The organism is Bacteroides mediterraneensis (assembly GCF_016900355.1).
Classification (GTDB): domain Bacteria; phylum Bacteroidota; class Bacteroidia; order Bacteroidales; family Bacteroidaceae; genus Phocaeicola.
Genome location: NZ_JACJKA010000014.1, coordinates 1 through 57,671, shown reverse-complemented (window position 1 = coordinate 57,671; position 57,671 = coordinate 1). Strand labels below are relative to the sequence as shown.

General features: G+C 50.9%; 46 protein-coding genes and 1 pseudogene (1 of these 47 running past the window's edge). 23 read left to right on the top strand and 24 right to left on the bottom strand.

Features of this window, described 5'->3' with window-relative positions; genetic code table 11:
* The 4 genes in view from H6A28_RS08930 to H6A28_RS08915 are tightly spaced (at most 31 nt apart) and all read right to left on the bottom strand, a layout consistent with a single transcriptional unit that may run on beyond the window.
* Window positions 1-200 carry the 5' portion of an AAA family ATPase gene (locus H6A28_RS08930; protein WP_204479866.1) on the bottom strand. 2,017 nt of this gene lie to the left of the window's left edge, so 200 of the gene's 2,217 nt are visible here — the first part of the coding sequence; its start codon is at window positions 198-200; its stop codon lies beyond the left edge, outside the window.
* Window positions 201-214: 14 nt separating this feature from the next.
* A complete protein-coding gene (locus H6A28_RS08925) occupies window positions 215-523 on the bottom strand; it encodes an ATP-dependent Clp protease adaptor ClpS (protein WP_204475475.1) in 309 nt (102 codons plus the stop codon).
* A gap of 31 nt (window positions 524-554) precedes the next feature.
* Window positions 555-1,238, bottom strand: a complete 684-nt coding sequence (locus H6A28_RS08920; protein ID WP_204479864.1) for a glycine zipper family protein — start codon at window positions 1,236-1,238, stop codon at window positions 555-557.
* 21 nt (window positions 1,239-1,259) lie between these two features.
* Complete coding sequence (locus H6A28_RS08915) at window positions 1,260-2,057, bottom strand: M48 family metallopeptidase (protein WP_204475473.1); 798 nt, start codon at window positions 2,055-2,057, stop codon at window positions 1,260-1,262.
* Between the two features lie 84 nt (window positions 2,058-2,141).
* Here H6A28_RS08915 and H6A28_RS08910 point away from each other — a divergent pair, with 84 nt between their 5' ends.
* The 3 genes from H6A28_RS08910 to H6A28_RS08900 are packed head-to-tail and all read left to right on the top strand — an operon-like array spanning window position 2,142 to window position 9,241.
* Window positions 2,142-4,586: a S9 family peptidase gene (locus H6A28_RS08910; RefSeq protein WP_204475472.1), complete on the top strand. Its 2,445-nt coding sequence runs from the start codon at window positions 2,142-2,144 to the stop codon at window positions 4,584-4,586.
* Window positions 4,587-4,591: 5 nt separating this feature from the next.
* Window positions 4,592-5,806, top strand: coding sequence for a metallophosphoesterase family protein (locus H6A28_RS08905; protein WP_204475471.1), 1,215 nt, complete (start codon window positions 4,592-4,594; stop codon window positions 5,804-5,806).
* A 6-nt stretch (window positions 5,807-5,812) separates the two neighbouring features.
* Window positions 5,813-9,241, top strand: coding sequence for an AAA family ATPase (locus H6A28_RS08900; RefSeq protein ID WP_204479862.1), 3,429 nt, complete (start codon window positions 5,813-5,815; stop codon window positions 9,239-9,241).
* Between the two features lie 154 nt (window positions 9,242-9,395).
* On the opposite strand, the gene H6A28_RS08895 is transcribed toward H6A28_RS08900, so the two are convergent.
* Together H6A28_RS08895 and feoB are read right to left on the bottom strand one after the other, a co-directional pair.
* A complete protein-coding gene (locus H6A28_RS08895; RefSeq protein WP_204477101.1) occupies window positions 9,396-9,602 on the bottom strand; it encodes a FeoB-associated Cys-rich membrane protein in 207 nt (68 codons plus the stop codon).
* 20 nt (window positions 9,603-9,622) lie between these two features.
* A complete protein-coding gene (gene feoB / locus H6A28_RS08890) occupies window positions 9,623-12,094 on the bottom strand; it encodes a ferrous iron transport protein B (RefSeq protein ID WP_204479861.1) in 2,472 nt (823 codons plus the stop codon).
* A 129-nt stretch (window positions 12,095-12,223) separates the two neighbouring features.
* Here feoB and tilS point away from each other — a divergent pair, with 129 nt between their 5' ends.
* From tilS to H6A28_RS08860, 6 genes are all read left to right on the top strand, one after another.
* Complete coding sequence (gene tilS, locus H6A28_RS08885) at window positions 12,224-13,507, top strand: tRNA lysidine(34) synthetase TilS (RefSeq protein ID WP_204479859.1); 1,284 nt, start codon at window positions 12,224-12,226, stop codon at window positions 13,505-13,507.
* 117 nt (window positions 13,508-13,624) lie between these two features.
* Complete coding sequence (locus H6A28_RS08880) at window positions 13,625-13,801, top strand: histone H1 (protein WP_007561922.1); 177 nt, start codon at window positions 13,625-13,627, stop codon at window positions 13,799-13,801.
* 157 nt (window positions 13,802-13,958) lie between these two features.
* Window positions 13,959-18,380, top strand: coding sequence for a DUF5113 domain-containing protein (locus H6A28_RS08875; RefSeq protein WP_239465319.1), 4,422 nt, complete (start codon window positions 13,959-13,961; stop codon window positions 18,378-18,380).
* A 30-nt stretch (window positions 18,381-18,410) separates the two neighbouring features.
* Window positions 18,411-19,133 carry a DUF5932 domain-containing protein gene (locus tag H6A28_RS08870; RefSeq protein ID WP_072542268.1) on the top strand — a complete coding sequence of 241 codons (723 nt, stop codon included), beginning with the start codon at window positions 18,411-18,413 and terminating at the stop codon, window positions 19,131-19,133.
* Window positions 19,123-19,806 (top strand): AbgT family transporter, encoded by a 684-nt coding sequence (locus H6A28_RS08865; RefSeq protein WP_204477113.1) that lies wholly within the window; start codon window positions 19,123-19,125, stop codon window positions 19,804-19,806. The genes H6A28_RS08870 and H6A28_RS08865 overlap by 11 nt, the downstream gene beginning before the upstream one ends.
* Before the next feature lie 76 nt (window positions 19,807-19,882).
* Complete coding sequence (locus H6A28_RS08860) at window positions 19,883-20,983, top strand: TlpA disulfide reductase family protein (RefSeq protein WP_204479852.1); 1,101 nt, start codon at window positions 19,883-19,885, stop codon at window positions 20,981-20,983.
* 440 nt (window positions 20,984-21,423) lie between these two features.
* Here the strand turns inward: H6A28_RS08860 and H6A28_RS08855 are convergent, their stop codons facing one another.
* On the bottom strand, window positions 21,424-22,974 hold the full coding sequence (locus tag H6A28_RS08855; protein WP_204477116.1) for a peptide MFS transporter: 1,551 nt from the start codon (window positions 22,972-22,974) through the stop codon (window positions 21,424-21,426).
* 139 nt (window positions 22,975-23,113) lie between these two features.
* A complete protein-coding gene (locus tag H6A28_RS08850; protein ID WP_204479851.1) occupies window positions 23,114-23,728 on the bottom strand; it encodes a tetratricopeptide repeat protein in 615 nt (204 codons plus the stop codon).
* 205 nt (window positions 23,729-23,933) lie between these two features.
* Between H6A28_RS08850 and H6A28_RS08845 the strand changes: the two genes are divergently transcribed.
* From H6A28_RS08845 to H6A28_RS08835, 3 genes are all read left to right on the top strand, one after another.
* A complete protein-coding gene (locus H6A28_RS08845) occupies window positions 23,934-25,016 on the top strand; it encodes a phosphotransferase enzyme family protein (RefSeq protein WP_204479849.1) in 1,083 nt (360 codons plus the stop codon).
* 237 nt (window positions 25,017-25,253) lie between these two features.
* A complete protein-coding gene (locus H6A28_RS08840) occupies window positions 25,254-25,967 on the top strand; it encodes a TetR/AcrR family transcriptional regulator (RefSeq protein WP_204477122.1) in 714 nt (237 codons plus the stop codon).
* Between the two features lie 422 nt (window positions 25,968-26,389).
* Window positions 26,390-27,076, top strand: coding sequence for a porin family protein (locus H6A28_RS08835; protein ID WP_204479847.1), 687 nt, complete (start codon window positions 26,390-26,392; stop codon window positions 27,074-27,076).
* Between the two features lie 227 nt (window positions 27,077-27,303).
* On the opposite strand, the gene H6A28_RS08830 is transcribed toward H6A28_RS08835, so the two are convergent.
* Entirely contained in the window at window positions 27,304-27,861 is a 558-nt protein-coding gene (locus tag H6A28_RS08830; protein ID WP_204479846.1) for a 1-acyl-sn-glycerol-3-phosphate acyltransferase, read from the bottom strand.
* Between the two features lie 6 nt (window positions 27,862-27,867).
* Window positions 27,868-28,140, bottom strand: coding sequence for a hypothetical protein (locus tag H6A28_RS08825; RefSeq protein ID WP_204477296.1), 273 nt, complete (start codon window positions 28,138-28,140; stop codon window positions 27,868-27,870).
* 372 nt (window positions 28,141-28,512) lie between these two features.
* Between H6A28_RS08825 and H6A28_RS08820 the strand changes: the two genes are divergently transcribed.
* Complete coding sequence (locus H6A28_RS08820; protein ID WP_204477302.1) at window positions 28,513-30,438, top strand: biosynthetic peptidoglycan transglycosylase; 1,926 nt, start codon at window positions 28,513-28,515, stop codon at window positions 30,436-30,438.
* Between the two features lie 21 nt (window positions 30,439-30,459).
* Here H6A28_RS08820 and H6A28_RS08815 read toward each other — a convergent pair whose 3' ends face one another.
* The 9 genes from H6A28_RS08815 to H6A28_RS08775 form a co-directional block, all read right to left on the bottom strand.
* Complete coding sequence (locus H6A28_RS08815; RefSeq protein WP_204477311.1) at window positions 30,460-30,873, bottom strand: secondary thiamine-phosphate synthase enzyme YjbQ; 414 nt, start codon at window positions 30,871-30,873, stop codon at window positions 30,460-30,462.
* A 26-nt stretch (window positions 30,874-30,899) separates the two neighbouring features.
* Window positions 30,900-32,465 (bottom strand): ATP-binding protein, encoded by a 1,566-nt coding sequence (locus H6A28_RS08810; protein ID WP_204479844.1) that lies wholly within the window; start codon window positions 32,463-32,465, stop codon window positions 30,900-30,902.
* Window positions 32,466-32,852: 387 nt separating this feature from the next.
* A complete protein-coding gene (locus tag H6A28_RS08805) occupies window positions 32,853-36,509 on the bottom strand; it encodes an ATP-binding protein (RefSeq protein WP_204479842.1) in 3,657 nt (1,218 codons plus the stop codon).
* On the bottom strand, window positions 36,493-37,083 hold the full coding sequence (locus H6A28_RS08800; RefSeq protein WP_204477308.1) for a condensin complex protein MksE: 591 nt from the start codon (window positions 37,081-37,083) through the stop codon (window positions 36,493-36,495). Before H6A28_RS08800 ends, H6A28_RS08805 begins: the two co-directional genes overlap by 17 nt.
* A 29-nt stretch (window positions 37,084-37,112) precedes the next feature.
* Complete coding sequence (locus H6A28_RS08795) at window positions 37,113-38,348, bottom strand: hypothetical protein (protein ID WP_204477310.1); 1,236 nt, start codon at window positions 38,346-38,348, stop codon at window positions 37,113-37,115.
* A 171-nt stretch (window positions 38,349-38,519) separates the two neighbouring features.
* The gene (locus tag H6A28_RS08790) at window positions 38,520-40,157 is read right to left on the bottom strand and encodes a B12-binding domain-containing radical SAM protein (RefSeq protein ID WP_204479840.1); all 1,638 of its coding nucleotides are present in this window, start codon (window positions 40,155-40,157) and stop codon (window positions 38,520-38,522) included.
* A gap of 128 nt (window positions 40,158-40,285) precedes the next feature.
* Window positions 40,286-41,224, bottom strand: coding sequence for a ribose-phosphate pyrophosphokinase (locus H6A28_RS08785; RefSeq protein ID WP_072542284.1), 939 nt, complete (start codon window positions 41,222-41,224; stop codon window positions 40,286-40,288).
* A gap of 92 nt (window positions 41,225-41,316) precedes the next feature.
* On the bottom strand, window positions 41,317-41,925 hold the full coding sequence (locus H6A28_RS08780) for a thiamine phosphate synthase (protein WP_204477467.1): 609 nt from the start codon (window positions 41,923-41,925) through the stop codon (window positions 41,317-41,319).
* 99 nt (window positions 41,926-42,024) lie between these two features.
* Window positions 42,025-42,303 (bottom strand): hypothetical protein, encoded by a 279-nt coding sequence (locus H6A28_RS08775; protein WP_204479838.1) that lies wholly within the window; start codon window positions 42,301-42,303, stop codon window positions 42,025-42,027.
* Window positions 42,304-42,389: 86 nt separating this feature from the next.
* On the opposite strand from H6A28_RS08775, the pseudogene H6A28_RS08770 reads away from it, so the two are divergent.
* A pseudogene (locus tag H6A28_RS08770) lies at window positions 42,390-42,833 on the top strand (PD-(D/E)XK nuclease domain-containing protein); the annotation flags it as partial.
* Here H6A28_RS08770 and H6A28_RS08765 read toward each other — a convergent pair.
* The gene (locus H6A28_RS08765; protein WP_204479836.1) at window positions 42,784-43,224 is read right to left on the bottom strand and encodes a hypothetical protein; all 441 of its coding nucleotides are present in this window, start codon (window positions 43,222-43,224) and stop codon (window positions 42,784-42,786) included. The pseudogene H6A28_RS08770 and the gene H6A28_RS08765 sit on opposite strands and share 50 nt — an antisense overlap.
* A 351-nt stretch (window positions 43,225-43,575) precedes the next feature.
* Window positions 43,576-44,238, bottom strand: coding sequence for a porin family protein (locus tag H6A28_RS08760; RefSeq protein WP_239465318.1), 663 nt, complete (start codon window positions 44,236-44,238; stop codon window positions 43,576-43,578).
* A gap of 348 nt (window positions 44,239-44,586) precedes the next feature.
* Between H6A28_RS08760 and H6A28_RS08755 the strand changes: the two genes are divergently transcribed.
* From H6A28_RS08755 to H6A28_RS08730, 6 genes are all read left to right on the top strand, one after another.
* Window positions 44,587-45,183, top strand: coding sequence for a TetR/AcrR family transcriptional regulator (locus H6A28_RS08755; RefSeq protein WP_204479834.1), 597 nt, complete (start codon window positions 44,587-44,589; stop codon window positions 45,181-45,183).
* A gap of 288 nt (window positions 45,184-45,471) precedes the next feature.
* A complete protein-coding gene (locus tag H6A28_RS08750) occupies window positions 45,472-47,277 on the top strand; it encodes a carboxypeptidase regulatory-like domain-containing protein (RefSeq protein ID WP_204479832.1) in 1,806 nt (601 codons plus the stop codon).
* Between the two features lie 31 nt (window positions 47,278-47,308).
* Window positions 47,309-47,779 (top strand): immunoglobulin-like domain-containing protein, encoded by a 471-nt coding sequence (locus H6A28_RS08745; protein ID WP_204479830.1) that lies wholly within the window; start codon window positions 47,309-47,311, stop codon window positions 47,777-47,779.
* Window positions 47,780-47,813: 34 nt separating this feature from the next.
* On the top strand, window positions 47,814-49,163 hold the full coding sequence (locus H6A28_RS08740) for an energy transducer TonB (protein WP_204479828.1): 1,350 nt from the start codon (window positions 47,814-47,816) through the stop codon (window positions 49,161-49,163).
* Between the two features lie 15 nt (window positions 49,164-49,178).
* Window positions 49,179-50,768, top strand: a complete 1,590-nt coding sequence (locus H6A28_RS08735) for an energy transducer TonB (protein WP_204479827.1) — start codon at window positions 49,179-49,181, stop codon at window positions 50,766-50,768.
* Between the two features lie 114 nt (window positions 50,769-50,882).
* A complete protein-coding gene (locus tag H6A28_RS08730; protein ID WP_204479825.1) occupies window positions 50,883-51,059 on the top strand; it encodes a hypothetical protein in 177 nt (58 codons plus the stop codon).
* A gap of 45 nt (window positions 51,060-51,104) precedes the next feature.
* Here the strand turns inward: H6A28_RS08730 and H6A28_RS08725 are convergent, their stop codons facing one another.
* The 3 genes from H6A28_RS08725 to H6A28_RS08715 all read right to left on the bottom strand — a co-directional run bounded on the left by H6A28_RS08725 (window position 51,105) and on the right by H6A28_RS08715 (window position 55,342).
* Entirely contained in the window at window positions 51,105-53,372 is a 2,268-nt protein-coding gene (locus H6A28_RS08725) for a TonB-dependent receptor (protein ID WP_239465317.1), read from the bottom strand.
* A gap of 91 nt (window positions 53,373-53,463) precedes the next feature.
* Window positions 53,464-54,360: a helix-turn-helix domain-containing protein gene (locus H6A28_RS08720; protein WP_204479823.1), complete on the bottom strand. Its 897-nt coding sequence runs from the start codon at window positions 54,358-54,360 to the stop codon at window positions 53,464-53,466.
* A 73-nt stretch (window positions 54,361-54,433) separates the two neighbouring features.
* Window positions 54,434-55,342, bottom strand: coding sequence for a helix-turn-helix domain-containing protein (locus tag H6A28_RS08715; RefSeq protein ID WP_204479822.1), 909 nt, complete (start codon window positions 55,340-55,342; stop codon window positions 54,434-54,436).
* Between the two features lie 168 nt (window positions 55,343-55,510).
* On the opposite strand from H6A28_RS08715, the gene H6A28_RS08710 reads away from it, so the two are divergent.
* Genes H6A28_RS08710 through H6A28_RS08700 form a run of 3 tightly spaced genes read left to right on the top strand, consistent with a single transcriptional unit; the run spans window position 55,511 to window position 57,547 of the window.
* Window positions 55,511-55,945 (top strand): nuclear transport factor 2 family protein, encoded by a 435-nt coding sequence (locus H6A28_RS08710; RefSeq protein WP_204476455.1) that lies wholly within the window; start codon window positions 55,511-55,513, stop codon window positions 55,943-55,945.
* 20 nt (window positions 55,946-55,965) lie between these two features.
* Window positions 55,966-57,015 carry an alpha/beta hydrolase gene (locus tag H6A28_RS08705; protein WP_204476454.1) on the top strand — a complete coding sequence of 350 codons (1,050 nt, stop codon included), beginning with the start codon at window positions 55,966-55,968 and terminating at the stop codon, window positions 57,013-57,015.
* Between the two features lie 28 nt (window positions 57,016-57,043).
* On the top strand, window positions 57,044-57,547 hold the full coding sequence (locus H6A28_RS08700) for a flavodoxin (RefSeq protein WP_239465316.1): 504 nt from the start codon (window positions 57,044-57,046) through the stop codon (window positions 57,545-57,547).
* The last annotated feature ends 124 nt before the right edge of the window (window positions 57,548-57,671 follow it).

The following is a 57,671-nucleotide window of genomic DNA, read 5'->3' as shown; positions in this document are numbered from 1 at the left end:
GCGAGGTATTCATCCACTTCTTCTTCCATCACGGGAATGTGACAGAAACATTCTTCCACAGCTTCCACAAACGGGTCTTGGTTAAAGAGTGCGCTGAGAATGTGCTCCGGAGTGATAAACTCATGGCGGTAACGAAATGCCAGTCCTTGGGCAAATGACAGCGCTTTGTCTACATATACAGATTTTTCGATGTGACTCATTGATGTTTTACAGTTTAATTGTCTTCGGGTTCTACGGTCAGTCGGAGGGGGAATCCTTCTTCACGGGCCATCTGGGTGGCCTTCTGGGCCTTGGATTGTGCAATGTCGTAAGAATAGACACCTGCCGTGGCCGATTGCTGCTGGTGTACTTTCAGCATCAGGGCTTCGGCTTCCTCCTGCGATTTGAAAAACACGATTTTGAGTACCTTCACCACAAAATCCATGGTGGTGAAGTCGTCGTTGTGGAGCACTACCTTGTAATGTTTGGGCTCGTGCAGCTCCACGCGTTTCTTCTCTTTACATAACGATTGCTCTTTTTCCATTGTCGTCTAATTCAGAATAAGGGTTGAGAGGTCAGCGTGCCGTTTCCAGGGTGAATTCCTGATAGTCGTAGATTTGTCCGCGGGTGTCGGTCACTGCCACACGGAAGGTGGCAGTACTGTTTTTCACCCGTTTGCCTACGCTGACGGTAGCGGTATATTTCACTCCATTGCCCGGCAGAATCTGTTCCACCAGGATAGAAGGAGAGATATGTATCTGTTTGGCCCCACTGATTTCACTCACGTGAGGAATCACGCTGTAGGCAGTTTCATTGCCTTCGTTCATGATTTCGAAAATAATCTTGCTGCTTTCACCTGCATTCAGCACGTGGTCTCGGTTGTCATCAATGAACCGGAGGTTACGGATGTGCAAAGCCGACAGTGCTGAGGAAGATTCATAGGGCTCGGCATAGACGGAATCGGCCGGACGCGCTGGCGGATAGTCCTGCGGGCGGTTTTCTTCGCGGTTTTTGGGGGCAGTCAGCGCTCCTCCGATGGCTGCTCCGGCCAAGGTGCCGATGATGCTGCCGATGGCAGATCCTCTGTAGCCGCCTCGCCAACCATGACGGGAGTCACCTACCAGTCCCCCGATGGCACCTCCCACATTACTTCCGATAGCGGCTCCACTCACGATGGCTCCTGTGCGTGCCGGCTGAGTAGTACCACATCCGCTGGCCAGCAGGGATACGCCTAAGAGTAAAAGTACGATTCTTTTCATGACAGATACGTATAGTAAGGTTTATTTTTTCCCAAATTTAGCTTTGATGGCTGGAAGGTCTTTCTGGATGTCGCTGATACGGCGGGCATCGCTGGGGTGGGTACTCATGAATTCAGGAACCTTTCCTCCGGAACTGGCCGACATCTTCTGCCAGAACGTGACGGCCTTGTCAGGGTTATATCCTGCCATCGTCATTAACACCAGTCCCATGTAATCCGCTTCCGATTCATGCTTGCGTGAGAAGGGGAGGGTCACGCCATATTGTGAGCCGATACCATATACCGTACTGGCTACGCTCTGTATCATCTGGCTTTTGCCTGAAAGGCTTTGTCCCAGCAACTGGGCGCCATATTGCGTCAGCATCTGCTGGCTGATACGTTCGTTGCTGTGTTTGGCTACGGCATGCGCCACCTCGTGTCCTAACACTACGGCCAGTTCATCGTCTGAAGAGACCAGTTTCATCAGGCCTTCGTACACCACAATCTTTCCGCCCGGCATGCAGAACGCATTCACTTCATCGCTCTTGACCAGGTTGAATTCCCAGGAAAATTCTTGAATTTCCGACGCCAGTCCGTTGTTGCGCAGATATTGTTCCGTGGCTGCGGCGATGTTTTTCCCCACCCGGACCACCATGGCTGTCTGGGCCGCGTTGGTCGATTTTTGGGCGGTCTTGATATAGTCGTTATACTGGGTCAGGCTGGAAGAAAGGACTTCTTGGTTGGATACCAGCAACAATTGTTTCCGTCCGGTGAGGGGCACCGAACTGCATCCTGCGAGCATCAGCAGGGAAAGAAGGTATAAACTACACTTTTTTTTCATAACGGTTTCGTGAGATATTGTACAAACATACGCAAAAAATGATGATTTTTGATTATGTTTGTGGCAATAAACTGAAAAAAAGAGATGAAAAAGCAATTATTTATAGCATGTTCTCTTTGTGGCACCTTACTGGTGAATGCAGAGAATATTGAAGTGACCTCGTTCAAGTACGCAGGTCCGTATGCCTTGATGCAACCTTATCAGGTTGACAGTGTGGATGTTAATTCAAAGCCCTGGAAAGCGGAATCGCTGCTGGATACGCCGGTGTCATTTTCCTTGCTCGACGGAGCAGAAGTGAAACAGGCCGGACAGCTGACCCCTTCGTCGGACTATGCCCTGCACCTCATGGGTTTCGTCTTGGAAAATACGCACTACGGTCAGGTATCCTTGAAGGTGGAAGGAGCTTCCCATTATCAGGTGTATGTGGATGGCAAGCGGGTGGAAGACACTTTGCTGTCGTTGGATCCGGCTACCCATCAGGTAGTCATCAAATATCTTTCCGTGCCGGGCGAACAGAGTGTACCGAAAGTGAGTTTGGATGCCAAGCAGGATGGGGTGTTTACCCTCCGTACCGAACAGGGACGTCTGTTTACCTTAGCCGATGTGCTGCACGGTACCCGCATTACCGGTACTGAACTTTCTGCCGACGGGAAATATTTGATTACTTCGTATACGGTGACGAAGGAAGGGGGAAAGACCACTTCGCAGACCAAAGTCAAGGAACTGAAGACCGGAAAAGTGCTGGCTACTCGGGAAGAATCTCTTCACTGGATGCCGCGTTCTGCCAAATATTATTATGTGCGTCAAGGTGTGTCCGGTCGGGAACTGGTGACGGTAGATCCAGTTTCCGGACAGGAGGAAGTGTGGGTGAGCCACCTGCCGGAAGGAAGTTTCCGGGTAGCGCCTACGGAAGACTACCTGCTGTTTACCCTGGTACAGAAAGGACCGGAAGAGAAGAAGGAGATTTATGAGTTCATCGACCCTGACGACCGCCAGCCGGGATGGCGCAACCGTACCTATCTGGCCCGTTTCGACGTGAAGACAGGGGTATGTCAGCCGTTGACCTTCGGCTACAAAAATGTGTGGGCTACCGATATCTCATCCGACGGACGGTCTATCCTGGTGATGGTGTCCAACCACCGCATGGGCAAGCGCCCGACTACTTTGTTCTCACTTTACAAGATGGATGTGCAGACCTTAAAGGTGGAAGAACTGGTGAAAGACGACGGTTTCCTGACCAACGCTTTGTTCTCGCCGGATGGTCGTCAGGTGCTGTTATCCGGTTCTCCAGAGTGCCTGGGAGGTATTGGTAAGAACGTAAAGGAAGGACAGACCCCGAGCATGATTGATATCCAGCTTTACCTGATGGATTTGCAGAGCAAGCAGATTGAACCGCTTACCAAGACCTTCAACCCGAACGTGATGCAGGCGGTATGGTCGGCTGCCGACAACTGTGTCTATTTCAATGCGGAAGACCGTGACTGCATTTCCCTGTTCCGCCTGAATCCGGCGAAGAAGCACATCGAAAAAGTAAATGTGCCCGAAGAAATGGTATTGGGATTCTCCGTGGCCGAGAAAGCACCTTCGTTGTCGTTCTACGGGGAAAGTGCCTCCAATGCACACCGCCAGTATGTGGTCGATTTGAAGAAAGATGCTTCAAAGCTGGAAGAAGACCTGCACGGAGAACTGAAAGATGTGTTGCTGGGCGAATGCAAGGCCTGGGATTTTGTCAATTCGCGGGGCGATACCATCTGCGGACGCTACTACCTGCCGCCTCATTTTGACCCGAACAAGAAATACCCGATGATTGTGAACTACTACGGCGGATGCAGCCCTACTAGCCGGAACTTCGGCAGCCGTTATCCGCATCATGCCTATGCCGCCTTGGGCTATGTGGTCTATGTGGTAGAACCCAGCGGGGCCACCGGCTTCGGTCAGGAATTCTCTGCCCGCCACGTGAACACTTTTGGCGACTATGTGGCCGACGACATCATCGAAGGCACCCGTAAGTTTGTGGAAGCTCATCCGTTTGTCAACGGCAAGAAGATTGGTTGTATCGGTGCTTCCTACGGCGGTTTCATGACCCAGTACCTTCAGACGAAGACCGATTTGTTTGCCGCTGCCATTTCGCATGCCGGCATCAGTGACCACACCAGTTACTGGGGTGAAGGCTATTGGGGTTATTCCTACAGCGAGGTATCGGCTGCCAACAGTTATCCGTGGAAGAATCCGGAACTCTTTGTCGACCATAGTCCGCTGTTCAATGCCGACAAGGTGCATACTCCGCTGCTCTTCCTTCACGGTTCGGTCGATACCAATGTGCCGATTGGCGAAAGCATCCAGATGTTCACGGCCCTGAAACTGTTAGGACGTGAAACGGCGATGGTAGTAGTCGAAGGACAAGACCATCATATCACGGATTATCAGAAACGTATCCAGTGGCAGAACACCATCTTCGCCTGGTTTGCCAAATGGCTGCAGGATGATCCGACGTGGTGGAACACCCTTTATCCCCCTAAAACTTTGTAAATCGGATGAAGATTATACACACCAGTGACTGGCACCTGGGGCAGCAGCTGTTCGATTACGACCGGAGCGAAGAGCAACGGGATTTTCTTCGGCAGCTGCGCAACTGGGTGGCCGCAGAACAGCCCGACGCGTTACTCGTGTCGGGCGACGTGTTTCATTACTGTAGCCCTTCGGCTTCTGCCCAGCGGTTGTATACCGATGCCTTGGTGGCCTTGCATGAAACGTGTCCGTCCATGCAGATTATCATTACGGCGGGCAATCACGACAGCAGCTCCAAGTTGGAAATTAGCCGCAACCTGTGGAAGTATGCGGGGGTGACCGTGGTCGGTTCTATTTGTCGTAACGAGGCGGGAAAGGTGGACCTGGAGCGTCACCTCGTGGAGATAAAGGACGGAAACGGGGAACCGAAAGGCTATGTGGTGGCCCTGCCTCATGTGTATCCGCAGAACTTTCCGTCCCTCGACGAGGAGGTGCCGCGCGAAGACCGGCAGCGCTTCTTTATCCAGACCTTGCTCGACCGGGTGGCGGAGCGGAATACGGCTCACTTGTCGGTGGTGCTGATGGCCCATCTGGCCGTGACGGGAAGCGACATCACCGGACAGGACGACGGACGCGGCGGCATGGACTATACGGACATCCGTCTGATGGGCGAAGGGTATGACTACCTGGCCCTGGGACACATTCATTTTCCGCAGACTTTGCCCGGTGGACGGGCCCGCTATTGCGGTTCTCCGTTGCCTGTCAGCTTTGACGAGAGTTATGGACACTCTGTGAGCGTGGTGGAACTGGCCGCACACGGGGTTGAACCGGAAGTGCGTACGTTACCCGTACGGAATCTCTGGCCTTTGAAAGTGTTGCCTGCGCAGGCCGTTCCCTTGGAAGAGGCCTTGGAAGTCTTGAAGGCTATCCCCGACGAAGAAAAACTGTACGTGCAGCTGCATGTCCGTATTCAGGATGTGCCTCCGGCCTATTGCATGGAACGGGCCTACGAACTGACCCGTGGCAAGCAATGCCGTTTCTGTCGCTACAAGTGGGAACGGGAAGTGGCGGAACCGACAGAAGACGCGGCAGAGCTGGATGTGGACCGCTTGCTGACTTTCTCTCCGTCGCAGGTGGCCTCCATTTATTATCGTGACAAGTTTCAGCATGACATTCCGCCGGAAACGCTCGAGTTGCTGGAAGAGGCTGTGAAACGGGTACGCACCCAAGAAGAGGAATAAGCGCATATGAAATTACAGAAACTTATTATCGAGAATATTGCTTCCATCGAGAAGGCAAGTATTGACTTTGAGCACGGTCCGTTGGGCGAGGATTCCATTTTCCTGATTTGCGGGCCGACGGGAGCGGGCAAGTCCACGCTGCTGGATGCGGTATGTCTGGCCCTTTACAATACCACGCCCCGTCTGAAGCAGGCGGCCAACGAACGTTACCTGGATGAAAATGACAGTTTCTCTGGAACGACGGAAGAAGTGAGCATTGACGATTCGCGTATGCTGATGCGGCGCGACAGTGTGTCGGCACGGGTGGAATTGTGGTTCACGGATGCGGCCGGGGAAGCCCTGCTGGCGGTGTGGAGTGTGGCCAGAGCCCGCAATAAAATAGGAGGGAAAATCCAGAAAGTGGTTTGGACTCTCTCCTTGCAGGACGGTACTCCGCTCACCAACAAGTCGACAGAAACGCGGGCGGAGATTGAACGGCGCGTGGGGCTCACCTTTGAGCAGTTCTGCCGGACTACGTTGCTGGCACAGGGAGAGTTTACCAAGTTCCTCAAGAGTAAGGAGGAAGAGAAATCGAACATTTTGGAGAAGCTCACGGGTACGGAAATCTATTCGCGCATCAGTCGGGAAATCTATGCGATGAAGACCGAGAAAGAGGCCGAGTTGCAGGAATTGAAGGCGCAGACAGGAGGTGTTGTCTTGTTGAGCGACGAACAGTTAGCAGCGTTGCAGACCGAGCAGGAACAGATTACGGCGGAAATAACGTCGCTTCGTGCGCAGCTGAAGCAGTGGCAGGATTTCCGGAAGTGGATGGCCGACGAACAGAAGTTGGTGCACGAGTGGAACGAGGCGGAAAAGGCGTTTCAGACTGTGACGGAACGGGTGGAGTCGGAAGGCTACAAGCGCAACAAGCAGTTGTTGGACGATTGGGACCGTATGTCCGATGTACGTTTCCAGTGGACGGAACAGGCAGCCTTGCAGCAGCGCATCCGTACGTCGGAGGCGGAACTGGGACAGCTGTCACAGAAATACCGTGCATTGAATCGGGACTATGGTCGGCTGGAGCGGATGCTGGACCGGTGTCGGGAGCAGCAGACGGCGTATGAGACCTTTCTCTCCGGAGTACAGGAAAAAGTGCCGGTGTACGAGTCGGTACAGTCGCTTGCGGCGTTGTCCGACCAGATGCAGCGTGCTCTCCAAGTGATGGCAGAGTGCGAGAAGGAACAGCATCGCAAGGAAGAGAATCGGCAGAAAACGGCCGAGGCGCGTCAGAAGGTCTTGGAAGCGTATGAGAAAGCCCGGAAGGTAGAAGAAGAAAAACAGGCGGAGGTCACAGCTTGTCGCACGCAGCTGGAGGTGTTGCAGCCGGAAAAGCTCCGGAAGGAGAAGCAGGAGGCAGATGCCCGGTTGGGCGACTGGAAAGCGTTGCGGGAAGCACTGACGGTCCGGATGGAGAAGGAAAAGGCTTGGCTGGAAGTACAGCAGAACCGGAAAACCTTGCAGGAGGATGGCCAGCGGCAGCAGCAGGCGCTGGAAACGCTGAAAGCGCAGGCCGAGGCATGCCGCAAGGAAAAGGAAGAAGTACAACAGGTGTACGACAAACAGCGGATGTCGTGTGAGGACTGGGCACGGGAGGCTCGTGCCCGGTTGTCGAAAGGCGATGTGTGTCCAGTTTGTGGCCGTCCGGTGGAAGAAGATTTAGGAAATGAAGCCCACTTTGTATCGTTGCTGGAGCCGGTGCGTGCCTTGTTGGAAGAAAAGACTCGTCGGACCGATGAAGCCTTGGCTGCACAGGCACGGGCCGAAGCGGAAGTGCGTTCGCTAGCTCGGTTGGAAGCCATGGAAGCAAAGAAGGAAACAGCGGCGGAAGCAGCTTTCCGTCAGGCGGAAGCAGCGGTACAGCAATTGCCGTTGGCAACTGTCGTGACGGATGCTGCCGACGGATTGGTACAGGTGGAGCAAGGTCTTTTAGCACAGCAGGAGGTATGTGCCCGATTGGAAGCCCAGTGGCAGCAGGTCGAAGATGGCCAGCAGCAGCTGAACCGCCTGACGAAGGCACGGGAGGCTTTAACTGCCAACCGGGAGCAGTGGCACCGGCAGGTAGAGGAAGCCGACAAGGTGGCATCCCGACTGGAGGCGGAACTCCGTATGTTAGGAGAAACTCTTTCTCGGGAGCAACTCACGGTATCTCAATGTAAGGAGAAAGGGGAGGCCTTGGTGACCTTTGCCCCATGGAAAGCAGACTGGCAGGCCGACCGGAAAGGGTTTGTGGCTCGCTTGCAGGAAGAAGCGGCCCGCTATGCGGAACGATTGGTGGAAAAGGATAAGCTTTCGCATCAGGTAGAATCGCTTACGGGGCAGCGGAATCAAGTACAGGAGATACGGCAGTCCATTTGGACGGTACTTCCGGCCTGGAAGCAAATTGAGGAGGAGGCGGTACCCGAGGGTCCGTGTCCTGAAGGACTTCCGGCACAGTGGAATGCCTTGTATACGGCAATGCTTTCTGTCTGCCATGCCATGCAGACCTCGCAGAAATTGGCAGAAGAGAAGAAGGAGGGGGTGGAAGCCTTCCTGACCGCACATCCGGAAATTTCCCGTGAGTATTTGGAGAAACTGGCGGGACTGGAGGTGGAGAAAGTGAGCCTGGCCCGTCGCACCCTGCAGAAACTGGACAATGAGTTGACGACGTGTCGGGCAGAAAGGGAACGGATTGATCGGGAGTTGTCGGCTCATCGTGCGCAGCGTCCGCAGGAGATGGAGGCTGTGACTCCGGAAGTTGTGGAGGGAACGATTACCTGTCAGGAGTCCCAGTTGACGGAAAAAGTGTCCCGTCTGGGAGCACTCGCCCAAATGCGGCAGCACCACGAAGAGGGGTTGCGGCGTATCCGTCAGCTCAAGGAACAGATAGAGGAAAAACAGAAGGAAGTGGACAGTTGGGCCGGAGTGGCTGCCTTGTTCGGCAGTGCCGATGGAAAGAAATTCCGCAACATTGCCCAAAGTTATGTGTTGCGTCAGCTGCTGGCCGGAGCCAACCATTATCTGCGTCGCCTGACTGACCGTTATCGCATGGAATGTCCGCCAGGGGGATTGACCATCTTGCTACGTGACGAGTACCAGGGTGGAGTGAAGCGCCCTACGTCCACCATCTCGGGTGGAGAGAGTTTCCTGGTGTCGCTGGCCTTAGCCTTGGGATTGTCATCCCTCAATCGGAAAAGTCTTTCGGTGGATGTGCTTTTCATCGACGAGGGATTCGGTACGCTGGACAGCGACTATTTGAATACGGTAATGGAATCTCTTGAAAAGCTGCACCAGATTGGCGGCAAGAAGGTGGGCATCATCAGTCATGTGGAGGCCTTGCGCGAGCGGATTGCCACGCAGATTCACGTGGAACGGGTGAATCATACGCTGAGTCGTGTGGAAGTGGTGAGCCGGGAGTGACAGAACCGGGGAAATGAAATTCTTAACCTGCTGAAAATCAACAGTAAATAAAATACATAAAAAACGCCCTTACGTTCGATGAAAAACGTAAGGGCGTTTGGTTTGAAACGCAAGTGCGTTTTACCTAAAACGTAAAGGCGTTTTGATTCAAACGTCAAAGCGTTTTATCTGAAACGCAAGTGCGTTTTTTCAGACTATCCAAATCCTTGTGCAGGGCACATCCGGTACATCCGCTGCACCCGGTGCAGCCGCATCCGCTGGCGTGTCCTTTCCGCCGGATAACCTGACGGAAGAAGTGTCTGCCACTCCAAAGCACGCAGCCGGCTACGATGATATATACGAAAAGGTCTTGCATACTCATAATGTAGTTTTTTTAAGGTTTTAAATAAACAAACTTCCTATCTGGTGTACCGCAAACGCCACAATCCAAGCCAATACGGTGGTATAGACCGCGGCAAAGACGGGCCATTTCCAGCTGCGCGACTCTTGTCGGATGGCAGCCAGGGTGGCGATACACGGGAAATAAATTAGCACGAACAACATGTAGCAGTAGGCCACGAGCGGCGTGATGGGGAGACGCTCGGAGAGGTTCACCTTGTCGAGGTCACCGTCGTTGGTGTAGAGCACGCTCAGCGTACTTACAATCAGTTCTTTCGCTCCGACACCTGACAGGATACCGATGCCCATCTTCCAGTCGAATCCTAACGGCTCAAGGGCTGGCTCAATGGCCTTGCCCAGCTGACCGATGTAGGAGTTTTCCTGCTGTTCGGCCGTGGTGGTATAGGCATCGTGGTTCGGATAGTAGCCCAGGAACCAGATGATGATGGAAGCCACCATGATGATACCTCCCATCTTCTTGAGGTATTGCTTTCCTTTCTCCCATGTGTGGCGCAGCACGACCTTGGCCGTCGGCATACGGTAGGGCGGAAGTTCCATCACGAAAGGCGTGTCGTCACCTTTCACCAGGAATTTGGTGAAGATGCGGGCCATGAGTACAGCCAGCAAAATACCGATGGCATAGATGGACAGCAGAATCAGACTGGCCTTGCCTGGGAAGAAAGCCCCGATCAGCACCAGGTAGATGGGCAGACGGGCGCTGCACGACATGAGCGGGTTAATCAGCATGGTCACCAGGCGGGCCTTACGGCTTTCAATGATGCGGGAAGTCAGGATGGCCGGTACGTTGCAACCGAAGCCCATGATGAGCGGGATGAACGACTTGCCGTGAAGTCCCATCTTGTGCATGATTTTATCCATGATAAAGGCAGCACGAGCCATGTAACCGGAGTCTTCCATGAACGAGATAAAGAAGTAGAGCAGCAGGATGTTGGGCAGGAATACGATGACGCCTCCCACACCGCCGATGATACCGTCTATAATCATGTCTTTCAGCGGGCCTGGGCTCAGGAACTTCTCGGCCCCTTGACCGATGAGTTCCACAATCCATTCAATGAGTCGCTGTGGATATTCTCCCAATACGAAGGTTCCCTCGAACATGATATACAGGAAGATGAAGAAGATGGGATATCCCCAGAATCGGTTGGTTACGATGCTGTCCACCACCCGTGTGAAGGTCTCCGTATCGTGGTTGTTTTGCGTGAAGGTTTCCTTCAGGGCACCCGAGATGAAGGCATATTTGGCATCGGCGATGCATTGTTCGGTGTCGTCGTTGCCCAGCTGGCGCAGACGCTCCGCCTCCTTGTCGCGGGCCGCCAGAATCTCCTTGCCGTTGGGCAGCGGGGCGATGACGCGTGTCTCGATGTCCTTGTCGTTTTCCAGCAACTTGATGGCCAGGAAACGGGTGGAGTATTTGTGACGGATATTTTCGTTCTTGCTGATTTCCTTCTTTATCGCATCGATGCTCCGTTCAAGTTCCGGACCGTGGTTGATGTGGATATGTCGGATGAAGCCTTTGGCCGTGAAATTGTCTTCCGAGCCTTTGTATTTATGGTCGGGTACGTAGGCGTCGTGCCATTCGCGGAACTCACGGAGGATTTCGTTCTTGATTTCATCTTTCTGTCCCATGAAGTCGATACCTTCATACAGGCCGATGATGACGTGGAACAGGTTGTCGATGCCTTCGCCCGTGCGGCTGATGGTCGGTACGATGGGCACACCCAGCAGTTCGCTCAGTTTGTGATAGTTCAGCTTGTTGCCGCTGTGCTGCAAGGCATCGTACATGTTGAGGGCGATGACCATGCGCACGTTCATGTCGATGAGCTGGGTGGTGAGGTAGAGGTTACGTTCCAGGTTACCCGCATCCACCACGTTGATGATGACATCCGGGGTTTCCTCGATGATGTGCTTGCGCACGTAGAGTTCCTCCGGGCTGTAGGCCGAGAGGGAATACGTACCCGGTAGGTCCACCAGACGGAAGTGATAGCCTTGGAAGTCGAAGAAGCCTTCTTTCGCATCCACGGTCACACCGCTGTAGTTGCCCACGTGCTCGTGTCCGCCCGAAGCCACGTTGAAGAGTGAGGTCTTTCCGCAGTTGGGGTTGCCCACCAGGGCCACGTTGATGGTCCGTCGTTTTCCTTGTGCGATGTTGCGCATCACTTCGTCGCTGACGGGGATGCCTTGTGAGATGGGCTCATGGTAAGTGTCGGTCTCCATGGTGCGCCGTGCTTCTTCTTCGCTGACAATTTCAATCATGTCGGCTTCCTGCCGGCGGAGGGAGACTTCGTATCCCATGATTTTATATTTGATGGGGTCTTTGAGCGGGGCGTTGAGCACCACCTCTACAGTCTTTCCTTTGATGAACCCCATTTCGATGATGCGGCGTCGGAATCCTCCGTGTCCGAGGACCTTGATAATGACGCCTTTCTCACCGGTTTTCAATTCTGAAAGTTTCATGTTGTATGCATCGTTTTTATTTCCTTGCAAAGATACGGTATTGCTTTCTTTCTCGCAAGTTATTTAGACCGTTTTTAAATTGTAATCTTTATAGGGATATTTCTCATTTTTTATCTCTATGTTTGCAATATGTTTGCAAGGAAAGTCAGTCAGTTTATCGAAGAGAAGCACTTGTTTGGCCGTGGCGACAAAGTGCTGGTGGCACTGAGCGGCGGAGCCGATTCGGTGGCATTGCTGCGGGTACTGCTTCAACTGGGATATGCGTGTGAGGCAGCTCATTGTAATTTTCACCTCCGCGGAGAGGAGTCGGTGCGCGACGAGCGGTTTGTGCGCGATCTGGCCGAAAGGCTGGGGGTGCCTTTGCACGTGACGCATTTCGACACGCAGGCGTATGCGGCTTCCAAAGGCATTTCCATCGAAATGGCGGCACGGGAACTGCGTTATGGCTGGTTTTCCGAACGGTTGCAGGCATGCGGAGCGAAGGTAGTGGCGGTAGCCCATCACCGCGATGACAGCGTGGAGACATTTCTGCTCAACTTGGTGCGGGGTACGGGTATCGACGGTTTGCAAGGCATCCGTCCGGTGAACGGCGAGGTGGTGCGTCCGCTCTTGTGCGTGAGTCGGGCAGAGATATTGGATTATCTGACTTCCCTGGGACAGGACTATGTGACCGACAGTACGAACTTGCAGGATGAGTTTATGCGCAACAAACTCCGGCTGCACGTGATTCCGTTGTTGGAAACCCTCAATCCCTCTGTCAGTGAGACGATTGCCGAAACGGCCCGCCGTTTGTCCGATGTGGCGGTGGTGTATCACAAGGCCATGGAAGAGGCCAAGCAGCGGGTGATACCCGACGGAGAGACGATTGATATTCCGGCCTTGTGTCGGGAGCCAGGGGCAAAGAATCTGTTGTTCGAACTGTTGCATCCGCTGGGATTCAATGCGGCGCAGGTGGACGATGTGTTCCGGGCGTTGCAGGGAGAGTCAGGACGGATGTTTTATAGTCGTGACTGGACGTTGCTGATTGACCGGGGGCGCCTGATCCGTCGTCGGGCCGGGGAAGGAACGGAATGCCTGCCGGAACTGCTGCTGAAACGGATGGAAGTGGAGCCTCCTTTTACGGTGCCTCATGATAATAAGGTAGCTTATGTGGACGCGGAGGTGGTGGAAGGTGAACTGGTGCTTCGCAAGTGGCAGTCGGGGGATAAGTTTATTCCTTTCGGCATGAAGGGCTTCAAGTCGGTGCGTAACTATTTGCGCGATAAAAAGTTCTCCCGTTTTGATAAAGAGAATCAGTGGGTCGTGTGCGATGGAGATCGAGTGGTATGGCTGGTGGAAGAACGTGTGGACAACCGCTTTAGAGTGACGTCAGAAACGCGATTTATCATAAAAATGGAAGTAAAATTTGTATGAATGCACAAAGTATAGACTTTTCTATTAAAATTTGCAAAAAAAGAGTGTGTAAAAGTATCAGATTGAGGTATTTGTATTTACTTTGAATATGTTTAATCAAAAATCATAGTCAGAATTATGAACGAATTAATTGCAAAAATCAAAGAATTAAATGCTGCTTTGGTTGCAGATGCTGAATTGCAGGCTGAAAAAGGTAACAAAGCTGCAGGCACTCGTGCACGCAAGGCATCCTTGGAGTTGGAAAAAGTTTTGAAAGAATTTAGAAAAGTATCTCTGGAAGAGTCAAAAAAATAAATAGTTTTCAAGACGGACTCATGTCTGAGGGAGAGAGATTACAGCATGCCGGAGAATGTACGGACGCTGCAATCTCTCTTTTGTTTTTTTATCATCCGGTGGGATGGTTTTTAAAAGGGAACTTCTTACATTTGTCTGAACTTGTAGGCGTGCGTTTATGAAGGAAGGTTTTCGAAAGATAGGGATGTGGGGGCTGATGTGCCTGGTGTGTGTCATGCTGTGGCCCTCGTGCCAGCGTCGGCTGTCTCAGGAAGACCGTGTCCGGGTGGATTCGCTGAACCGTGTAGCATATGAGGTACGCTATAAAGATCTTTCCTTGTCTTCTCGGGCGGCTACGGAAGCGTTGAGGTTGTCCGATGGGTATGCATCGGGTCGGGCAGAGGCTCTGAACAACATGGGGTTCTGTGCGTTTATGCGGATGGATTTTGAGCATGCGGCTCGCCTGTTCCAGAAAGCCTCAGAGGCCAGCAAGAACGAAATCGAACGGCTGGTGGCTGATGTGGGGATGATGAAAATCTGTCAGCGCACGTCGCGAAACAAAGAGTTCTATGATTATCATAACAGTGCGATGCAGCGTCTGCGGCGCATCAATGAAGACCGTTCTTCCTTGGAAGAGAACGGTTTGGAGGGGCGGCTGAACTATGCCCTCTCGGAGTTCTACATTGTTTCAGGAATTTATTACTATTACTTGCAGCAGGACAAGGAATCCATGCAGGCCATTAATGCGGTGCCCGAAGAAGCCTTGAAAGGGGATACGGCACAGTGGTTGTATTATGTGTATATGCGAGGTTCGGGCGGCATGTACGAAGCGCCTACCCGCGAGGAGGTGACGCTTGGGGAGTTCGGTTATCTGGTGCAGTGTCTGCAGGTGGCACAGGCTCGGGGGTATATCTATTTTGAGGCCAATGCCTTGCAGGCCATGGCGGAACTGCTGGTGTTCCGCAGCAACCGGGAATTGCTGAGCGAAAAGCGGGCGGGATTGCTGCGATTGGTCAATCCCGAGAGTCTGCCGGTGGACAGTCTGCCACTGGTGTTTGCCAAGGAAGCATTAGGATTATTCAAACGGTATGGCGACTGGTATCAGATTTCGGGAACGTATCGCACTCTGGCCACTTTCTATAATTATACCGGGCAGCCGGAAAAGGCGCTGGTCAACCTGAAGAAGGCCTTGAATTATGTGAATCTGCATCATGAAAAGTATTATCATTGTACGGATACACTCGACCGTCTGCAGGCGTATCAGCCGGGAGGGACAACTTCCATTGAGCTGCAATGGATCAATGACGAGGGTATCAATACCGTGCCTGAATGGATTGCCCGCTTGCGGGAACAGCTGAGTCGTACGTATTCGGCCATGGGCTGTAAGGCGGAGTCGGACTACAACCGCAACGTGTATTTGGATATCCTCGATTACACGCGACAGGACAAGGAACTGGAGAGTCGTTACACGGCGCTGGAGAAAGAGACCCGGCAGCTGAACGTGCTCTTGTGGCTGGTGGCAGCTGGTTGTTTGGTACTGGTGGTGTTGTTTGTCTGGCTGAACCGGTCATGGCGGGAAAAGAATACCGTGTATCTCGCCGAATTGAAGCGGGTGCTGGGACTTTGCCAGCAGATTACGGGGGCGGTTCCGGCCTCAGCGACCCGTCGGGAGGAAGTAGCTGAAGCGGTGGCCGAAGTCATGAAACCGGAACTGAAGGCATTGTTTGGGGTGTGCGACGTGTGCATTACTTTCTGTGAGGAAGGAGAGGCGGAGGAGGTTCCGTGCCATCAGGGAGAGGGTACACCGCAAGTGTTTGAACTGCAGGCACCGGGTAAGTCGGTGACAGTGGGGAAGTTGTGGATGTGGCTGGATGCACCGGTACGGAAAGAAGAACAGGCACTTATCCGGTTGTTGTTGCCCTATCTGGCCTGGACGCTGGAACACGGTTTGAACCTGGTGTCACTCGATGAGGAACAGAAACGATTGGAGAAGGAACAGTATCTTCATGAGTTGCACCTCATGGAAAACAAACGGCAGAACGAGGTGAAGAAGGCTTGTCTTTCCATTGTAACGGGAATTGTGCCCTACATCGACCGAATGGTGAACGAAGTGCGTAAGCTCCGGTCTTTACCCTCGGGTGGCGATGAAACGCTGCGGAAGGGAAAACTGGTGTACATTGATGAACTGGTGACGAAAATCAATGAATACAATGACATACTGGCCTTGTGGATCAAGATGCGGCAGGGTACGCTGAGCCTTCATATCGAAAATTTCGACCTGGAGGAGCTGTTTGCCATTATCGCCAAGGGACGTCGTTCGTTTGAGTTGAAGAAACAGACGCTCACGGTGGGGGATACTACGGCCTGCGTGAAAGCCGACAAGGCTTTGACCCTCTTCATGATCAACACGTTGGTGGAGAATGCCCGCAAGTACACGCAGGAAGGGGGACGGGTGAGTCTCTCGGCCGAGGAAACATCCGACTACGTGGAGATTGCGGTGGAAGACAATGGACCGGGATTGTCGGAGAAGGACCGGTCGCGTATCTTGGGTGAGAAGGTGTACGATTCCGGAGCCATCGGCATGGAGACAGCGACCGATGCGGCAGAGCTTCAGCGTCAGAAAGGACATGGGTTCGGGCTGATGAACTGCAAGGGGATTATTGAGAAATACCGGAAGACAAACAGTGTGTTTGCGGTCTGTCGGTTCGACATACAGAGCACCTTAGGAAAAGGCAGCCGTTTCTCGTTCCGCTTGCCGAAGGGAGCACGGCGGATGGTGGGTCTGTTGTGGCTGGGCTTCTGCCTGCTGGTAGGAGTGGCCTGTTCTTCCAAGCAGCAGCCGGTGCAACCTGTGCCCGACAGTGGGAAGGTGGCGCCTTACGACAGCTTGCTGGCCATTGCCAACGACTATGCCAATTGGGTGTATGAGTGCAATGTACACGGCGAACATGCTGCGGCACTGGTATTGGCCGACAGTGTGTTGTATTATATGAATGCTCATTACCTTCGCTATTCGGGGAAGAACGGACCGTTGCTCCGTCTGGAAGGAGAGGGCGATGGGGCCGAACTTGCCTGGCTGGCTGAATCGTTCGATACAGATTATTTCATCTTGCTCGATGTGCGCAACGAGGCGGCGGTGGCGGCACTGGCCGTGAAGGATTTCCGGAAGTACCGTTACAACAATGCGGCTTATGCATCGCTTTACAAGCGGTTGAGCAAGGACAACTCGCTTGAGGAATACTGCTTGCAGATGCAGCGTTCGGCCAGCAACAAGCGGATTGCCCTGTCGCTGTTTGTGCTTCTGGTGTGCGGGTGCTTGATTGCATATTATGCGCTTTACCTGCGCCATCGGTTGCACTATCGTTATAATATGGAGCAGGTGTTTGTGGTGAACCGGACGTTGTTCTCGGCGGCATCAGGCACAGAGGCCTTGGGCGACGAAGCATTGGAGAAGATGGTCCGCTGTATGTTTAACGAACTGAACGAAATACTCTTGCTGGAGAATATGGCGCTGGCGGTGTATGACGAAGAAACTTGTCGCCTGAAAACGGTTTGTTTTGCCGCAGAAGACGGGGAAGAGGAATTGCATGAACGGCTGCAGCGGTGTTATGACTCGGGACAGATGCAGTGGACGGGAGCCACGAAATGGAGTTTCCTGCCGTTGTGGGTGGAAACCGGGGGCGAAAAGCATTGCGTGGGGGTGCTGGCCTTGAAGCTGGCTCGGGCCTATAGCCGTGAAGAAGACCGCTTGCTGGTGGAGATGGTGTGCAACTACCTGGCGGTAATGCTGTATAATGTGGTGGTGCGGGTTAACCGGAAGTTTCACGACATTGAGCTGGCACAGGATGAGGCTCGTCGCTCTCTCTTCGAGGAAAACCAGTTGCACGTGCAGAATATGGTGCTCGACAACTGCCTTTCCACGATCAAGCATGAAACGATTTATTATCCGAGTCGCATCAAGCAGGTGGCCGACCGCTTGAGTGGTGACATCACGGAGGCACAGCGGAAGGAACTGCTGGAGAATATGGCCGAACTGGTCGGATACTATAAGGATATTTTTACCCTGCTCAGTTCGTGTGCGTCGCGGCAGCTGGAGGAAGTGACTTTCCGTCGTACGGAGGTGAGTATGGAGGAACTGGCCGAAGGGGCTGGCAAATACCTGAAGAAAACGATGCGTAAGCGGAACTTCACCCTGGAATGGCAAGCCGAGATACCTCCGTTGTGGGTGACGGGCGATCGGGTGTTGTTGCTTTTCTTGCTGGAAAACCTGATTGACGAGGCCGTACGGTACGAGGCTTCGGGAACGTTACGGCTGGAAGCAAAGGAGGAAGATGGATTTGTCCGGGTAGACTTTATCGATACACGTCGTAGTTATCCGCAGGAGGTACTTAATGCCTTGTTCTATCCCGACAAAAAACGGATGTGTCCGTCGGGCGATGGTTCGCATCTTTCGGGTACGGAATATCTGGTATGCAAGCAGATTATCCGCGACCACGACGAGTATGGCGGACGGAGAGGCTGCCGTATCAATGCTTGTGCATGGAACGAAGGAAAAGGATTCAGCGTATGGTTTACCCTGCCGAAGCGAAACAAGAAGTAACCGATTGAAAAAATATAAAGTCAAGATAATATGGAGAAGTTTAAGGTAGTCATCGTAGAAGATGTCAAACTGGAGTTGAAAGGAACGGAAGAGATTTTCCGTCACGAGATACCGAATGCCGAGGTGATTGGTACGGCCATGACCGAGGAGGAGTTCTGGAAACTGATGGAAACATGTACGCCCGACATGGTACTGCTCGACTTGGGCTTAGGGGGCTCTACCACCATCGGCGTGGAAATTTGTGCCCGTCTGCACCGGGAACGTCCTGAACTGAAGGTGCTCATTTTTACTGGAGAGATTCTGAATGAGAAGCTGTGGGTGGATGCGCTTCGGGCTGGTGCCGTAGGTATTATCCTGAAAACGGGCGAACTGCTGACGGCGACCGACGTACAGGCGGTGATGGACGGCAAGAAACTGGTGTTCAACGAGCCGATACTCGAAAAAATCGTGGCCCGCTTCATGCAGACGGTCGAGGTGGAACAGCGTCGACAGGAGGCTATCATCGACTATGATATTGACGAATACGACGAACGTTTGCTGCGTCACCTGGCACTGGGATATACCAAGGAAATGATTACGAACTTGAAGGGGATGCCTTTCGGTGTGAAATCTATCGAGAAGCGACAGAACGAACTGGTGAATCGTTTGTTCCGTCCTGATGAACGGACGGGGGTGAATGCCTGCCGGCTGGTAACCAGGGCTTTTGAACTCCGCATCCTTGACATTGATAACCTGGAACCTGATGAAGAATAAATTCAGTCTGCATCCGGCTACATGCTTCCTGTTGCTGTTTCTGCTTACAGCCCTGTTGTCGTGGGCGGGCAGTATTTATGAATGGGAGGGAGTGCGCAGCCTTTTGAGTGACGAAGGGCTGCGGTGGCTGTTGCGTACCCTGCTTGACGACTACATTCTTTCGCCTGTGTTTCAGGCGGTGGTGTGTCTGTTTTTCGGGGTAGGGCTGTTTGTGCATTCCGGACTGGGAAATGCCTGCCGGAGAATAGCGGACGGTACACGCAAGTTTTCCCGCAAGGAGAAGCGGGCACTGGGACTGGCGGCGATGACTTTTTTGGGCTATGTGGCACTTTGTGCTCTATTAGCTTTCGGGCCGTGGAACTTGGTGCGCAGTGCTATCGGTACGTTGGCGGGTTCTCCGCTGGCCGACGGGCTGTGGGGAGTATGCTCGTTGGGTATAGCCCTGCCGGCCATTGTGTATGGTTTTGCTTCTGATTCTTATTTGAGCGACCGCGATGTGGTGGAAGGCATGGCTTATTTCTACAAGTGTAGGGGTACGTACTTCGTAGTGCTGCTTTTTATCACTCTGTTCTTCTCTTCCTTGGACTTCAGTGGTTTGACACACTATGCTGGAGTGCCCGACGAAGTGTGTCGGGGTGCTTATCTGCTTTGCTGTCTGTTTTTTCTTTTGTAAAAATGGAGGCATTTCCTTTGAAACGATTATCTTTGCCCCGTTATTTTCAAATCGGAATAAAACCTATAATAACAAGATGAAAAAATTTGTAGTATTTGCTGCAGCCGGACTGATGTCTTTGGCTGCTTGTCAGGAAAAGGCAGGCTTTACCATCAAAGGTACTGCCGAAGGTGCAGCCGACGGCGACACCGTGTTCTTGCAGAAACAGACGGAGGAAGGTTTTGAAGCCCTCGATTCTGTCGTAGTGAAAAACGGAACTTTTGAGTTTAAGGGTAATCCGGATTCAGTTGCCTTATCTCGTTACGTGACTTACATGAAGGGCGATACCCGTATGGCTGCCATGGTATTTGTAGAAAAAGGAAACATTCAGGTAAATCTGTCTCCGAACGAAAGCCGTGTGTCAGGTACTCCTAATAATGATACTTATCAGAATTTCATGGATGAATACCAGCGTATCGGTAAGGAAATGAATGAGATGTATCAGAAAGCTAAAGCTGATACCCTGCTCACAGAAGCACAGCAGGATTCTATCATGAAGGTACTCGACCAGAAGGAAACCGAAGGATTGGATCGTATCTATCAGCTGGTGTCTGAGAATATCGGTAGTGCAGCTGGTGTACAGTTGCTGACCATGTTCAGCTCTTCTTTCGAAGTGGACAAGGTAAAACCGTTGGTGGAGAAGATTCCGGCTGCTTTTGCTAACGACGAGAGAGTGAAGGCATTGAAGGAATATATGGAAACGGTAGCCAAGACGGCTGTAGGACAGAAATTTATTGATTTCACCCTGAATACGCCGGAAGGCAATCCGGTGAAGCTGTCGGATTTCGTGGCTGCCAACAACTATACACTGATTGATTTCTGGGCCAGCTGGTGCGGACCTTGCCGTATGGAAATGCCGAATGTAGTGGCTGCTTATGCCAAATACAAGGCAAAAGGTTTCGGTATCGTGGGCGTTTCTTTGGACAACAATGCCGAAAGCTGGAAGAAGGCTATCAAGGACCTGAACATCACTTGGCCGCAGATGTCTGACCTGAAGGGCTGGCAATGTGAAGCTGCCGGACTTTATGGCATTCGTGCCATCCCGGCTACGTTGCTAGTTTCAAAAGACGGAACCATCGTGGCACGCGACCTGCGTGGAGAAGACCTGGAAGCCAAACTGGCGGAACTGATGAAATAAGCTGTTTCGGAAGGAATCTTCCGGAAAGGAAATACAATCTTACAAGGCTGTCTCAGAATCAAATCTGGGGCGGCCTTTTTTGTGTCCTGTAGTAAATCGTGGCAAGTTTGACTTTACTTTGCTGATTGTTTTATGGTTCTCTTTGTTCTTTGTGTTTCTGGAGTCATCGCCTTCAACCGCTTCCGCGATAACCGAGAGAATTGAATATTTAGCAGGAAAACCTTCTGCTTTTCACCTTTATTTCAGGGAATGAAAAGCGGAAGGTTTTCTTGTAAGCTTTGCGCAATCAGATTTCTGTTTTCGCCAAGCCATTTTTCACCTGGCTGTGCTTCTTTTCCAGCCAATCAGCGGGATGTTTTTTCTATGTGGAAACAAACTCGTTTTCAGACAGAGGACGGCTTGTTTCGCTGGGTATATAGTCTTTACAATAGGTTTCGCGTTTACACTTCCATCATTTTCTTGAGCTTGCCGGAGAGCAGGAAAAGAATCACAGCGGCTGCCCCGCTCATGAAGACAAAGAGCATGAAGAAGTCGAACAGGTTTTCAATCGGATAGCCCATGAAACTCTTGCTCACTCCCTGCTCCGGATAGTAACCGCTCAGCAGTCCGGCAAATTTGTTGGCCGCCGAGGTACTGAGGTACCACACGCCCATCAGCAGGGAAGAGAAACGGGCGGGCGAGAGTTTGTAGACCAGCGAGAGGCCGATGGGAGCCAAGCAAAGTTCGCCCATGGTATGAATCAGGTAGAGGCCGGTGAGCCATACCATGCTGACCTTCACGCCAGGTTCCACGTTTTTCACTCCGAAAGCAATGAACAGGTAGCCTAAGGCCAGCAGTCCCAGTCCGATGGCCTGCTTGCGCGGAGAGCTCGGTTCGATGCCTTTTTTGCCTAAGAACGACCATACGGCGGCAAAAATCGGGGCCAGCGTGACAATCATGATGGGGTTGAACGACTGGAAGTAGGCTGCCGGCATTTCCCAACTGCCGATGTGGCGGTCGGTCTGTTCGTCGGCGAAGAAGGTGAGGGAAGCCCCTGCCTGTTCGTAGGCTGCCCAGAAGAAGATGACGAAGAAAGCAATGATGTAAATCACGCCGATGCGCACTTTCTCATGCCGGGTCAGTGAGTGGTCGGTGATGATAAAGATTGGCATCACGATGGCCGTAGCATAAATCAGCGAGCCAATCCAGTCGGCTCCGGCAAAGAGGGCACTGCCCTCCGCACCCCAGTTGACTGAGAAAAGAAGGGTCAGGATTAAGGTACTGCCAATCATCAGGATGGTGCGTCCGGTGGTTGTCTTTTTCTGTGTATTTCCTTCGGCAGAAGTGGTGTCGGTGGCGATTTTTTGTGGCGCTGTACCCACCGGATTTCCGTCAGGGTCACAGATGTATTTGTTCTTGAAGAGCTGGAATACTCCTGCACCTAAGAGCATGCCGATGCAGGCCGAAAGGAATCCCCATTTGAAGTCCTCTGGATGTCCCGTGTTGCCCACCAGTCCGCATACCAGCGGAGCGATGGTAGAGCCTACGTTTACCCCCATATAGAAAATGGTGAAGGCCGAGTCCTTGCGGTTGTCGTCGGGCGTATAGAGGCGTCCTACCATGGTTGAGATATTGGGTTTGAAAAAGCCGTTCCCTAAAATCAGCAGACCCAGTCCGCAGAACATCAGGTATTTGGCGAGTGCCACTTCATGGAAATAACAAGCGCTGAGGAAGAGCAGAAACTGTCCGATGGCCATGGTCAGTGCCCCTACCACGATAGACCGCCGGTTGCCCCAGTAGCGGTCGGCAATGTAACCGCCGATGAGCGGGGTGAGATACACCAGTCCCGTGTAGCTGCCATATACTTGTGAAGCTGTTTCCTTGTCGAAAAGTAACGCCTGCACCATGTAGAGCATGAACAGCGCGCGCATGCCGTAGTAACTGAAGCGTTCCCACATCTCAGTTACGAAGAGTAGATAAAGTCCTTTCGGATGCCCTTTTGTTCGATTCATTCTTGTTTTGTTGATAAAATGTTAGAAAATTTTGATTTTTTGCAAATGTAGTAAATCATTTCTTTCTCTGCAACTGAAAAAAAGCCATCTCACGGGGTGAGATGGCTTTCTGGTGACAATCCAAGTCTTTGGATTGTGATTAATGGATTGTGACTTGGTCAAGTTGTTGGTAAGTAGCTGTGATGCGCTCCATCAAATCGTTGTTGGGTGCTACAGCCATAAGTTGAAGTACCAAATCGTTTACGTCGGCCTTGCTGTCCAGTTCAAGCGCATGAGTCAAATCGTTGAATGATTCTTCGTAGCGAGCGGTTTCCAGGTACAGTTGTGCACGTGACTTGTAGTTTTCCACGTCCTGCGGATTCAGGCGGATGGCTTCGTTCAAGTCCTCTTCAGCGCGGTCCCACATTTTCAGTTGGGTAAGCAGTACACCTCTGGAGTAGTGTGCAAATGAACGGTATTCCTTGTCGGCTTCCGGAATCAGTTGCAAGCTTGAGTTAAGCGCTTCCAAGGCCAGTTTGGTATCTTGGCAAAAGTTACAAATCAGTGCCATGTAGCAGTGTGCGTAACCGTTGTCTGGATGTTCGTTGATTTCTGCATTTAAATAGGTATAAGCTGTCGCAGGATCTCCTTCGTTGAGCGCTTCTACACCTTTTATATAATTTTCGCTTTGCGGGCGTTGAATATTTTCTGCATGCAGGGCAGAAATAAAGCAGCACATCAGTAAGAGTGCCAGTGTTTTCATGGTGGTTTTCATAGAGTTTAGTTTTTTAACGGGGCAAATCTATAAACTTTCTGTGAATTTGCAAAGATTTTGCAGAAAATATTCTGAAAGGATTGCGGTTATCCGTAAAAACTTCCCTATCTTTGCACCGTATAAAAATTAGAATATTTTGAAAGTATGCGGTATAAAGTATAGAATCTAATTAAATGATATTATAAACCTAATTTATTTGGTGACCATGAAATCGCTTAATGAAATTATTTCACAATTTAAAGGCATTGGAAAGGTGGGGGAAATCATTCCTTTGACAGCCGGTCTGATTAACAAGACCTACAAAGTGCAGACAGCAGATCCGAAAGAGTTCGATTACATTCTGCAGTGTATCAACCATCAGGTTTTTCAGGATGTGGAACTGCTTCAGCACAACATCGAGTGTGTGACCCGTCATATCCGGGAAAAGCTTGAAAAGGCGCATGAGACGGACATTGACCGCAAGGTGCTTCGTTTTTTGCCTACTGCCGAGGGTAAAACCTATTATTTCGATGGAGAACATTACTGGCGTGTATGCGTGTTTATTCCTGAATCACAGACGCTGGAAGCTGTCACGCCGGAATCTTCTTACTTGGTGGGGTTGAAGTTCGGTGAGTTTGAGGCCATGTTGGCTGACATTCCGGAGAAACTGGGAGAAACGATTCCTGATTTCCATAACATGGAGTTCCGTATGAAGCAACTGCGTGAGGCCGTGGCCCAGAATGCTGCAGGCCGTCTGGAAAAGGTACAGTCATTGGTAGGAGAGATTGAAAAAGATGCCGATGAGATGTGCGTGGCCGAACGTCTGTATCGTGAAGGCAAGTTGCCGAAACGCATTTGCCATTGTGACACCAAGGTATCGAATATGCTGTTCGACAAGGACGGCCATGTGTTGTGTGTCATCGACCTCGACACTACCATGCCGAGCTTTGTGTTCTCTGATTTCGGTGATTTCCTGCGTTCTGCAGCTAACACCGCTCCTGAGGATGAACCCGATTTGGACAAGATTCACTTCAACATGGACATCTTCCGGGCCTTTGCCAAGGGATACATCGAATCGGCCAAGAGTTTCCTTACTCCGCTGGAAATTGAGATGTTGCCCTATGCCGTGATGTTGTTCCCCTACATGCAGGCCGTGCGTTTCCTGGCCGACTATCTCAACGGAGATACCTATTACCAAACGAAGTATGCAGAACATAATTACGTGCGTACACTGGCACAATATAAACTGTATCAGGAGGCTCGTAAGGCAGTTCCCGAAATGAAGGCTTATATCGCTTCGCTGCTGTAAGTTCAGATTTTAAAAGGAGATAAACGTATAGAGGGGTCGTCTCAGATTTTATAGAGACGGCCCCTCTGTGGTTTTCTATTGGATTGCAGGTGTTATTGTTATTTTGAGGTATTTCTTTCTATAATATTATTTTGTCAGGACGAAATTGCCAAGATGTAATAAAAAATGATATTTTTACGACTTGAAAGTTTAAGTAATACATTCGAAGAAATACACAGAGTAATGCCTTGAAATAAAATGGAAAAGCGAAGAAAAAGAAGGAGTGCGGAGGACGTGGAGAAATCGATTTTGGAGGCAGCTACCGCTTTAATACGAAAAGATGGGTTCAGCCACTTGACTACCACAGGAATCATGCAGAAGGCAGAAATAGAGCCTGTGCAGTTTTATAGGAGATACAAGGACTTGAATGCGTTCATCGATGAATATGTCAAGAAGTTTGATTATTGGTTCAGTGACGTGGTGAAAATTCCTGTTTCAGGTGGAAATGACCAAGCAGATTATGAAGCTATTCTATGTAATCTTTTCGATTCTTTGTGGAACAATAAGATTATGCAGGAGCTGTTGAGATGGGAAATTGCCACGGATAATGAAACGAGTCGCCGTACCGCTCAGTTAAGAGAATTCCACACTCTTCCTTTGTGCAAGAAATTTGCAGATTTATTTTCTGATTCAGATACAGACATCGTGGCTGTGTCAGCATTGCTTGTGGGGGGAATCTATTATATGATACTTCATAACAGAGTGTCAGCATTCAGTGGTATGGATCTCAGTCGGGAGCAGGACCGGGAAAGACTTCAGAAGGCTATAAAGCATCTTTCCAGTTTGTTGTTCCAAGATCGTGTGCAGCCTTCCGTTATAAAGATTGCAGTGGCCATGAAAAAGGATTCGGTTCCACTGGAAAAAATATCCGAATATACAGGCATCCCTTTATATATACTTGAAAAACTTTGAAAAATCAGGGAGAGAAAGTATGCTTCATAGGAGTATTGAAGCTGTGAGAACCTCTGAAGGTGGGAAAATTTTGTGCGATACAAAATCTTCTACGGTGAGTTTATTTGTGTATTTTGATTACATGTGTATTTTTTCTCAGAAAAATAAAAGTGCGATATTATGTATGTAACCTGTTGATTAATAGCCTATTTATTGCCTTCCAAAGAAATTTAGTATTATGCAATGTTCTTTATATTATATTCGTGCTATTAGTCTTGGGTAAATGTTTAGGTATAAACTTCCCCAAAAGACGCCAAAAAGCCACAAAGAATCACTTTCGCGTTATGTAAATGCAATATTGATTGTATATATTTGTGCTGTTTCCTTCTTTTCCGAAAGAAAAGAGGATTGAAAGCAACTTTTAAATTCTAAATTAGAAAGTGATGAAGAAAAAAGTAGTTTTGGCTTGCCTGCTGATGGCAAGCTTGTGCGGAGTGTACGCACAAAATGTGACATTGGCTCCCGAAGCAGGTATTTCTGCCGTACAGAGATACGGATGGGGACAGGAATGGAGACCTTCTGCCAAAGTCGGGGTAGCCGCCGATTTCAATCTGACCCGCCATTTCGGCATTGAATCGGGCTTGTTTTACACTTTCAGGGGATATTCCATTTCCAACGGGGGAATCTACAGCAATGAAAACTCCACCTGGATAGAGAACGTGTCGCAGACAAGGCATTTCCTGCAGATACCGGTGATGGCCCAGTTCAGATGGAACCTGAACAAGGACACCAAACTGTTTTTCGGCGTGGGACCCTACGTGGCTTTCTGCCTGAAAAACAAGTTTGACAGCAATCCTTACTATCTAGAGGGAAGTCTCCCGGGAATGTATGAACAGTATTATGACGGTTTTGTGTATGGGAAGGATGCCTGGGGAAATGACAATCTCTACCTTTACGATGAGGCCCGCCGCTTTGACTGGGGTGTATCTTCCAATATAGGTATTGAAACCCATCACTGGTATGCCAAGCTGCAATATGACCTTTCCTTGGGCAAAGAAGGCAAGAATGATGTGATTGGCGCCAACTATCACACGCTGACGCTTTCCGTGGGATATAAGTTTGGCTTATAACCGGATTTCGAGAAGGTTATTTTTTATTTGTGATAAAAAGAAAAGCTGCCTCAAGTTGTTGAAAATGAGGCAGCTTTTCTTGTTCTTCAAAACGCCTTTGTGTTTGGATAAAAATGCACTTGCGTTTTAGTCAAAACGTCCTTGCGTTTTCCTTCAAACGCCTAAGCGTTTTAGTTGAAACGCACTTGCGTTTTAAGGTAAACGTCGAAGTGTTTTTCGCATACGTTTCAGTCGATGTTTCCTACGGTGAATTTTTCGGGATGTTTCCCCTTGAAATCCTTGAAATACGACTTGATTTCTTTCATGTCCTTTTCAATGTCGCCCGTCGGCATGAGGTATTTCCCTGCCTTGATGCATTTCTCTTTATAATCTATTCCAATCAGTACGATGGGAATCTGGGCCCCCAAGGCAATGTAATAGAACCCCTTCTTCCATTCCGGGTTGACCGAGCGAGTACCCTCCGGAGTGATGGCCAGGTGAAACGTATCGCTTTTCTTGATTCGTTCTACCAGTTGGTCCACCATGGAGGTACGCTTGTCGCGGTGCACAGGAATTCCTCCCATCTTCCGGAACAGGATGCCCAGCGGGAAGAAGAACCATTCCTTCTTCATCAGAAAACCCGATTGGCGGCCTACGGCCGTGATGAACAGTTTCCCGATAATCAGGTCCCAGTTGGTGGTATGCGGGGCTGCACAGATGATGCACTTCTTGAAGTCGGGCACATTCACTTCCGCTTTCCAGCCCAGCAGTTTGTGGTAGATAAATCGGCAGATGGCTTGTTTCATGCGTATTTATTTGGCCAGTTCTTCCAGTTTCTTGAACACGTTGTCCACTTCGGCATTGAAGTCGGTTCTCAGTTTCTTATAGAACAGTTTCACGCTACCCGGTTCCGTGTGGCTGATACGGCTGATGATGTCGTTGCGCAAGTTGATAATCTGGAGAAACAGCTGGCTGTAAGCTTCGCGTTTTTCCGCATTGGCATTGGCCGATTCTACCAGGCAGAGTCCTGCTGCCACTTCAGTGATATAATTGACGGTTTTTTTCAATGATTTTCTGCTTGCCATAATCTAAAGTTTTTAGTTAATAAATGGATTATGCTGTAAAGATACGATTTCTTTTGGAATATCCATGAAGAGGGCTTGGTTTCTTAGGGATAAAAAACACTCCGTACGGTCCGTCTGCTTGTGAAAGTGGATAAGAAAACGCCGGAACGTACGGAGTAGAAGAGGTTAAGAGAGATTGTATGAATTTGAATCCGTTTCGGATTAGTTTAAAAATAGTCCTATTGGGGTACGTTTGCAAATAGGAGAAGGGTGTTTACGTACTGTCCTTTTGTGGAGTGTGATTATCAGCTTGAAATTGTGGATTATGCGGATAGAATTTTCGCAAGGTTTTCAGCGAATATTTTTTACCTTTGTGGCATAGACGCGAACATTATGAAACGGATACTGATTTACACAGGTGCGGGCTTGCTGGCGTGCCTCTTTCTGCTTGCTGGCGGATTGTGGATTTTCCGCAACCGCATCTTGAACCGTCTGATGGAGAGGAAAATTGCTCAGGTGGAACAACGCTACGGGCTGGAGGTGCATTATGACAACCTTCAGTTTGAAGGAACCGGACGGCTTTCTCTTGGGGGATTGTCGGTGGTGCCTGAGGGAAGGGACACATTGCTGACTCTTCGTTCGGCGGCGTTTGACTTGGGTTTCTGGCAATTGTTGAAGGGCAATGCGGAGGTACGCAATGTCTATATGGACGGCCTGACGGTCAGTTTTGTGAAGGAGAACCAGACAGCTAACTATGATTTTCTGTTCCGTAGCCGGGCAGACTGGGAGGAGACTTCCGGACAGAATGCTGCTCACCTGGGCTTTGATGAGCGGGTGGGAAAAGTGCTCGATGGGGTATTTCGTCTGCTACCTTCCGACGGAAAGCTCACTAATCTCCGGATTCGGGAGCGGAAGGACAGTGATTCAGTCAGCTTGTTCGTGCCGGAGTTCAGCATCAATCATCATCGTTTCAATAGTCGCCTCAACTTTGTGGAGGGGGCACGCACGCAACACTGGCAGACTGAAGGCGAAATCAATGCTGACGAGCGACGGGTGTCGGTAGGCATTCAGGCTCCCGACTTGATGGTACCTTATATTCGTCGCAGGTTGGGAGCGGAGGTTTCTTTCGACCGCCTTTATTTGAGTTTCACTCAGCAGAAGGAAAGCGGAAAACTGGTCTTGTCTGGTAAGACGGAAGTAGACGGGCTGACCGTGTTCCATCGTCGGCTGTCGCCGGAACGCATCAACCTGGACGAGGGGGAACTGGACTTCCATCTGAACGTGGAGCCGCATGCACTGGAACTGGACAGTGCCAGCACGGTACGTTTCAACCGTCTGCAGTTTCATCCCTACTTGCGTGTGGAACCGCCCGGTCATTTGATTGCATCCATCCATAAATCTTCTTTCCCGGCTGAAGAACTGTTCGGTTCCTTACCCCACGGTCTGTTTGAGAACTTAGAGGGCATCCGGGTGGCAGGTAACCTGTCCTACGATTTCGGACTGGATGCCGACTTGGCTTGTCCTGACAGCCTGCAGTTTCATTCCGACCTGTATCCCGATCATTTCCGGATTCTGGGCTATGGAACGACCAATCTCAGCAAGATGTCGGAAGAGTTTGAATACACTGCCTACGAAGATGAAGTGCCGGTACGTACATTCCCGGTAGGGCCTTCGTGGAACCATTTCCTGCCGCTCGACAGTGTGCCGCAGCTGATGCGCATGGCCGTGCTGCAAAGTGAGGACGGCGGTTTCTTCTACCATCAGGGCTTCTTGCCCGATGCCATTCGTCAGGCCATGGCCTACGACTTGAAAGCTCGCCGTTTTGCCCGTGGGGGAAGCACGATTTCCATGCAGCTGGTCAAAAATGTGTTTCTGAACCGCCGGAAAAACATTGCACGGAAACTGGAAGAAGCTTTGATTGTATGGCTGATTGAGCAGAATCATCTTACCTCAAAGGACCGGATGTTTGAGGTGTATCTTAATATAGCCGAATGGGGGCCGAGAATCTATGGCTTGTTAGAAGCCTCGGAGTTTTATTTTAAGAAGCGTCCGTCGCAACTGACGCTGGAGGAATGTATCTATCTGGCTTCCATTATCCCGAAGCCAAAGCACTACCGTACTTCGTTTGATGACAACGGACGGTTGAAAGCCAATCAGGAAGGACATTTCCGCTTGGTGGCCCGCAGGATGGCCGCCAAGGGAGTCATTTCGGAAGAAGCCGCCGAGGGAATCGATCTTTCGCGGGTGGTGCTGACCGGAGAAGCCGGTAAATGTTTCTCCGACAGCCTCAGTCTTTCCGCTCCGCAATCTGCTCTCTGACGAGGGATGTGGCTCTCCGTGTCATTCTCCGATAAGGGTGGCCACAATACGTCGTCCTCCGCCGTGGTTGCGGAACTCACAGAGGTAGATTCCTTGCCACGTGCCCAGGTTCAGTCGTCCGTCGGTAATGGGAATAGAAATACTGGCTCCCACCAAGGTCGATTTGGCATGGGCGGGCATGTCGTCCCATCCTTCCAGCGTATGGTCGTACCAGGATTCCCGTTCGCGCACCAGGTTATTGAAAATCTTTTCCATGTCGCTCCGTACGTCCGGGTCACAGTTCTCGTTGATGGACAATCCGGCACTGGTATGCTGGATGAAGAGGTTGAGCAGTCCGGTTTTGGGCAATGCCGGCAGGTGGTTCAGCACCTCGTCCGTCACCAAATGAAAGCCGCGGGTGCGTGGCCGGAGGGTAAAAGTCGTTTGTTGTATCATCATTATAACAGGTTGATTGGTTTATTTTATATACATTTCCAGTCGCCGATCGTGCCAGTTTCGGAAGAGAAGCTGGCGCCTATTCTGTAAAGCGTGCGGGAGTCGGAGGCATATTCCCTTGCATACCCCTTTTCCTCTATCTGCTGAAGAGCCTCTTCGGCTGTGCCGTCCAGCTTGAACTCGAAAATATAGACATATTGCGGTGTTTCCACGATGCAGTCCACCCGTCCTTGGCTCTGTGTCTTTTCCACATAGACCGTGTAGACACTGACCATCCGCATAATCAGGTAGAAGGTGTATTGGAAATAGCGCTCGCGTTCCGTCTCGTCCTCCTTTCGGCGCATGGTGTAGGGGATGCTGGCCAGGAAAGAAGTGAAGAGGGTACGCAGGGTCTCTGTGTCGCCTTTCCGCAGGGTTACTACCACGTTGCGAATCCATCCTCCGGTTTCCGTGCCCGGCTTTAGGTAAGAGGCGGCCAGCATGGTCAGGAAGCCGTTCTTCACCTCGTTGTTGGGGAAGTCGAGCAGGAAGGTATTGAAATCCCGGTCGTAGTCCTTGATGGTGAGGTATCCGCTTTGGAAAATCATGGGCAGGGGCTGTTCCACATCCGCCTTGTAGTCGATGAACTCTTCGGGACGGTAGTATTTTCCCGTGAGTTCGTTGAGGTTCTCGTTGAAATGGGTAAGGAGCCGGATGAGGTAGGTAGGCGTGCCGGAGCGGAACCAGTAATCGTATATCCGCAGACTGTCCAATGCGTTGAGCAGGCTGAAGGGATTGTACACGTCCGTCAGCCGTTCACTGAAATGGTAGCCGTCGTATTGCAGTTTGAGCCGTTGCCTCATTTCCTCCGGCATACATTGGTAGTCGTGTGCCATTTCCGCGATGGGCTCTGGGAAATAGCGGTCTATCTCTTCTTGGGTGATGCCGCAGAGCGCCTCATAGCGGCGGTCCATGCTGATGTCCTTGGGCTGGTTGAACCCACTGAATACACTCACCTGCGAGAACTTGGTGACTCCCGTTAGCAGGACAAACTGCAGGTGGGCATCGGCTCCCTTGAACACGGAGTAGAAGGCTTTCAGTACGTTGCGGTGTCGGTCTTCCAGTCTGGTGTCCACATCGAGTACGTCCAGAATCGGTTTGTCGTATTCATCAATCAGTACCACAGCCCGTCGTCCGCTCTGCTCATGTGCTGCACGGAGCATCTTGATAAACCGCCCTCCTACGTCCAGCCGATCGGCTTCGGAAGTCAGTCCGTAGTGGGTTTCCCAATCGGACACGTAATCCTCCAGCCGTTCTTCTAGCACCCCCGCTTGGGTAAAGTTGGAGCCGTTGAAGTCCACATGAAACACGGGATACACGTGCCAGTCCTTTTCCAGCTGGTCTATCTTTAGCCCCTTGAACAGTTCCTTGTGCCCCAGGAAATAGTGCTCCAAGGTAGACACCAGCAGACTTTTTCCGAAGCGTCGCGGACGGCTCAGAAAATAGGTTTTTCCTTCATGGGTCAGTTGATAGACTAAGTCAGTTTTGTCGATATAGACGTATCCGTCTTCGATAATCTGGTCAAAGCTCTGTATTCCGATAGGGTACTTCATGGGGCGAATGAATAATAAAGAATGAATAATGAATACTTTTTCCCAAAGATAGTGCAAACCGAGTGAAGCGGCAAGCGGAAAACAAAGTTTTCCAGCTTGTGTTTCCGATGTGCAGCCTATTTTATGGAACGATTCTGTAAACCGGGGAAGCATTTATCAAAAAGCACCGTCCGACTTTCTATGTTCTCCGTATGAGAAACGTAGGTTTTCCGCCTGCGAAACGTACGGTTCCCGATGGAGAAACCTACGTTTCCCGAACTGGAAACATAAAAATGGGAATGGCGTTTGCTGGAAAATACCGGGACGTTTCTGACATAAAAAATAGCGATACCCCGAGGATACCGCTATTGAATCTGCTTTGAATTCTGCTGCCGGCTGTCGTGCCGCTTACAGCTTCTGGTCGGAGATGAGCCGGGCGATGCGCGTCTTGCTATGTGCCCCTTTGGTGAGCAGGTACACATGCTTGTAGGCATCGCGGTTCAGTTCCGTGGGCGAGCCGTTGATGAGGATGATGTTCCGGTCGTTGGCAAACTTCAGGATACCGTTCACGTTGTTCGGGTGGAGCTTGCCGATTTCGTCCATCATGCAGTGCAGCTTGAAGTCCTTGAACTTGCGCGAAGCCCCTTCCTTGAACACGTTCAGCAGCATGATGTTGATCATGGCCTTCACTAAGATGTCGGTACCTTCCGAACCCACGTTCGAGAGTTTCTCCACGAAGCCCGTGTCGTTGTTGTTCTCGATGATGCGGAAACGCAGCTCGAACGAGTCGTACAAGCGGATGCTGTCGTAGCGGTAGGCATGAATCTCTTTGATGAAGTCGCGGAGCAGGGCGATGGCTTCCTGCTTCACCAGCTGCTCGTTTTCCGACGAGAAGAGGTTGGTGCCCGGCGCCAGGTCGTAGGCATGCTCATTGTAGTATTTCTGGATGGCGCGCAGGCTGTTCACCACGCGGTTGCTGCTCTCTTCCACCTTCATCTCGATGCACTGGATGACGCCCACGAAGTTGCACGTCTGGAATCCCTTGTTCACCTTGCCGATGAGGTCCTGGATGTCGTCTTCCGAAGCCGTCAGCATCGAAGTGTCCATGCTGATGCGCTTGAAGATGTCGGAGTGCTCGTTGTTGATGCGGCGGACAAACTCACTGATTTTGTTCTCTTCCACGAAGTCGTGCAACTCCTCGGCAAAGCGGAGATACTCCCAGTCCTCGGTAAACTTGGTCTTGAACTTGAAGGTGTTGTCTTCGTCGAAATGGCCGGTGAAGAGGTTCACTTCCTTGCGCAGGCGGTTCTGCAGCGTCATGTACTGGCTGTCCGTGCGGCCCAGCTCGTCAATCAGTTCCAGACAGGTGCGCGGCGTGTGGATTTCCACCGTGACAGGGTGCTCCGGATTGAAAATGTCCTGATGAGGCTTGTACCAGTCGTAGGCCGGAATCTTGCCGTATGCCTCCAGGTTGGCCTGCAACTGCGTCACTTCCTGTTCGGCCTGCTGTAATTCTTTGTTTACGGCGTCAATCTGTTCCTGCAAGCCCGAGGTCTCCCGGCGCAAGTTGTCCTTTTCCTGACCGAGCTGACGCTTCTGTTCCTCCTGCTCACGTTTCCATTCCGGAATGTGGTCGATGAGGTCGCGCTTGTCTTTCTCGTACTCGATGAGGAGGGTGGCGTGCTCCTTGATGAACAGCAGTTCGCGGTCGATGTCACGCAGCTGACTGCCAATTTGTTGCAGACGTTCGGTGTTGGCCCCTTGCGAGTGGAGTTCCTGCTTCATCTGACGCTCGTATTCCGCCTTTTCTGTGGCGATGCGCTGCTGTTCCTCCTGGTCTTCCAGACGGATGCTGCCGGCCTGTGTCTCCTTCTCCCGGGCGATGTCCTGCTGCACCTGGTTCCATTCCTGCTTCAGCCGGTTCAGCTTCTCGCTTTTCTCGCGGTTCAGGTTGTTCAGCTTGCCGTCAATCTCTTGCAGTTCCGCGGCGATGCGCTGCTTTTCTTCCTCCAGTTTTCGGAGCTTGGCGGCACGTTCGGCTTCCGCCTTCTTCTTCCAGTCGTCCAAGTCGAGCATGTCTTTCTGGTACTGCTGTTCCAGCTTCTCCAGCTCGTATTCCTGTACCGAAATCACGTCTTTCTGCTCCTTGATGCGAGGCTGGTATTTGGCCTTCAGCTGTTCCTCCAAAGCCTCTTTTTCCTGTTGCAGACGGAGGGTTTCGGCCTGGATTTCCGCCAGCCGCTTCACGCCCTTGTCGCGTTCTGCCTGATAGTCATCGATGGAGCGGATGTGGCGTTCGATGTCTTGCAGGGAGATGGAGATGCCGTAGAACGACGTGCCCTCGTCCACTATCTTCGGCGAGAGGTTAGTCTGCCAGAGGATGGACTCGTCGCACAGTTTGCCGATGTTCTCTTCCCATCCCTTCTTGTGCTCCTTAAGCCAGCCTTGCAGGGTGCTCTTGCTGTTTTTCAGGAAGGTCTCCAGTTCGTCCATGCGCGGGCGGAGCTGCAAGTGCTCGGCCTGCAGCTGCATCAGGGCTTCGTCTTTCTCCTTCAGTCCCTTCTGCAATTCCTCTTCCCACTTCAGGGTGAGTTCCTTGATGATGAGCTGGGCGTTGTTGATGCGGTTCTTCTTGCTCATGTGCAGGCCCGTGTACGACTGGATGCGGTGTTTCAGTTCCTCCTGCTCGGCTTCGAAGAAGGTTTCCTTGCGGCACAGCTGCATCTGGTAGTCGAGGGCGGTCAGTTCGTTCTGTTTGCCGCTGCGTTCCGGATGCAATTGCTGGGAGAGCTGTTCGTACTCCTGGTAGAGGGCCTCGGTGGCCGCTTCGTGCTGGCGGCGGGCCTCCTCGATGCGGGCGTTGAACGTGTTGTTCAGTCCCTCGAGCTGCTTGATTTTGGCCTCATGGATGCGGTTCCACTGCTCGTCGAGGCTCTGGATGAGCGACTTGTACTTGGTGGAGATTTCCGTGTAGTGCGAGGTGAGGATGCGCTGTTCTTCCTGCAATCCCTGCTGCTTGTTTTTCCATTCGTCCTTGCGGGCCGCCCGTTCCTTGATTTCCTCAATCTGCCGGCGGGCATATTCTTTTTCCTTCTGCTGGGCCTTCTGCAGTTCGTTGTTCAGGATGGCCAGTGCCTCCTGCATCTTGTCGCAGCGCTGGCGCGACTGTTCCTGCAGTTCCTGACGGCGGGTGAGGAGGGCGGCACGTTCCTTTTCGGCCTTGTGCTTCCGTTCCTCGGCCTTGGGCAACTGGCTTTCGGTGAGGCGGAAGGTGGCGGCCAGTTCGCGGCAACCCTGTACGAGGGCCGTCTGCTGGCGGGCGACCTGTGCCGAGAGGGAGGTGATTTCCTTGGCCTGTTTCTGCGTCTCGCGCTTCTGGAACTCCTCGATGTCGCGCAGGCGGGTCTCGAAGTTTTTCAGGTGCTCCTTGTAGGTGTTCAGGTCGATGGCTGTCTCGTCTTCGTTGATGGACGAGATGATGGTTTTCTTGATGAACTCCGCGTCGAGCTTCGAGTTGAGGAGCACGTTCTGGATGGTGCGCGGGATGTTTTGGTACTGCTTGCTCTCCATGAGTGAATAGCGGCTCATCTCGGGACCTGCACCGTTGCCGTAGAGAATGTTACGGTATTCGTCGTAGGTATAGATGATGCGCGAGTAGTCCACGCCATACTGGTCGAGGGCGGCGCGGATGCGGTCGTTGCCGCTGTAGGCCGTGCGGTGCTCGTCGACGAAGAACTCCATGCGGTAGGGCGAGTCGATGAAACGGTAGCACACGCGGCCCATCGACTTGAAGCTCAGGATGCAGAACGGGCCTTGCTCGGTAGCCACCTCGTAGATGATGTAAGAGTTGGAGTAGGGGAAATAATATTCCGTGTAGCTCTGCTTCTCCACGGGGATGCCTAACTTCTGGGTGTCGGCGTTGTAGAAAAACAGGATGGCGCGCAGGACGGTACTTTTTCCCACTCCCTGCGTACCGATGAAATGCACATTCCCGTCCAGATAGATGTCGTCGGCGTAGGGAATGTTGGCACTATTGATAAAGATGATTCTATTCAGGTTTCTCATTGTCTTCCGTTTCAGTGTCGTCGTAAATTTGGATACTTTCAATCAGGCGTTCCAGGTAGTGCCAGGAGCTCATCACCTTGTAGGTGTTGGTCTTCTCGTTCTCCAGCTCCAGGAAAGATTCCTTGGTGAGCTGGCGAATCATGTTGTCGAGCACGTCCTTGCGCACATCCTTGTCGGAGAAATGCTTGCGCAGGCCGTCGAGCTTGTTTTGCAGCATCACGTTGAGGTTGGCCTCCACCAGAATCTGTTCGGGCTGGAAGCGGAAGCCCGCGCCGAAGGTCTCGTCGTAGGTCTTGAACAGGTCGAGCACGTCAATCCAGTAGTAGGCGCGCATGATCTTCTGTTCCAGCGTGGTACGCGGTTCCACCCGCGAGAAGTAAAAGTATTCGTTGCCCCGTTCCAGGGTGTAGCCGATTTGGGCGAAGTAGACCGACAGTGCCTCAAAATGGTCGTCTATCTGGTCGTACATGTCGCGCACGGTTTCGTTGCAGCTGTTCGAACTGATGAACTGTCCCTTCTGGAGAGAGTCGAACAAGGCCGCAGTATTGTCAGGTATTTGTATGTTCAGTTCCATAAGTCAAATGTATAGGGATAATTGAGGGGTTACGAGTGCGCCGGGTAAATCTTGGCATACTCGTACTGGTGGTACAGGCCGAACTCCTCGCTGATGCGGAGACGGTTTTCGTAGAGCGACACCATCTGGCAGAACAAGGTGGTGCGTTCCTGCTCGTCTACCTCGCGGGCGAAGGTGTAGTGCATCAGGTAGTGGAAGAGGTCTTCTTCCGGAGCCGAGGCATCGTTCCAGCGGGCCTGCGCCTGTGCCTGGATGTAGTCGCCCAAGGTCTCTTCCAGGTCGATGACCTCCTGGTACATGGCCGGCGATTCCATGTCTTCCTCGCTGAAGGCCCCCGCCTCGTGGCTGCGGATAATCTCGCGGTATTGCAGGTTGTGCAGCACCTTCAGGATGACGGGGCGTGCCTCGTCGGTACTTAGGTAGGGTAGTGACAGCTTGAACGAAGAAGGTACGGTGCCCTCTAATAGCACGGAATGTTCCTTGTCGAGCACCTCTGAGAGGTTGCTTCGCGACCGCAGTTCGAACTGGTCGTGCAGGTACTTCACCTTCCGGATTTTTTCCACCAGAATCACCTGGCTCTTGATTTGGTTCAGGTAGTTGATGATGTCCTGCTGGGCCCGGATGAGGCTGTGGGCCGAGAGTTGGAGTTCACTGCGCAGTTCCAGCAGGATGCGGTTCAGCTCCTCGTCGGTAGCCTGCTGGAAAAACCGCCGTTCCTCGTGCAGGATAAGGTTTTCGGTGGTGTCAATCAGCTGCTGGATGTGAATCCGTTTCTTGTCGAGGTTTTCCAGCTTGGCAATCTTTATCTGGTAAGTCGGTTCGTGCTTGAAGGCATTGTCGATGCTGCTCTGCAGGTTCATGATGTTGCGGAGGGTGGTACGCGCAATCTTCTGGAACGTAATCTTGATGTTGCGCACATAACTCTCCTTGCGCGAGGCAATCTGCTCCTTCTCATAGTAGTCCATCAGTTCGTGCAGATAAGCGATGTTCTCGTCGATGATGGCCGTGTTGATGTCCTCGTTCGCCTCGAGGAGCAGTTCGAAGAAGTCGAGAAAGCGGGCATCCAGTTCCACGAAGTTTCCGTTCTGGCGGATGACTTCTTTCTCTATAAGCAGTTTCAACCGGTTTTCATCGTCCTTGAGCAGTGCCAGTGCGTCGGAATAACGGAAACTGAGCGTCTTTCGTTTCTCGAACATTTCCGTAAGCAGTCCCCTGGCCGCCGCAATGGTATTGATAATTTCGTGAATCGATCGGAATATATACATAGTCTAGTTGAAAATTCGGGCAAAGTTATAATTTGCCCGCCAATTATCCTAATGTTCCGAGGCGATTTTCCCCCTCTCTCGGGGCTCTTTCAGGCAGGTTTGGAGGAGTTTCAGTACTTTCCCGGCAGTACTAAAGTAAAATCGTTGGGCTTTCTTGTCGGTACGGAATGTTTATTCCTCGCTCACGGCTGTAAACACCGGGCAGAGTTGCTGACTTTCGGTCTCGAAGCCGTACCAGTAGCAGCGTCCTTCCTCGGGGGCGGGGAGCTTGCACAGGCGGAGGTCGTCACGGTAAGTGCCCGTGCAGACTGTCCAAGTATCGATTGGCGTGACGTGCTTCGTGCGTACCCGTTCGGCTGGTTCCTTCTTGAGCGACATGCCGGCTTCAATCCAGGCCCGACTCATGGCCGTCAGGAAATGCGGATAGTGTGCTTTGCAGAACTGATAGAGCAGGATACCCCGTCGTTCCAGTCCCATAGGCTGGTCGATGACCCCGATTTGAATCAGGTGGTTCAGGAAGCGCGTCAGGAAATCGGGCTCCTCCACAATCAGGCGGCGGGTGATTTCCTGCCAGGCCGATGCGTTGTAGAATCCGTCGAGCAGGCGCGAAAGCTGGCGGGCGGTCTGTAATTCATCGGGAGTGATTTCACGGGTCTTGAGCACCTCGTAGGGTGGCAGGGGAGCGTAGCAGATGCCCAGTTCTTTGGCCCGGCGCCGCATCTCTGTGCCTGGCAGCAGTTTCAGCGATTCCAATTGGATTTCTCCCGTACGGTACTCAGCCAGGGTACGTACGTCGTCGAAAATCTGCGACAAGTGATAGAGCGGCAGCCCCGCAATCAGGTCGGCGTGCGTCTCCATGTTGTCCAGTGAACAGAGGTAACGCAGTCCCTCCAAGGCATCGGACAGTTTCCCGGCCCGTCGGCTGACGGTGAGCACTTCCTCGTGTAGACTTTGGATGCCCGCCTCCAGGTGAAGCAGTCCCTTGGGCATGGAAGCCAGTTCCCGTTTCAGTTCCTCCGAAAGCAAGGCCGGATGGATTTCCAGGTGGAAACGCATGTCGGGAAACTCCCGGAAGAGGTCGAACAGCGCCTTGGCCCGGTGGCTCTGGTAGTTGAACGTGCGGTCGAGCACCCGGATGTTCCGGATACCCTTCTCGTGAATCAGTTGGACGCGGGCACGGATGGCCTCGATGGACAGCGTGCGTACTGGTTTTTCTCCTCCGCTCACACAGAATGCGCAGGTGTTGAAGCAGCCGCGGGTAGTCTCCAGTTGTACGAAGGGCTTGGTCCAGTTGAAGAATGGGCTTTGTTCGGGGTTGACCAGCTTGTCGAACGTCCTGACGCGCGACAGCCCGTTGTCGTGGTAGTGTCCTTCCGCATCCAAAAAGCAAAGCCCCGTGACCGCATCCCAGTCGTCCGGCTGTTGCCAGCGGGCGAGCCACTGCGGAAAAGTTTCTTCCCCTTCGCCTCGGAACACACAGTCGACAAAGCGGTTGGAACGCAGGAAGTCCTCGTTGGACCCTAAAAATTCCGGGCCGCCCAGTGCTACTACGCATTGCGGTAGCATGGCCTTCACCCGACTGAGCACGTGCATGAGCACCTCGTGGTTGAAGAGCCAGCAGGTAGCTGCCACGATGTCGGGCGCATGACGCACCACTTCCCCGGCCGTCATTCCCGGGTTTTCATTGATGGTAGCCGATACCACTCCCCACTCTAGGGAAGGGTCGTGCATCACTTGGGCATGCAGTGCCGGAAGTGCCAGTGAAGCATGCGCATACGAACTGTTCAGGTCGAGCCAGAGGATTTTCATGGGCAAAAAAGAATGAAATGAAAGATGCGTAAAAACAAAGGAAAAGGATTTGCAAACCGATGCGGAACCGGGCTGCAAATCCTTTATCGTATCAGACCCTCTCTTGTGCAGAGTGTCTGGTTGTATTTTTAAATCAGATACTGTGAGCTGATAGATTCGTTCGACATCACGCGGCGGATGGTTTCAGCAAACATGTCGGCGATAGACAGCTGTTTTACCTTTGCGCAACGCAGAGAGTAAGGAATACTGTCCGTAAACACGATTTCTTCCAGCTGAGAGTTCTGTACACGTTCAGAAGCAGGACCTGACATGACACAGTGAGAAGCGATGGCACGTACCGAACGGGCACCGGCTTCTTTCATGATGTCGGCAGCCTTGGTGATGGTACCGGCTGTATCCACCATGTCGTCAATCAGGATCACGTTCTTGTCTTTCACGTCACCGATAATCTGCATGGAAGCTACCACGTTGGCTTTTTCACGTGTCTTGTGACACAATACCAAAGGTACATCCAGGTATTTGGCGTAAGTGCTGGCACGCTTGGAACCACCCACGTCAGGCGTAGCGATAACCAAGTTTTCCAAGTTCAAAGACTGGATATAAGGAGCAAAAATAGTAGATGCATACAAGTGGTCTACCGGAATGTCGAAGAAACCCTGAATCTGGTCAGCGTGCAAGTCCATGGTAATCAGACGGTCGATACCTGCCACGCTCAGCAAGTCGGCAACCAGTTTCGCACCGATAGACACACGTGGTTTGTCCTTGCGGTCCTGACGAGCCCATCCGAAGTAAGGAACAACGGCAATGATGCTCTTGGCAGATGCACGCTTGGCAGCGTCAATCATCAGCAGGAGTTCCATCAGGTTGTCAGAGTTGGGGAAAGTGGACTGTACCAAGAATACATGCTGTCCACGAATGGATTCTTCATAAGAAACGGCAAATTCGCCGTCTGCGAAGTGAGTAATGTTCATGTTACCAAGTTCACAGCCCAAGCTGTTACAGATTTTTTCTGCAAGGTATCTCGAGTTTGTTCCGGAGAATACCTTAAAAGGTGATTTTGCGCTCATTGTAAAATAGATAATATTGCCTTATTTTCTGCAAAAGTACGCCATTTCTTTAAGCCGGACAAACGTTTCCGGCAGAAATTTCATCGGGAGGCTCAATCAGCCAGCCGTTTCAACTTCCTGAAATGAGCGATAAGTTCCTGATAATTGTAATCGGAAGCGGGGTTGAATTTGCCCCAAAGTCCCCCTAAAATGGCCGCGCCTCCGAAGCCGAAGTCTTTTACCTGGAGGAGATTATCCTCGTCTACACCTCCCAAGGCAATCACCCGCTTGTCGATGATTCCTTTGGCAGCTGCTTCCCGGATTTGCTCGGAAGTGAATCCTGCATGGTATCCTTCCTTGGAGATGCTGTCGAATATCGGACTGAGGAATACATAGTCGCACATCTTCTTGTCGGCAATGACCTCGTCGAAGGTGTGGCACGATGCGCTCACGTGTCCCGAATAGTTGTCGGGCACAATCGGATTGCGATGGCTCAGGTGGATGCCCTTGAGCTTGTATTCTTCTTTCAGGTAGAAGTAATCGTGTACGACAATACGTTTATGGTATTTTTCGGGAATGAGGGTGAGTAGACGTTCCGCGTAAACCGGTGCTGTGTCGGGCTTACGCAGGTGGAGAATGTCCAGTCCCTCGTCAAACAGAGTGGTGATTATCTTGTCCTCCTCTACGAAATAGGTAGGGGTTGTTATCAAAATTAACTTCATGCGATTACACAAATTGTGGCGCAAATTTAGTAACCTCTTTGTAATATTCCTAATGCCCGTGGATATTTATTTTCGTAGGGATTGTGAATCAATTGTTTATCAGAAGAAGATTACTAAAAGTAAGAGTAGGAGTAGGGCAATCACTCCCACATATAAGGTGATTTTGAGGGCCTGTTTCCGGTCAGCCTGTTCTTTTTCCTGTGTCCGTTTCTTTATTTCCTTCAGTTTCTCGACCGAAAGTGACGGAGGAATTTCCGTATGGCGGCATTCGCTCATTCGCCGGCGAGTTTCTTTCATGCGCTCCCGGCTGCGTTGGCGGAGTTCCCTGTTTTCCTTGTCCCTCCGCATCATGTCGTGGATGCATCCTAATGTTCCCATGGCGGTTGTTATTTTGTGATAAGATAGGCAATGAATAGCTGATAGCAGATACTTCCAAGTGTGTCATTGTTCGTAAATACATTCTCCTGCTGCCCAACTATGCGTCGGTGAGCGTGAGCAAGTCGCCCTATCAGATCCAGTGCTTCGTGGAGGAAGTGATGGCGGGCAAGGTAGACGATTTCTTCGACCGCCTGAAGACGATGTTCGCCGACATCCCCTATGAGCTGGCCCGCGACCGCGAGGTGCATTACCAGAACATCCTGTACATCATCTTCAAGCTGATGGGCTTCTACGTGCAGGTGGAATACCACACGAGCCGCGGTCGGATTGACCTGGTGCTCCAGACACAGGACTACGTGTATATCATGGAATTCAAACTGAACGGCAGCGCGGACGAGGCGCTGGTCCAGATTCGGGAGAAAGGCTATGCCGCTTCTTTTGCCAAGGACAGCCGCACGGTCTACCGGATTGGCGTGAACTTCAGTGACGAGCTGCGGAACATTCAGGAAGTGAAAGTAGAAGCGCGATGAGTTTTTCCCCATCTTTCGCATACAGATAGACCTTCTTTCCTTTCTGGAGGGTCAGGCATACGTTGTACCATCCATGGCGCACATTGAACCGAGTGGAGTCATAATGTACTGCTTGTATGATATCGTGTAAGACCAGCGTCTTCAGAAGAACGTGTGGAGTACGTATTTGCAGTATCTCCTTCCTTACGGCGTAATAAGTGCGACTGTGCATCCAGCTGACGAGAATTCCGCTCAGCATATAGGATGAATAAGGATACAGTAAGTCTGCTTCCTCCTTAGGGGATTGGGTGATTAGGTTCAGGAGGCAATAGAATATCAGTCCTCCGAGGAACCACCACAGGATGATGTAGCCTCCATACATCCATCTGTTTTTAAGTCTGAAATTTTCCATTTTATGTAAAGTGAGAAATATCATTTGTTGTATAATGACAAATATAAAAAAACAGACGGAAAAGTGCTCCAATGCCTGTCTTTTTATTGTAAAATTAGAGCTTTTTTTACTTCACGTGCTGACTGGGTTAAAATAGAAGACTTAATTTTATGTTGCACGAATGCTTAAAATCAAAACTATGCCCAATCTGATAGCCGGTATAGTTTATGCCAATAGCCATCCATTCTGTCAATCTCTAATCATATCCTGCCGAGACAGACAAGGCATATCGCATGTAGCTTTTCTTTTGAGCATACATTTGCAGGCTGCAAAACAATCATACAGCTTTTACATTGAGAAAAGTAAGAATGATTATAAGCCAAACTTATATCCCACGGAAAGCGTCAGCGTGTGATAGTTGGCGCCAATCACATCATTCTTGCCTTCTTTGCCCAAGGAAAGGTCATATTGCAGCTTGGCATACCAGTGATGGGTTTCAATGCCTATATTGGAGGATACACCCCAGTCAAAGCGGCGGGCCTCATCGTAAAGGTAGAGGTTATCATTTCCCCAAGCATCCTTCCCATGCACAAAACCGTCATAATACTGTTCATACATTCCCGGGAGACTTCCCTCTAGATAGTAAGGATTGCTGTCAAACTTGTTTTTCAGGCAGAAGGCCACGTAGGGGCCCACCCCGAAAAACAGTTTGGTGTCCTTGTTCAGGTTCCATCTGAACTGGGCCATCACCGGTATCTGCAGGAAATGCCTTGTCTGCGACACGTTCTCTATCCAAGTAGAGTTTTCATTGCTGTAGATTCCCCCGTTGGAAATGGAATATCCCCTGAAGGTGTAAAACAGACCCGATTCAATGCCGAAATGACGGGTCAGATTGAAATCGGCGGCTACCCCGACTTTGGCAGAAGGTCTCCATTCCTGTCCCCATCCGTATCTCTGTACGGCAGAAATACCTGCTTCGGGAGCCAATGTCACATTTTGTGCGTACACTCGCACACGCTTGCCATCAGCAGGCAAGCCAAAACTACTTTTTTCTTCATTGTCTTTCGTTCTAATTTATGTGTTACACGTTCCGTTTATGGTTGGATGATGTCTCTGATACCGTTATCATCTCGTGGCAAATATATAAACAATATTATTACAGTCATCATATTTTGTGCTTTTTTAAAACCACATCTACATTGTTTTGCAAATCGTTCGTTTCTTGTCACAGGTTCAATCGGCTGTATCTCTCTGGCCTCTGGATGTGGTGTGATGACTCTGACCGGTACCTGTGTACCGTTACCTGTGCTTTTCCCACAGATAAAAAAACGTGAAATTTTATGACCCTGATAATAATTATTATATTTGCAAAAACGTCCTGATATGAAGAATTACGATATTGACCGAATTTTAAGGCCCGCATTCAAATTGTTCTTGATGTATAATTACGAGAGTGTGTCGACGGCTAAACTTGAAGAAGAAACAGGTCTGACCAGAGGTGCTATTTTCTTTAAACATAAGAGCAAGGAAGCGCTGTTCAAGGCTGTGGTCGACAGGTATGTGTTGGAGTTCAAGCCGGGCTTTACGGAAGTGGACGACATGGACACCTTGAAAAGTTTTATTGATGCGTTTCTGGCAGATACCAGTAGACGAATGGACGAAATGTGCTTATTGGGAATACCCAATGTGCAAAGAGGCTATTTCAACCTGTTGTATCAAGCACTAAAATATTATCCGGAAGCAGACATTAAGATTCAAGCGATGTTTGGTGCAAGCTTAAAAATCTGGGAGGACATCCTACAAAAGGCAAAAGAATCCGGCGAAATCAAGCCGACTTGTGATGTGCATAAAACGGCATTGCAATTCAGGTATCTCTATTCTGGCATGGCTTTTGAAGATAGTTTCTCAAAAGGTTTGAATCTGGATTCGCTAAGAGATTTGTTTTATTCCCTGTATGACGAACTGAAAAATGAAAAGTAGGGTATGAGGGTGTCTCTCCCTGGAACAGATAAGTGGAAAACGCCTTGAAGGAGTGAGGATTTCTTCAAGGCGTTTTCTATGTTTCCTACAAGGAAAACGTATGTTTCCCAGCCGTAAAACGTACGTTTCTGCCTCGGGAAACATACGTTTCCGGGAAGAGAGACGTACACATCAGACGTACGTTCCCGGGAAAACGAAGAGGCGTCTGGCCAATTTCTTCCACAACTTTGAAAAACCGTTTCTTTTTCGTATCTTTCAGGACAAGATTTTCCTTATAGTCAGATGCGTATGAAAAAGATGGTGCTGTGTATCCTGCTGTGGCTCGCCGTGCTGCCGCTTAAGGCCACAGGGCAATCGGGCGATGTGATTCGCCTGGGAGGAGAAGAATGGGTCTTGATGGCAAAGCCCATAGCCTACGATTCCCTGCTGTGCAGGCGGATGGGAGATTTTCTTCCGGAAAATGTTAGTCGGTCCACGGGCAATTATAGCGGATATACCGCTTTCTGGGAGGTGCGTGACGGGTATCTTTGCCTGCAACGGGTAGAAGCAGAGGTTTATGAAGAGGTCGGCAAGAAGAAATCTACATGGGTGTATGAGGTGAAGGACTTGCAGCCGATTTTTGCGGCCTATTGTCGGGCGGGGACGATTCAAGCCCGCTGGTTCAGTGGGGAACTTCGGGCCGGGAAAGGTGATTTGGTGAGATACGTGCATGACGGGTTCGACCGTAACATGGAAACGGAGCAGGTACTGACCGTCCGGAACGGTAAAGTGCTGGAAATGCAGACTTATCACAATTACCGGAGAGCCGGATTGAATCTGATGAAGGCACAAGGGGAAATCGTGCGTCGGTTTCCTTGGGAGCGGTTTCCTGAATATCAGGGAGAACGGATTATTTTTTCGATAAGTAATTTTCAGATGACGGAAGACGGTCACTTCGTAGACTGTGACGTACGTCTCATTTATCTGCGTTCTTCGCGGGAAAAAATAGACGGCAAAAATCATCCGCTGGCCCTCGCTTTTAAAGAAACGCTGAAATCCATTTATCCGTGGGAGGTGCTTTTTATCAATGGAAAGTACACGGGTGAATATCGGAATTTTACTATGACTTTGCAGGAAGATATAACGCATGATAAGGATGATTCTGCAAAATACACGCTTGTCGGTCGGGTTTATGGTGAGTTCGTCCGTCAACGTCCTCCTTATGATGTGAAACATGAAGTGTTGGTTGGTTCCAATTTGAGCATGGCTGGACAACCGTTTCAGGGATGGTTGACAGATTCCACCGGCTGCTTCCAGATAAAGGGGCTGGAGGCCGGAACTTATCATCTGAAAGCGGAATATGTGGGACTGGCTCCTTGTGATACGGTAGTAACTCTCCCTTCGCAGCATAATGACACGTTGCGGATGGTGCTTCCTTTAGAGTATGATCATATTTTGAAATATGACTGTTCGCCGGAGCTGTCTAGAGAAAACATCCTCAAGGGACATCCCAAGCTGCGACTGGTGATACCGGAAGAACAGGAACAAAAAATCTGCACACACTTTTTCTGGAAGAAGTACGGCGTGAGTTATGACGCTTTTTATCTATTGAAGAAAGATGGGACACTGGACTGTTATCTGGGTGTTCCCAATCATCTGCTGACAGCTTATAATCTGGTGGTTTTTGATTATCTGGACAAGAAGTTTGGCACTTCATGGCGCAAGGAAGCTCCGAAAGGAATATTTGGGCTGGATAAATCTTTAGATGAATTTCGTGACTATAAATGGTTTGTCAGAACTTTACACAAGGAAGGCAAGTATCCGGTAAAGTTGTTGAACAAAGGAAAAGAGTGTCTGCTTCGCATCGAATATGCAGTGGACAGTAACGGATATGTCGTGCAACCGAAAATCATTTCTTGCAGCAACCGCTCGTTTCGGGAAACAACATTGGATACCTTTAAAAAGGTGATGAATGTCCCTACTTTATTGAAGGCGGGTAAAGATACACTTGCAGTTCAATATAAACTGGATTCTTCTTCTGCTGCTGTTAATCCGGAAACAGATGTACTGATTATTGGCTATTCGTCATGTGATAAGCCGGTGCTGATGAAATAGGTATTTTTAATCAAAATAGAATGTGTAGGACATGAAAAGTAAATATATTTTCTTCGTGGCAATGATGACAATATGCGGACTGGGATGCAATCGTACGGCATCGGAAAAGCAGGTTATGCAGATTGGACCTGCCGATGCACAATGCCTGAACTGTGATACGTTAGGGAATACTATGCGGATGAATATGATACAGAACCATTATCCGCTTGATACGAAGAATGTATATGCTATCCTATTGAATCCTAAGCGTAAGTCGCTGATTTTTGGCGGTGACTGGACATTGCAGAAGTGGGAAAACGGTTCGTGGATAGGTGCGGAAATGAATGGAATGTATGGCTTTGGAGATGTAGGTATGCAGTTAAACTTTGCTCCTGATTATTATTGTTTTAGTTATCCTGTCAGTTGCTATGGAATTACATCCGGAAAATATCGGATTATTCAATCATTTCATGACGGGAGGGAAGAAATTACAGTAAGTGCCGAGTTCTGGATAGACAAATAACGGAAAATTGTTTCACGGAAAAATCGATAATACAATGAGAAGAAAAGGACTATATTTACCGGCTTGCGTTTTCTTGCTGATGGTAGGCTGCATCAGTAATGCGGAACAAAAGAAAGCGGAAGCCTCAGAAGTCGTACCTTATGTGCCTGTTCCTAACCAGGCTGAAGGTCATAAAGTTATTGATGCCTTGAGTAAGGCTTACGGTGATGATCCGAACAGCATCGGAGATTTTATCGGGAGTCCCCGTTGTCCGGATTTTCTAGAGGGACATTATTTTGACGGAAACACACTGGTCCTTCAGGTACGGGGTGATACGCTGCGGGCACGGAAGATACTGGAAGAGGTGTCGAGAAGCAAGGCTTTCCGTATCGAAATGATGACCGACAGTATTTTCTCAGAAAAACAGCTTAAAGATTTATTGGATGAACTGAACAGACGGTATAATGCTTTGCCGGAAGGTAAATTGAAAGCTAATATGATGATGTGGGGAAGTACGCTCCATTTCATTGAAGTGACCTTTATCCGTAACACTCCGGAAGCCCGTGCGGAATTCCGCAGGTTGCTGATGGATTCGCCTGCCATTCGTTTCTCGGGTCCGGAAGAGCCCGTTCGGAATAATGTCACTGGTGTGTCCGAAGCGCACGGTATTTGCCTGTATCCGGAATACACTGTTTATGCTGATACGGCTTCCACTGCTTCATTCATTCTCATGAACGGAAGTAATGAGGCGATTACTTGTGGAGAGCATTATTTCATTACTTACGAAGGGAAAGATGGTCAATGGTATGAACTGCCTATTAATACATTTGCAGTGGATATTGCCTATTATGTTACTCCTGGTTCATCACGTCAGTTTGTTGCGAGATTGTATCCAGAAGTCAATGGGAATGCATCGGGACGCTACCGCTTCTTCTATGAGGTGTCTTTTGAGTCAAGAGAAAAAATCCGGATGATGGCAGAATTTCGTCTGACGAACAATTACGGGAATTCCAAACGGGCTGAAAAAACTCCGATACCGAAAATGACTGGTGGAAATTATGTGGAGGCTCCAAAGGAAGATGAGCAAACAGTTTATCAGGTAGTGGAGGAGATGCCGGAGTTTCCTGGTGGTATGCCTGCCTTAATGGAGTTTATCCGGAAAAACCTACGGCATGACAAGGCTGAAAAGAAGGAGCGCATCATCATTCAAATAGTAGTAGATAAGAAGGGAAATGCCACCAACCCTGTGGTGTTACGGAGTACAAATCCGGCGTTGGATGAAGAAGCCTTGCGCATCGTCAGTCTGATGCCGAAATGGAAACCGGGCAGACAAGCCGGGAAGAACCGGAATGTAAAGTTTGCTTTTCCTGTGGCGTTTAAACCTTCTGTGCAGAATACAAATTAATTATCCCAATAGCGTATGAAAACAAATGCATTTTTTCAATTGTTTGTGGCGGTGGTCTGTGTGATGTGTGTTGGTTGTACAGGCAAGCGTAAGGCACAACCGGTAGATGTTCTGGCAAAGGAGACTCCTCCAGCAGTACAGAGTCCGGAAGTAACGGATGACACGCTTGCAGCAGAGGAGCCGGATACGGAAACTTCGACAGACACTCCGCCTCAACCGGTGGCGATGGTACTGGAACCGGTGGCTCGGGATATTCCTGCCGGCCGTCCTCTTTCTGCAGATTCGCTTTCTATGCGTACGGAATATGATTATTATCCTGTAGCGACTTCCAAGGTCAAGGTCATCATTACCAGTCGTGCGAACCGGGAATATGACAGTGGGGAAAGGTATAGTCTGGTATATTACAACGAAGCACTAAAGCAATGGGAACCTCAGCCTACCAGTCCGATAATCAACGATGTATTGTGGGTGTTTACGCCCGATTATCCTACACACCGGCAGACCATTCACTTCTATACGGACAAGAACCGCCCCGGTAGGTATCGCATTTACAAATCATTCAACCGGAATACACGTACGGCATACGCAGAGTTTGAACTTATATCCAAGGCTCAGCATCGGAAACTGCTCGACAAAATTAGCCGATACGGAGAGAAGCATCCCAAGGACCGTGTCATAGAAAACCTGAATTCTGGGGGATTCCATGACAATGACACGTTGTATATGTCGTGGATGGTGAACTCGGAGGCATTGCAGAAAGAGTTCCGGCAGAAGGTGCTGAATTATGCGGCAATCGTGGTGAACGACGGGAAAGAGGATGCAGCTACTTATTTCACCCAACCGATGTGTACGGATACTTTCGGCATCAAGATGTACACGGAGAAGGCGGTGTATCCGCCAAATACGGAATCCGTGGCAGTGAGAATCGTGAACCGGAGCGGCCGGAGCATCTCAATGGGGTCGCCGTACTGGGTGCTTCGGAAGGAAGGGGAAAAATGGTTGTTTTTGCCTGGAGCAACGGTTTGGACACTTGAAGAACGTTTTCTTCCATCCAATAAGATTTATCCCTTTTCTGCCAGTTTGTATCCGTCACTTCGTATGCTTATGCCCGGCGTCTATCGTGTGGTGAAGGAAATGGATATCGGGGATAATTATCACGACTGGTATTTTGCTGCGGAATTTCGGATTGGCCACAAGGTGGAAGAGCGGGATGCTGCGGACAAGGAGCCTTCTTCAAAGCCTTTGCAGGAAGTGGCTGAGGAAAAGGATATGGATATTGCGTATGACGTGGTAGAGGAGATGCCGGAGTTTCCCGGGGGCATGTCGGCCTTGATGGATTTTATTCGGAAGAACCTGAACTATGACAAATCGCTTGTGCCTGAAACGGTTGTAATTCCTCGGGTCATCGTGCAGTTTGTGATAGATGAAGAAGGAAACATTATTCATCCGGTGGTGTTGCGGGGACTGAGTCCGGCATTGGACGAAGAGGCCCTTCGAGTAGTGAAACTGATGCCGAAATGGAAACCGGGGCGGCAGAGTGGAAAACCGGAGAAAGTGAGGTATGCCATTCCGGTTACTTTCGAGCGTGCCGCCAAGGTTCCTTGATTCTATTGGAGTGATTCAGGAAAATAAGTTCATCAAAATAATTATTTCCCTTTCACAAAGTTGTTGCTTAAGCGATTTTTTGTATCTTTACGGTTGTAATCAAAACAAATGCCTATGAAAATGAAACCGTTATTGTGGAGTCTGGTGGTCACTGCCGTAGTGTGCGGACTCAGTCTGTTCGTTACACAATGGACAGGCCTTGCCGATGATTGGTGTACCATGGTGAGCGTGTTCCTTGGCATCGTATTGGGGAGCAGTTGCAACCGGTGGTTACAGCGTGCAGCTCATTGAAAAATTCTCAGGCAAGCGGAATACTTACCTGAGAATTTTCTTTTTTCATCGGATAATCCCCGTATCCTTGTCTTTCAGCTGAATGGAGCGTTCGACGTCGCGGAACTTGCGTCCTCTGGTCAGGCGCCACGTCACGGTCAGGTTGACGAGGTTGCAGGCATCGCCGCTGTAGAGGGCAGTGTGCTTCTGGAGGTTCCGGTTCAGGATTTCCGATTCAAACAGCTTGTATTTGTGCTGGAAGGGCTCTTGCCAGATCAGGGCGAACTGCCAGTCCTTGTAGCTGTAGGCGGCCTTCAGGGTGATGTCGCTTCCGCTGTATCCCTTGGTTTCTCCTTCCAGGAAGCGGGAACCGTTGTCGGCGTAGGCATGGAGGGAGAGGTTGCCCAGGTAGGCGTTGACGGCCCCCGTGACAAAGTAGGACGTGTAGCAGTGCGTGTAGTCCTGGCCGAAGTTGAAGCAGCGGAACAGTCCCCCGTAGGCCGTGACGGAGAGCTTTTCCGGCATCAGCCAGTAACTTGCGTAGGCCATGGCGTTCAGCACGTCAATCTCCTTCTGGTTGCGCTGGGTGTAGATGAACCGGTCGTCGGCCGTGCGTTCATACACCGCCATGTTGGGACGAAGGCATTGCTTGTAGAAACCTTCCAGACTGGTTTGCAGACGGTTGTTGGTGTACGTCAGCCGCAGGAGGTGATACATCTCCCGGTTGGGCTTGAGGTCGGGACTGCCCACGGTCCACTCCATGCGGTTGTTGCGGATGGAGGCGTCGCTGATCATAGCCACCCGTGAGGTGCGTTCGCTCATCTGGAAATTGTAGCTCAGCTGCAGGGCGTGGGTGAAGTTGTAGCTCAGGGCCGCTTTCGGGCAGAAACTCCAGTAGTCGTACGAATGGGACTGCTGGCGATAGTGCAGGTAGCTGCCCCCGATGCCTGCCGAATAGCGGAGGTTGCCCCACAGTCCCTTGATTTCGGAGAACAGGTACACGCGGTTGTTGTGGATAGAGGTGGCAGCCGAGACGTCGCCCGTATATTCATTGTTCGTGTATTTCTGGCTGTAGTTGAGGCCGGCCGACAGGGTGAAGGGCTTCAACCGGTTTTCGTAGATGGCCTCGCTCAGGAGGGAGTAGGTGCGTCCGTCCACGTCGTAACGGTAGGGAGAACCCTCGTCGTAGCTGTCCGAGGAACGGGTGCTGATGTATGTGCCCACGGCGTTGAGGGTGAGCGACTGCCGGGGGGTGAACTGCTGGAAGTAGTAGAGGTCGAGCACCGGACTCCCGCTCCGGCTCTGCTGCTGTTCGAGGGCCGTGTAGGTCTGCTTCCCGTCCACAATCTGCTTCTGATTGAAATTGTTTGGCACGTGACTGAAGTCGCCGCTCAGTGAAGCCTGAAACACATAGCGGGTGGAGTCGGCCAGGTTGTAGGTCAGCTTCAGCTGGTTGTTCAGGCTCTGGTTGCGCGAGGCGAGGTCGTTGCGCTGGATGGTATAGACCGACCCGTCGTTCAGGTGGTAGTGGGCGGTTTCCTCCGTCCGCAGGTCGCTGTAGTTCTGGTAACCGATGCTGTAGTTCAATGACAGCTCACTCTTTCCCGTGTTCCATTTGCCATACACCGTGTAGTCGCCCTGGAGGGTCGTCAGCGCCTGGGTGAACGAGGTGCCCAGCGTGTATCCGTTGTCCGCCCGTCGGGTGGTGATTTCGATGACGTAGGCAATGCCGTCGCCGTAGCGCACGCCGGGGTTGTCGATGAAATGGATGGTACGGATGCTCTTCGGGTCGAGCGAAAGCATCTCCGCCTTGTCCACGATGATGCCGTTGATGCGGATTTGTACGCTTCCCCGCTGGTCGATGGCCGAGATGGTGTGTCCCACCTCATCCACACGGATATTCGGAAGGGTGAGTTGCTGGAGCAGGCTGTAGCCCGAGCGGGAAGAAGTCTTCTGCTGTTCGGAGGGATAGAGCAGCATTCCGTCGGTCTTCTTGATAATCCGGTCGGCCTTGACCTCCACCTCGCCCAGTTCCACGGTGGGTTCCACCTCTTGCGCGAGGGCGGGGAGGGTCAGCAGCAGAAGGAAGAGGATGGCCCTGAATCGGGAGGCGGTGGACCGGAAACTCCCGGTCGGTCGGGACTGTTTATGGGTGGTCCCGCATGTTGTTTGAGACTTTGTGGGGAGCATTGAAGCCCGACATGAGGACTTATGGCCCGACTCATGCAGTGTGCGATGGGTAAGGAAGGTTCCCTCCTTTTTCAGGCAGAGGGTGTGCATCAGCGGAAGCCGGCTTCCGGCTCCCTGCTGGAAAAGTAATCTGAGTGTTTGCATTTGTTCCTGTGTGTAAAATTCAGGAACAAAAGTAGGGGGCTGTCGCGAAGGCGTCAAAAACCGACGCTGACATTTGCCTGACAATTCGCTGTCAGTCTTTCATCTCGTTGATTTCCAGTGAATAGTTCCGCCCTCTGTCGGCTACGATTTTCAGTCGCGTATGCTCCTCCACGATGGGTTTCAGGCGGCGGATAAGGGTGTAGAGCGTGTCGTTGGCATCGTCTTTCTTGGGCCAGAGCACGGCACAGATTTCCTCTTTCGTGAGCGAGTGGGAGGGAGCCTGCCAGAAAAGCCGCATCAGTTGCTGCTGCATGGGCGTGAAACGGATGGGCGTATGGTCGGCTGCGTAGAAACGGTCGTCTGCATCCGAGTAAGTCAGTCCCCCGAAGTCTGGGGCGGATTGTGTGCCCCCTCCGGCCGATAGTACGCTCCCTTCGGCAGGTTGCAGCATCGGGTTCTCCTTTTCCCGCTTCCGCAAGTACAGCATCGAGCCGATGGCCCAAAGCAAAGCTGCTGCCATCAGTCCGCCGGGCAAGCGCTGGTCGGACATGCCGAATACGGCCGCTGCCGACAGTCGGGTGTAACCTTTCAGGGCCAGCGTTTCGCCCGCCCGTCCGTTACGGACCACCAGTGTGTCACTACAGATGGTCTGTCCGTCCATCGAGCTGCCCCGGTAGTCGCCGTCCATCACGTCGAAGGTGAGGAAAGCCGCCTGTTTCAGTCGCGGGTTCTTCAGGTGGCGACAGAAACGTTCGTCGGACACGGCGATGAGCACCTGTCCGCCTGATGTCTGCCGGAGCTGTTTGTACGCCCGTATCGTATCCTGTGTCACAATCGGGTCTTTCTTTTCCAGTAAGGTCTGGGCCAGCGCCTGGTTCAGATCGGCGGTTATCTCGTCTCTTGTCACGCGGTAGTTGTGACGCCCGGCCAGCAAGGAAGTCAGCATCAGCGTCAGAAACACCGTGACGGGTAGTAGTCTGCGGTTCATAGCGCAATCGGGTTTGGTTTCTGCAAATGTAGTGAATTCTGTGGTTCTTCTTTGTGTCGGATTAAAATATTTATTATTTGTAATCCGTCTTGCTCCGGTATTCATTCGGAGTCATTCCGGTGGCCTTCTTGAACACACGGGTGAAATGCTGCGGGTACTGGAAGCCCAGCTGATAGGCAATCTGGCTGATGGATTCAGAGGGAAGAAGCAGCTGTTCTTTGGCGATGCCGATGATTTTGTCTTGTATGTACTCCAAGGCGGTCTTGCCCGTTTCCTTCTTGATGAGGTCGCCGAAATAATTGGGCGACAGGCAGAGTTCGGCGGCACAGTATTTCACGCTGGGCAATCCTTTCAGTGCAGCATTTTCGCCCGTGAAATACCGGTCCAGGAAGGTCTCGAAACGGGTCAGGATGTCGCGATGGGCATCCTGCCGGGTGATGAACTGCCGTTCGTAGAAGCGCAGGCAATAGTTGAGCAACAGTTCGATGTGGTTGGTGATGAGCCGTTTGCTCATCCGGTCGATTGCATGATGCAGTTCCTCCTGAATGTTCAGCAGGCAGTCGATGAAGATGTGGCGCTCCCGTTCCGAGAGATGCAAGGCTTCGTTCACCTCGTACGAGAAGAACGTGTATTCCTTGATGGTACGTCCGAGGTGGGTGCCGCGAATCAGGTCGGGATGGAAGCACAGCGCATAGCCTTTCGGCTGGAATGTTTCGCCCGTATCTTCTATGCCGATGACCTGTCCCGGTGCAAGGCAGACCACCGACCCTTTCTGGTAATCGTATCGCTGGCGGCCGTAAATCAGGTCGCAGTTCTTCTCGTCTTTCAGGAAGACCACGTAGAAGCTGAACGTGTGGCGTAGGTGGTGCATCGGTCTGGCCTTCGAAAGGTCGATCACGCTGACCAGCGGATGTAGGGTTTCTACGCCGAGCATGTCGTCGTACTCCGTGACGGTTTCAATGTTCAATAAGGAGATTTTCATCGGTTTGTATGTTTCTGACGGCAAAAGTACGAAAGGATTCCGGTTTCTGGTCCCTGCCGCTCGTGAAATCTGTGTTTTCATGCAGTAAATCTGTGTTTTGTATCCCTACGGATAATACGGTAGGGATTACTTTTGCAGTGACAATTAACCGATAAACAGAATTGAGTTATGACACAGGAAATGGAAAGCCGTATGGCTTTGAAAGATTTGGTAGACCGTTATGCGACGGAATCGGACAAGAACAATCAGGATTACTATCGTAACCTGTTCCGTCCGGATGTGAAGCTGAAAGTGTATATGGGAGACAAGCAGATTATGGATATCCACAATGTGGAAGATATGATTGCACAATACAAGGCATTCGGGGCGGCCAAGGCTTCGTTCCATCAGAACGGCCAGCAGGTGGTGGACTTTACCGACGATGCGCATGCCACGGGCATCTGTTATGCCATTGCTACGCTTGTGACGGAAGTGGATGGAAACGACCGGCTGACGATGTATGCCGTACGTTATTATGATAAATATGTGAAGGTGGACGGCCGCTGGTGGATTGCTGAGCGGGAACAGCATTTTGTGTATGCAGCTGTTCCTCCATTGGCTTGACTGATACAAACAGAGTAAAGATGAAAAAGATTTTTTTAGTTGTTTGGATGGGATTTTGTGCTATTGCGGGAGTGCAGGCGCAGGAACAACATGACGGCTTGCCCGGCGTACCGCAGACAGAAGCATATGTGGTGACACCCGTTGATACGACCAGCGGGGTGGCCGTCCGCAAGGTCTCTTTTTTACGCAGTAACCAGATTGTGCTGGTGGGCAATTTGTTCTTGCCAAAGAACTTCGATGGTTCGCAGCGCTATCCGGCTATTCTCAGTATTCATCCTGCGGGAAGTGTGAAGGAACAATCGGCCGGACTGTATGCGTACCGGTTAGCGGAGAACGGCTTTGTGACTCTGGCTTTCGATGCGGCCTATGCCGGTGAAAGTGGGGGAACGCCTCATTGGTCTGAAGCACCTTATGAGCGTGTGGAAGATATTCGCTATGCCGTGGATTACCTGGTGACTCTTCCGTTTGTGGATGAGCATCGTATCGGAGCGTTGGGCTTGTGCGCCGGAGGAGGATATGTCATTGCTACGGCTCCAACCGAGCGTCGTATCCGTGCCGTAGCCGGAGTGAGTGCGGCCGATATCGGTGCAGCCAACCGGGAAAGCTGGCTGCGTGGTCGGACGGTGGAAGAACAGATAAAGTTGCTGGAAGACGTATCGGCACAACGTACTCGTGAAGCACGGGGTGCGGAACTGATGAAGGTGTATATGTGTCCTGAACCGACCGAAGAAACGGCCCCTTCTTTCCGTGAGGGATATGAGTATTACCGTACTTCCCGTGCCTGGCATCCTCGGGCCGATAACTTCTACCTGCGCAGGAGTCAGGCAACCAAGATGGCTTTTTCTGCCATCGAAAACAGTTATCTACTGACACAACCCGTCTTGCTGGTGGTAGGAGATAAGGCTGATTCCGAATGGCAGACAACACGTTTTTATCAGGCTTTGCCGGGAAAAGACAAGGAAGTGTTTGTCGTTGCAGGTTATTCGCATATCGACCTTTATGACAAGCCGGGAGCGGTTGGTCCGGCAGTGCAGAAACTGACGGATTTCTTTAAACGGGCCTTGCAATAAAATGATGGATATCTCAAAAAAGCAGATTATGAATACTAAGAAAATTCTTGTGGCGTTCTTTTCCCGGGCGGGAGAGAACTATGCAGTAGGATACATTGAAAAGGGAAATACTCACATCCTTGCTGAAATGATAGCTGCTAAAACGGGTGGCACTCTTTTCCATATAGAACCGGTACGGCCTTATCCGGAAGATTATACGGAATGTATAAAGGTGGCAAAAACAGAACTTCACAACCAGGCTCGTCCGGCCGTGAAGGGAGATGTGGCGGTAGAAGACTATGAGATTATCTTCATTGGCTATCCTAACTGGTGGGGAGATATGCCGATGGCTGTCTATACGTTCATTGAGCGGCATGGCTGGAAGGACAAAACGGTCATCCCTTTCTGCACGCACGAAGGAAGCGGACTTTCGGGGACAGCGCGCAGGTTGCAGCAGGCTTGCCAGGGGGCTACCCTATTGGAAGGGCTGACCGTGCGAGGGTCTGTGGCACAGAACTCGCCTGAACAGGCACGGAAGAGAGTGGAACACTAGACTTTATATAGATTAATTTATTATATGACTCATTTTGTGCGTGATTCTGAAGTTGTGTAATCCACAAGCAATAAGAATCACCATATCTTCGAAACCGAATTTATGGCATCTGAATCGTTCTTTA

Bases quoted from the DNA above. Each gene is read 5' to 3' on its own strand.
- H6A28_RS08755 (WP_204479834.1), top strand. From the start codon at position 44,587: ATGAAGAATTACGATATTGACCGAATTTTAAGGCCCGCATTCAAATTG.
- H6A28_RS08860 (WP_204479852.1), top strand. From the start codon at position 19,883: ATGAAAAAATTTGTAGTATTTGCTGCAGCCGGACTGATGTCTTTGGCT.
- H6A28_RS08705 (WP_204476454.1), top strand. From the start codon at position 55,966: ATGAAAAAGATTTTTTTAGTTGTTTGGATGGGATTTTGTGCTATTGCG.
- H6A28_RS08730 (WP_204479825.1), top strand. From the start codon at position 50,883: ATGAAAATGAAACCGTTATTGTGGAGTCTGGTGGTCACTGCCGTAGTG.
- H6A28_RS08840 (WP_204477122.1), top strand. From the start codon at position 25,254: ATGGAAAAGCGAAGAAAAAGAAGGAGTGCGGAGGACGTGGAGAAATCG.
- H6A28_RS08725 (WP_239465317.1), bottom strand. From the start codon at position 53,372: ATGCAAACACTCAGATTACTTTTCCAGCAGGGAGCCGGAAGCCGGCTT.
- H6A28_RS08825 (WP_204477296.1), bottom strand. From the start codon at position 28,140: ATGGCAAGCAGAAAATCATTGAAAAAAACCGTCAATTATATCACTGAA.
- H6A28_RS08915 (WP_204475473.1), bottom strand. From the start codon at position 2,057: ATGAAAAAAAAGTGTAGTTTATACCTTCTTTCCCTGCTGATGCTCGCA.
- H6A28_RS08790 (WP_204479840.1), bottom strand. From the start codon at position 40,157: ATGAAAATCCTCTGGCTCGACCTGAACAGTTCGTATGCGCATGCTTCA.
- tilS (WP_204479859.1), top strand. From the start codon at position 12,224: ATGTTTGCAAGGAAAGTCAGTCAGTTTATCGAAGAGAAGCACTTGTTT.
- H6A28_RS08805 (WP_204479842.1), bottom strand. From the start codon at position 36,509: ATGAGAAACCTGAATAGAATCATCTTTATCAATAGTGCCAACATTCCC.
- H6A28_RS08765 (WP_204479836.1), bottom strand. From the start codon at position 43,224: ATGGAAAATTTCAGACTTAAAAACAGATGGATGTATGGAGGCTACATC.
- H6A28_RS08750 (WP_204479832.1), top strand. From the start codon at position 45,472: ATGAAAAAGATGGTGCTGTGTATCCTGCTGTGGCTCGCCGTGCTGCCG.
- H6A28_RS08925 (WP_204475475.1), bottom strand. From the start codon at position 523: ATGGAAAAAGAGCAATCGTTATGTAAAGAGAAGAAACGCGTGGAGCTG.
- feoB (WP_204479861.1), bottom strand. From the start codon at position 12,094: ATGAAACTTTCAGAATTGAAAACCGGTGAGAAAGGCGTCATTATCAAG.
- H6A28_RS08710 (WP_204476455.1), top strand. From the start codon at position 55,511: ATGACACAGGAAATGGAAAGCCGTATGGCTTTGAAAGATTTGGTAGAC.
- H6A28_RS08875 (WP_239465319.1), top strand. From the start codon at position 13,959: ATGAAGGAAGGTTTTCGAAAGATAGGGATGTGGGGGCTGATGTGCCTG.
- H6A28_RS08910 (WP_204475472.1), top strand. From the start codon at position 2,142: ATGAAAAAGCAATTATTTATAGCATGTTCTCTTTGTGGCACCTTACTG.
- H6A28_RS08785 (WP_072542284.1), bottom strand. From the start codon at position 41,224: ATGAGCGCAAAATCACCTTTTAAGGTATTCTCCGGAACAAACTCGAGA.
- H6A28_RS08820 (WP_204477302.1), top strand. From the start codon at position 28,513: ATGAAACGGATACTGATTTACACAGGTGCGGGCTTGCTGGCGTGCCTC.
- H6A28_RS08800 (WP_204477308.1), bottom strand. From the start codon at position 37,083: ATGGAACTGAACATACAAATACCTGACAATACTGCGGCCTTGTTCGAC.
- H6A28_RS08835 (WP_204479847.1), top strand. From the start codon at position 26,390: ATGAAGAAAAAAGTAGTTTTGGCTTGCCTGCTGATGGCAAGCTTGTGC.
- H6A28_RS08855 (WP_204477116.1), bottom strand. From the start codon at position 22,974: ATGAATCGAACAAAAGGGCATCCGAAAGGACTTTATCTACTCTTCGTA.
- H6A28_RS08845 (WP_204479849.1), top strand. From the start codon at position 23,934: ATGAAATCGCTTAATGAAATTATTTCACAATTTAAAGGCATTGGAAAG.
- H6A28_RS08900 (WP_204479862.1), top strand. From the start codon at position 5,813: ATGAAATTACAGAAACTTATTATCGAGAATATTGCTTCCATCGAGAAG.
- H6A28_RS08745 (WP_204479830.1), top strand. From the start codon at position 47,309: ATGAAAAGTAAATATATTTTCTTCGTGGCAATGATGACAATATGCGGA.
- H6A28_RS08720 (WP_204479823.1), bottom strand. From the start codon at position 54,360: ATGAACCGCAGACTACTACCCGTCACGGTGTTTCTGACGCTGATGCTG.
- H6A28_RS08815 (WP_204477311.1), bottom strand. From the start codon at position 30,873: ATGATACAACAAACGACTTTTACCCTCCGGCCACGCACCCGCGGCTTT.
- H6A28_RS08920 (WP_204479864.1), bottom strand. From the start codon at position 1,238: ATGAAAAGAATCGTACTTTTACTCTTAGGCGTATCCCTGCTGGCCAGC.
- H6A28_RS08870 (WP_072542268.1), top strand. From the start codon at position 18,411: ATGGAGAAGTTTAAGGTAGTCATCGTAGAAGATGTCAAACTGGAGTTG.
- H6A28_RS08775 (WP_204479838.1), bottom strand. From the start codon at position 42,303: ATGGGAACATTAGGATGCATCCACGACATGATGCGGAGGGACAAGGAA.
- H6A28_RS08850 (WP_204479851.1), bottom strand. From the start codon at position 23,728: ATGAAAACCACCATGAAAACACTGGCACTCTTACTGATGTGCTGCTTT.
- H6A28_RS08700 (WP_239465316.1), top strand. From the start codon at position 57,044: ATGAATACTAAGAAAATTCTTGTGGCGTTCTTTTCCCGGGCGGGAGAG.
- H6A28_RS08715 (WP_204479822.1), bottom strand. From the start codon at position 55,342: ATGAAAATCTCCTTATTGAACATTGAAACCGTCACGGAGTACGACGAC.
- H6A28_RS08795 (WP_204477310.1), bottom strand. From the start codon at position 38,348: ATGTATATATTCCGATCGATTCACGAAATTATCAATACCATTGCGGCG.
- H6A28_RS08895 (WP_204477101.1), bottom strand. From the start codon at position 9,602: ATGAGTATGCAAGACCTTTTCGTATATATCATCGTAGCCGGCTGCGTG.
- H6A28_RS08735 (WP_204479827.1), top strand. From the start codon at position 49,179: ATGAAAACAAATGCATTTTTTCAATTGTTTGTGGCGGTGGTCTGTGTG.
- H6A28_RS08830 (WP_204479846.1), bottom strand. From the start codon at position 27,861: ATGAAACAAGCCATCTGCCGATTTATCTACCACAAACTGCTGGGCTGG.
- H6A28_RS08865 (WP_204477113.1), top strand. From the start codon at position 19,123: ATGAAGAATAAATTCAGTCTGCATCCGGCTACATGCTTCCTGTTGCTG.
- H6A28_RS08880 (WP_007561922.1), top strand. From the start codon at position 13,625: ATGAACGAATTAATTGCAAAAATCAAAGAATTAAATGCTGCTTTGGTT.
- H6A28_RS08780 (WP_204477467.1), bottom strand. From the start codon at position 41,925: ATGAAGTTAATTTTGATAACAACCCCTACCTATTTCGTAGAGGAGGAC.
- H6A28_RS08905 (WP_204475471.1), top strand. From the start codon at position 4,592: ATGAAGATTATACACACCAGTGACTGGCACCTGGGGCAGCAGCTGTTC.
- H6A28_RS08740 (WP_204479828.1), top strand. From the start codon at position 47,814: ATGAGAAGAAAAGGACTATATTTACCGGCTTGCGTTTTCTTGCTGATG.
- H6A28_RS08810 (WP_204479844.1), bottom strand. From the start codon at position 32,465: ATGAAGTACCCTATCGGAATACAGAGCTTTGACCAGATTATCGAAGAC.